Below are 57,671 nucleotides of genomic sequence, written 5' to 3'. Positions count from 1 at the left end.
TGATTTCGATGAACCAGCGCACCAAGCGGGAGAGCAGCAAATTGCGCGACAGCCCCGCCACACCCACCGCGACACCGACGATCGTTGCGAGAAGGCAGCCGAGCAGGGACACCTTCAATGTATTGAGAAGGCCCGCCAGAAGCGCGCGTAGATATGTATCCCCTGCGCGAAAGGCGATCGGGCTTTCCCCGATTTCGAAGTTGGCCGAACTCGAAAGGAAGGCAAAACCCGGCAGGATGCCGATGCGTGCCATATTCTGAAGAACATTGCCGATGAACAGCGCGCCCAGCGCCGCAAATACGGCCAGAAGGGCAAGCTGGCCCCACGGCCAGCCGCCCCACCATGTCCGGAATTTTTCCGCCATGCTGGGCCGCGGAGGGCCCGACAAGGCGATTTGGAAAACGCGTCGATCTGCAACCGGCGCGTTTCGCCCGGAATTGCGAAAATGCTCCATGTCTTCGCCTTTACGCAACTCCAACCATGCGACCGTTCTCCATCGTCACGGCTTAGCGGAAGGGCGGCGAATAGAGCAGGCCGCCGTCGGTCCATAGGCTGTTGTAACCGCGCTCCCAGCCCAGCAGCTTCAGATTGCGGTCGAAGATCTCGCCGTAGTTCCCGACGGTCTTGATGATGTTGTAGGCCCATTTCGGATCGAGCCCGATGTCATTGGCAAAAGAGGGATCGACGCCGAGGAAGCGCTGGATTGCTGGATCTTCCGATTTGAGGAAGTCATCGACATTCGCCGACGTGATGCCCCATTCCTCGGCCTGTATCGTCGCATTCACGGTCCAGTTCACAAGTTCCAGCCAGCGATCGTCACCGCCGGCAATCGCCGGTGCGAGCGGCTCCTTCGAAAGGCGCTCCGGCAGGAGGACATAATCGTCCGGCTTCTTGAGCTGGGTGCGCTTGCCGACGAGATCGGAGGAGTCCTGGGTGATCGCGTCGACGCGGCCGGATTCCAGTGCATCGATAAACTGCCCGGTATCCTCGATGGTCACGGGGGTAAAGGATTTGCCTGTCTTGCGGAAGAAGTCGGCCACGTTCAGCTCGCCCGTCGTGCCGCTCTGCGCGCCGATTGTTGCGCCATCGAGATCTGCGGCCTTCGTCACGCCGAGGTCCTTGCGTACCAGAATGCCCTGGCCGTCATAGAAGACCGTCGGGCCGAAATGGAAGCCGAGCTTGAAGGCGCGGGTGGCGGTGACTGTCACGCCGGACAAAAGAATGTCGAATTCGCCGCTCTGCAGGGCCGGAAGACGCTGTTGCGGCGAGGACGACGTGAACTCGACCTTGTCGGGCGTGCCGAAGACGGCAATGGAAAGGGCGCGGCCGTAATCGATGAAGAATCCCTGCCACTTGCCGTTGCTGTCGGGCGTGAAAAAGCCCGGGGTCGTGCCGACGCCAACCTTGATGGTGCCGCGCTGGTTGATCTTGTCGAGCGTCGGACCGGCGTGCGCAAGGCCGGACAGCATGGTCGTGGCGAGGAAGGTGGCGGCGGCGACGGACTGTAAGACTCGCCGGAAGGTGGTCTGTGCACTCATATGGAAATATCCCCATTCTCGAAAAAGAGCTTCCACCACAGGGATGTATGCCGGGCAGTGAAAGTATTTTTTATATTATCTATAAAATTACTTCATTTAAGAAACGGGCATACCAAATTTCGGTACGGAAGCGAAAATTACTACCGGTTTGCGCCAGTGAGACAGGCCGAGATAAGGCGGCCGCGCTTGGGATCGTTTGGTATCGAGACCTGTTAATGGTTGTCCGGTTTCGAAGGGATCGAAACCGTTTTCAATCCGCGACCCGTCGAGCCTTTCGGACAGAGCGGCGCTCGACCCAGGTAAGGCGGCTCTACGTTTACGCCGCTGCCTTTCCCTCGATGGGGCGCCCCTTTTACAGCCAAAGACGGAACAGCTTTTCACCTTATAGTACATAAAAGACATGGATTTTCTGTATTCCATTTCTGGCGCGGCTACCCTCGCTGCAATTCCAAGCGTGACCGGCCCATGGCCGGCGCCATAGCAACGAGCAGAAGACATGACGCAGATCGAGAATGCTTGGGGCGCAGGCCCTGGTGAGGATTACGAGACCATTGCCGCGCCGTTTCGTCCCATCTTTGCGCGGATCGCTGAAAATGCGATCGCGCGGGACCTTGGACGCGACCTGCCGCATGAGGCGATCCGCGACTTGAAGGAAGCGGGTTTCGGCGCCGTCCGGCTACCGGTGGAATCGGGCGGCAGGGGCGCCAGCCTGCCGCAGTTCTTCAACCTGCTGATCGAGCTTTCCGAAGCGGATTCCAACATCACGCAGGCGTTACGCGGACATTTCGGCTTCACAGAGGACATCCTGAACACCCGGGATGCGGAACGCCGTAAACTCTGGCTCGGGCGCATCGGCGGCGGCGAGATTACGGGCAACGCGTGGAGCGAGATCGGCGCCGGTGCAGCGCTTGACCGCTTCGCCACCCATGTCGCGGAGAAGGACGGCAGACTCCTTCTCAACGGTGCGAAGTACTACACGACCGGCTCTCTCTTCGCCGACTGGATCGACGTCGGAGCCTCCAATGCCGAGGGCGAGGGTATTTCGGTCGCGGTGCGCCGCCGCGCCGAAGGTGTCGATGTCGTCGATGACTGGGACGGCTTCGGTCAGGTTCTGACGGCAAGCGGCACCACCACTTTCCGCGATGTCGTGGTGGAGCCGGAGGATATCGTCGTCGACGAGGAGCGTTTCAGATACGCGGCTGCCTTCTACCAACTCGTTCATCTCGCAACGCTTGCTGGCATCGGCCGTGCGATTACGGCCGATGTCGCCAAGGCGGTGGCAGAGCGGCGGCGAACCTATACCCACGCCGCCGCGGCGCGGTCCAGCGAGGACCCGCAGGTCTTGCAGGTCGTCGGGCGCATCCGTGCCGCAGCCTATGCGGCGTCCGCCATTACGCTCCAGGCCGCGGCAAGTCTTCAGCGCGCTTTCGACGCGCATTTCGTGGACGACGAGGCTGCCGAGGAGAAAGCCAATGCGATAGCCGAACTCGAGGCGGCGCAGGCCCAGACGGTCGTGTCCGACCTGGTCCTCGAGGCGTCTACCCTGTTGTTCGATGCGCTCGGCGCCTCGGCCACCAAAAAGCCCGCGGGCCTCGACCGTCATTGGCGCAACGCTCGCACGCTCGCCTCGCACAATCCGCGTATCTACAAGCACCGCATCATCGGCGATTTCGCCGTCAACGGCACGCCGCCGCCCTACCAGTGGCGCATCGGCGTGAGTGCAGGCTGACAAGGGCGAACGACAGTCTTGCGGGGCCGGCTATGTCTCCAGCCGGCTCTTGATCATCTCGGCAATCGGTATGGCGGATGTGGCGGCTGGTGACGGCGCATTGCAGACATGCAGCATCCGATTGGTCTCTGCGAAGAGGAAATCGTGGATGAGCGCCCCATCCTTCCGCACGGCCTGCGCCCGGATGCCGGCTTCGTGCGGCAGGAGGTCTTTGAGCGTGAGGCTCGGGCAGTATTTGCGGCATTCCGCGAGATATCCTGCCTTCCAGAGGGAGTTGCGCAGCTCCGTCATCGCGGATTTCCGATTGGCGAGCACCGTCTTCCAGAAACCCGGGAAGAGCGCATAGTCGGCCATGTCGGCGACATTGACCGAAAGACGCGGATAGCCTTCGCGGGCAAAGCCGATCACGGCATTCGGCCCGACCGTCACGCTGCCGTCGATCATCCGGGTCAGGTGGACACCGAGGAAGGGCAGGGCGGGATCGGGGATCGGATAGATGAGGTGGCGCACGATGTCGTTCTTGTCGGCCGGCAGCCGAAAATATTCCCCGCGAAAGGGGACGATGCGGTGCTCGATCGACAGGCCCGCAAGGATTGCCAGCCGGTCCGATTGCAGGCCCGCGCAGGCGACCAGCTTCCTTGCCCGCCAGTTCTCGCCGGCGGATGCGATATCGACGGCGTCAATGGATTCGCGAATGGCGGTAACGCGTGTCGAAAGGCGGATGTCTCCGCCGAGTGCTATGATGCGCCGGCCCATGGCCTGGCAGATTTCGGCATAGCTGACGATGCCTGTCGAGGGTACGAAAAGCGCACCACGGCTGCTGATGTTGGGTTCGCGTTCCCGCAGTTCGCCTTCGCTGACGCGCTGGACCTCGATCGTGTTCTGTTTCGACCGTTCGTAAAGCGCCTCCATGCGCTCTACTTCGAGATCCGATGTCGCGACGAGCAGCTTGCCGCAGACCTCGAAACGGATGCCTTGTTCCTGGCAGAACGCTTTCGTGGCCGCCGCACCCTTCCGGCACAGCTCCGCCTTGAGGCTGCCCGGCGGATAGTAGATGCCCGCATGGATGACGCCGCTGTTATGGCCGGTCTGGTGCCGGCCGAGCGCGTCTTCCTTCTCGATGAGGACAAGGCTGCTGCCGGGCCGCGCTTCGAGGAGTCGCATGGCCGTCGCCAATCCGACAATACCGCCGCCAATGACGCAATAATCGTAAATCATCCGCCTCGCCCCCGCTCGGCCGATTATGCGCCCACAAGATGGCGTTCGCCATAGCTGAAACTGCGTTTGCTACCTTGCACGCCGCAGCGATGGCCGAGCCTGCTAAGCGCGGATGCCGGCCACCAGCTCGGCGGCGGCCGAGATCGCGTCCTGTTGCCAGGGGCGGAGATCCTGTCCCGCGTAATTTCGAAACACAGGCAGGAAGGGATCGTCGATGTGGGTCTTGATGCCGGAAAGCTGCTCCAGCACAGCGAGGCCGCAATAGGGCACATAGGCGGCGGAGTAGCCGCCCTCGTGTGACATGACGAGACGCCCGCCGCACAGGTCGGTGGCCGCTTCCATCAGCATCCGGGTCATCTCGCGATAGGTATCGCTGTGCAGCATCATGCGGCCGAGCGGATCGGCCCCCGAACCGTCGAAACCCGAGGGGACGACGATGAGATCTGGCTTGTAGGCCCGTAGTGCTGGAAGCACGACCTGTTCGAAGGCCGCGATATAGGCGCCGTGCCCACTGCCGGCCGGAAGCGGAATGTTGAGGTTGTAGCCGAGACCCGCACCGGCGCCGCGTTCCTCGCGGTCGCCGCTGTCATGGGGATAGAGCCTCTCCTGGTGAAGCGAGATCGTCAGCACGCCGGGATCGGTCCAGAATGCGGCCTGGGTGCCGTTACCATGGTGGACATCCCAATCCACTGTCGCCACGCGCTCGAAACCGTGCTTCTTGCGGTTCTTCAGAATGGCCACCGGGACATTGCCGAACAGGCAGAAACCCATGCCCTTGTCGCTTTCCGCATGGTGACCCGGCGGGCGCACCAGCGCGTAACCGTTGTCGAGTTCGCGGGAAAGAACCTTGTCCATCAGGGCGAACGTGCCGCCGGCAGCAAGGCAGGCGATCTCGTAGCTGCCGCGTCCGAACGGCGTGAGATAACTCGCATCGCCGCCGCGATCGTCGCTGAGCCTCTTGACGCGCCTGATGTAATCGCGAGTATGGAACAGCGCGAGGTCGTCCTCGTCTACCGGAACCGACTTGACGCTCGTAAGCTGCTCGGTGAGCCCCGAGACCTCCATGAGATTGCGGAAGCGCCGCTTCGTTTCGGCATTTTCCGCGTGTTCGCCGGGCTCGACGGTCAGGCTTGCCGGGAAAAATTGCGCGGCCGCGCCGGTATCGTGCCAGAGGTAGAGTTCGTGAAAATTCCATCCGGTCTTCATCATCTGCGTCCTCGTCATTCGCCGACCGTTACCCACACGCCCTTGCTCTGCGTGTAGGAGAGGATCGCATCCATGCATTTGTCGCGGCCGTTGCCGCTTTCCTTCCAGCCGCCAAAGGGCAATTGCATGTCGCCATTCATGTAGCTGTTCACATAGACCATGCCGGCCTCGACATCGCGCGCGAACCGATGTGCCTTGCCCAGGTCGCTCGTCCAGATACCAGCAGCAAGGCCGAAGGGGCTGTCATTGGCGACAGCGATCGCCTCGTCGTAACCCGACACGGGAATGATGCTGGCGACGGGGCCGAAAATCTCTTCGCGGGCGATCGTCATGCTATTATCGACGCCGGCGAAAATGGTGGGGGCGACATAGGCGCCGTGCTCCAGCCCGTCGGGCACGCCGCCACCGAGGATGCAATCCGCGCCACCCCGGCGCCCGATGTCGATATAGTTCAGCACGCGCTGCTGCTGTTCCCGGGTGACGAGGGGCCCCATCGTGGTGGTTTCGTCCAGCGGGTCGCCCGGCACGTAGCCGGACTTTGCCTGCGCCGAGAGGGCATCGATGAAATCAGGGACAACGGATTTTTCCACGATGATGCGCGAACCTGCGCAGCAGACTTCGCCCTGGTTGCCGAAGATACCCATGGCTGCCCACCAGGCCGCCTTTTCGAGGTTTTCCGTATCCGCCAGGATGATATGCGGAGACTTCCCCCCGCACTCCGTCGCGACCTTCTTCATGTTGGACTGACCGGCATAGATCAGCATCAGCTTGCCGACCTCTGCCGAGCCGGTGAAGGCGATCTTGTCGACGCCGTCGTGCAAGGCCAGCGCCTTGCCGGCCTCCGCACCGAAACCGTTGACAACGTTCAGAACGCCCGCCGGTCCGCCGGCCTCCATGAAGAGGCGCGCAAGCAGCAGCGCCGAGAGCGGGGACTGTTCGGCCGGCTTCAGCACGACGCAATTGCCGGCCGAAAGCGCGGGCGCGATCTTCCACACGGTCATCAGCAGGGGGTAGTTCCACGGCACAATGCAGCCGACGACGCCGAGCGGCTGGCGGATGACATAGGACAGCACGTCGCTCGTCGTCGCGCCGACGGTGCCCTCGATCTTGTCAATGCATTCGGCGGTAAAACGCAGGCAGGTCAATGCCAGCGGGATGTCCACCGTCAGCATCTCCTGGATCGGCTTGCCCATGTCGAGCGTATCGAGCATCGCGAATTCGCCGGCGTGATTTTCGACAAGGTCGGCAAATCGCAGCATCACGGCCATGCGGGCACGCGGCGCCATGCGCGACCAGACACCCGACTTGAAGGCCTTGCGTGCGGAAGCGACGGCGAGATCGATATCGGCACCGTCGCCGCGCGACACCGCCGCGATGATGCTGTCGTCAGCCGGATTGACGGTCTCGAACTTCGTGCCGGAAACGGCCTCGCGGAAGTCGCCATCTATGAAGAGCCTTCCTTCGACGGAAAGCTTTGCGGCCCTGTCGTGCCAGCTGTTTTTTGATGGGGCGATGTTCATGGATGCGTCTCCTTAACCGGCGAGGATCATCTGGGCGGCACGCTCGGCGACCATGATCGTCGGCGCGTTGAGGTTGCCCGAAACCATTTTCGGAATGACCGAAGCATCCGCGACGCGCAGGCCTTCCAGACCGCGGACCTTCAAGCTTGCGGGATCGGTGACAGCCATCGCGTCGGTGCCCATGCGGCAGGATGAGGACGGGTGGTAGAGCGTCGTCATATGGCCGCGGACATAGTTGGCGATTTCGGCGTCCGTCTTGCACTCGGCGCTTGGGCTGACTTCGTAGTCGACCAGCTCGCGCATCGGCGACTGTTCCATGATGCGGCGGTTGATCTTGACGCCCTCCACCATGGTGGCGAGGTCGAGCCCATCCGGATCGCTCACGAAATATTTGGGGTCGATCGACGGATATTCGATCGGATTGGTCGAGCGCAGCCTGATCTCACCCCGACTGTTCGGGCGCTGAAGCGTGGAATGCGTGGTTATACCGGACTGGCCGCCCAGAAAGCGTGCGTAGTCGCGGTGCGGGCTCATGGCGCCATAGAGTTGCAGGTCGGGTTCGACGCCGGGCCGGCTGCACACATGGCCGCCGGAGGCGACCCAGGGCGAGGAGCGGATACCGGTACGGTGGTCGCGCCATTCCTCGAAGCTGTCGGTAATCACCTCGTCGGTCCAGGCGCCGATGCCGAGCGGTTCCTTGGTGTAGAAGGTGATGGGAATGTTGAGGTGATCCTGCAAATCTTTGCCGACGCCGGGAAGGTCGTGGATGGGATCGACGCCGACCGCCTTCAATTCGTCCGCCGGCCCAATCCCCGACAGCATCAGGAGCTGGCAGGATGCGATCGCGCCCGCTGAGAGCACGACTTCGCTTTCGGCATAGGCCGTGTGCGCAACACCGTCGATGAGATAGCTGACACCCTTTACGCGGCCGTTTTCGACGATGAGCTTCGTGACAAGAACGCCTGTCTCGACGGTGAGATTGGGGCGTTCAAGCGCAGGCCGCAGATAGGCCTTGCCGGTTCCCCAGCGCTCGCCATTCTTGATGGTGAACTGGAAAAGGCCGACCCCTTCCTGGGTCTCGCCGTTGTAGTCGGGATTGTAGGGGTAGCCGGCCGCCTCGGCGGCCTCGATCCACATCCGCTCATATTTGTCGACATAGGGCACGTCGCCGATATGCAGGAGGCCGTCGTTGCCGTGATACGGACTGTCCTTGATGTCGGCATTGGCTTCGGAAAACAGGAACACCGGAAGCACGTCCTTCCAGCCCCAGCCACTGCATCCCATCGCTTCCCATGCATCGTAGTCGGACGGCAGCCCTCTGATATAGATCATCGCGTTGAGCGCACCGGAGCCGCCCACCATCTTGCCGCGCGGCCAGAAGATGCGGCGACCGCGGCAGCCCGCCTGAGGCTCAGTGTAATAGCCCCAGTCGGCCCCCGTGTTGAACATGGTTACCCAGTCGGACGGAATATCCGAGGCCAGCGGGGCTGCCCGGCCGGCCTCCAGCACGAGGACCTTGCGGTTCGGATCGGCGCTCAGCCGGTTTGCAAGCACGCAGCCGGCAGAACCGGCGCCGATGATGATCGTGTCGTACATGAAAACTCCTCACTTTCCGGTGGTTGCCGGCTTTTCCTGAAAGGTGATGGCGGATGCGGCGGCGCGGTCGCGGCTGCGCAGCCAGGATAAGAGATCGCCGAGCCGCCCGACGAGGCCCTTCGGCATCAGCAGGATGGACAGCGCGATGATGAGGCCAAGCCCGAGCGTGCGGAACTCGCCCGCCTCGCGCATCAACTCGTCGGCCGCGACCAGCACAATGGTCCCGACGAGCGGCCCCCAGAAGGTTCCGACGCCACCGACGACGGTGATGGCGATGATGAACATCAACTGCGACATCGACAGGATGCCGGGCCCGATGGCCTGGAAATGCGCGGCATAGAAACCGCCGGCAAGACCGGTGAAGAAGGCCGAGATGCCGAACACCAGAAGTTGGGCCTGAAACCGGTTGACGCCGCGGGCCACGGCATAGCCCGGATTGTCCTTTAGGGCGCGAAACGCGAGGCCTATCGGGCTTTTGACGATGATGTAGGTGACGAGCATCGTGACCGCGAAGAGCGTCGCTATAATGGCATAGTTGCCGGCAAGCCACTGGCCCTTGAGGAGCGCGCGCGTGCCGAGATCACCGAAGCGGGCGAAGCCCACCGCGCCTCCGGTAAACTGCCGGCAGATGGAGCCCACCATGGTGAAGCATTCGGTATCCGTGACGATCAGCAGATACATTGTCTGCGCGATGGCGAGGGTGAGCAGCGCGACGTACACGCCCGTGAGGCGAAGGCAGGCGAGGCCGACGATCAGCGAGAAGACGACGGCTGAAAGCGCGCCCGGGAGCAAAGCCGCCCAGACATTCCAGCCAAAGTAGAAGCAGATCATCGCGGTCGCATAGCCGCCGAAGGCAAACATTGCCATCTGTGCAAGGGAGAAGACGCCGGCAAAGCCGAACAGCAGGTTCCACTGCGAGGCAATGGTGGCGTAGAACAGCGCCAGCACGATCTGACCCAGCACGTAGCGGCTGTCGATCATGAAGGGGAGCGCGATTGCGGCGGCGATCAGCAGCAGGCTGACGAGGAGGTCGATACGGGCGTTGATGGACATGCCCTTGGAGCTGGATGTCTTGTTCATGGCGCCACCTCACATGCGACGGATTTGGACACGGCCAAAAAGGCCGGCGGGCCGCCATATCAGGACAGCGATGACCACGAAGAGCAGGGTGGGGAACCCCCAGCGCGCGCCGGCAACGTACTGGATGAAGGCTTCCAGCAAGGCGAGGCCGAAGGCTGCCGCCACGGCGCCGGGAAGATTGCCGAGGCCCGCAACCACGCACATGATGAAGGCCTTCAACATGGGATCGTTGCCGAGAGGCGGCGAAAGCTGGGTCATGGAGCTGACCATCACGCCACAGATGCCGGCGATGGCGCCCGACAGGACGAGCACCTGGAAGTAGACCGAGTTGACCGCGACCCCCATCAGTTGGGCCGCCTCGCGGTTTTGCGCCGTCGCGCGGATGGCGCGGCCCATGCGCGTCTTGCCGAGCAGCAGCGCTATCACCGCCATCAGCGCAATGACGACCAGCACGATGAGCATGTTCTGAAAGGGCAGGCTGACCGGTCCGAGGACGAATGATCCGTTCGCCGAGATCGGCTGCTTCAACGGCTGGCCGCCATAGGTCAGAAGGATGGCGTTTTCGAGTGCGATACCGATGCCGACGGTCGCGATCATCACATTGGCTTCGAACGTCGCCTTGTCGGTCTTCAGCAGGTTGCGCACGATCAGTACGTAGAGCAACCCACCCGCGACGGCGCCGATCACGATAGCGCCTGCGAAGCCGACGATGACCGGGAGGCCAAGCACGGTGCAGAGCGTGAAGGCCGAGTAGCCACCGAGCGTCAACATGGCGGCATGCGCCATGTTGAGCATGCCCATGGAGCCCCAGACGAGGGAGAGGCCGACGGTTGCGAGCGCATAGAGCGCGCCTGTCGTCAGGCCGGCGATGAGGATGGCGGTCAGGATGTCGAACATGATCGTCAGCCTCCGAGATAGGTTGCAAGGAGCTCGTCGCGGGCGAGCAGTTCGGCCGGCGGGCCCGACCACACGATCACACCGTCGTCCAGCAGATGAAGATGATCGGCGAGGTCGGCGACACGGGCCGGATTTTCCTCGACGAGCAGGATGGTCCGGCCGCTTCTGGAGAGTTCCGCTATGACGCCGTATATTTGCTCGATGATCAGCGGCGCGAGCCCCAGTGAAGGTTCGTCGATCAGCAGGATCTGCCCGCCCATCATGAGCCCGCGACCGATGCCGACCATCCGTCGCTCGCCCCCCGAGAGGGAGGATGCGAGCTGGTCCCGCCGATCGGAAAGTTTGGGCAGGAGCGTGTAGACCTCGTCGAGCCGTCGCTCGACTTCGGCTTTCGAGGGCGCGAGATAAGCGCCCATGAGCAGGTTTTCCAGAACGCTCATTTCCGGAAACAGCATGTCGCCCTGCGGAACATGGGCCACGCCGAGCCCGGCGATGGTGTGCGGCTTGGCCGGGGCCGGCTCTCCGTTGATGCGGATCGCGCCAGACGTCAGCGCTACGAGGCCGGAAATGGTTTTCAGCAGGGTCGACTTGCCGTGGCCGTTGGGGCCGACGACGGTTACGAAGTCGCCGGCCGCAATGTCGAAGGATATGCCCTTGAGGACCTGAAGTCCCTTGTAGCCCGAAAACACATTGGAAAGGCTGAGGACGGGCGGTTTTGCGGAAGCGCTCACGGCTGCACCTCCTCTTGGGAAAAATACGTCGCAAGCCGCTTGCGTGTGCCCTCTCCAAGATAGGAGTCCACAACGACCGGGTCTTCAGCGACTGCCTGCGGTGGGCCTTCGAAGATCTTCTTGCCGTGGTGCATGATGATGACGCGACTGGAGAGCGCCAGCAGGAAACGCATGACATGTTCGATGAGAACGACGGTCATCCCGTTTGCTTTGAGCCGTTCGACCAGACCGATGATGTGATCGATCTCGCTGGAATTGAGCCCGCCGACAGGCTCGTCCAGGAAAAGCAGTTTCGGCCGTGTCGCGATCGCGCCGGCGATCATCAGCAGCTTGCGGTCGAGCACGGGAAGTTGCGCCACCGTGGCGTCCGCCTTGTCCGACAGGCCGACGAAGGCCAGTGCCCCTTCCGTCTGTTCGCGCACATCCTGGCCGAGCTTCAGGCCCGGGATCGCCCTCCGGCTTCTCCCGAAATAGGCGGCGACATCGATGTTTTCGCGCACCGTCAGGCTTTCGAAGGCGGCGTTGAGCTGGAATGTGCGTGCAATGCCGTGCTGGCATATGCTGTCGGCGCCAAGCCTTGAAATGTCATGGCCATCGAACACCATCCGTCCCTCGGTGGCGGGCATCACGCCTGTCACCACGTCGAAGAAGGTCGTCTTGCCCGCGCCGTTCGGGCCGCCGATGCCGACGATCTCGCCGCGGTTCACCGTCAACGACATGCCGTCGACCGCCGCAAGCGAGCCGTAGCGCTTCACGACATTTTCGCATTCCAGCAAGACTGTCCCGCTGTTTTCCATCAATCCGCTCCTCTCGCCATTGGTATCGGCCGCTGCGGCGGCCGACACCCCGTTCAGGGCTGCGTTGCCAGAGCCTATTTGATCCAGGGCGGCAGGAGGAATGTATCGGTAGCGTAGAGCGCCGGCGCGATGAGCTTGGGGTCGGTCTTATAGTCCTGATGCTGCAGGAACTGATGCGGCATGCCCAGCGAAGGATCGGCGGTCTGTGTCGGGTAGCAATAGGCCGATTGGCCGGCAGGATCGGCCCGGTAGGTTCCGTTGACGCCGCGATAGACGTTGCGTCGCATGACGGCGGCGACCTTGCTCACCTGCTCCTTGTTGAAAGGCTCGCCTGCACCGCCGGCGATGGCAGCGGCAATCGCCCACATCCACAGCCCGTCATAGGTCTGCGATCCCGTGATATAGGCCGAGTTGGGGCCGAACTTGGCGCGATAGGACTCGCGGAACGGCTTCGAGAAGTCATCCGGCAGGCAGCCGACGACCGTGGAATAGATGACGCCGTTGATATTCTCGCCGCCGATCTCACGAAAAGCGGGAAGCGACGGACCATACTGCATGTAGACGAGGCTGTTGGTCGGCTGTGTGAGGAACTGCACCATGAACTGGGCAAGATCCTGGGGCAGGAAGTGCGTCACGATGATGGCTGCCGGCGGGTCCTGGCGCAGCTTCGCCAGTGTCGGCCCCCACTGGTTCGTCGGGAACGGCACGGTCTCGAACAGGCTTACCTCGAAACCGTAATCCTTTGCCTGATCGCGGATCGCGTTGGCGATGACGATCGAATACTCGTTTGCCGAGGGGATGATCGCGATCTTCTTGTTCGGTGCCGTCCATGTGCCCGCTTCCGAAAGGGACTTCAGGAAGTTCAGGCAACCCGGGCCATACCAGAACTCAGGCGGATCGCCTTGAAACGATCCGTAATACCGCTCAGGGTCGGTCTTGAACTTCTCATTGTGCGAGATGAGCGTGTTGTAATGCATCATGATAACGTCGTTGTCGGCCGCGACGTCCATTTCGATCATGTTGGTGCCGAGGTTATAGCCGTTGATGATCACCGGGGTGTTGTAGCGATCGATCAGCCGCTGCATGGACTGGGACACGAGGTCCGCACCCATTTCCTTGGTGTCCTCAATATGGATTTCGACGGGCCGGCCCAGAATGCCGCCCGCGGCGTTGATTTCCTCGGCGGCGAGGTCGAGGCCGTTCTTGAACTCGATGCCATCCGCCGCCGCGATGCCGGACATCGGCAGCGCAGAGCCCACTGCGATCGGGGAGGTGTCCTGCGCCTTGGCGGATCTGTTCATGTCGGCAAGAAGCATCCCACCGGCGGCGCCAGCGCCCAAGGCGCCCTGAAGCATTGCACGTCTATTCATCATAACGGTTACCCCTTTTATATTTGGTTGTGTTCGTCATGCGTGTATCGATGCTTATCTGGAGAAGATCACCTCCAGGCCGGCAGCGGCAGAGAGGACGCTGGCATCCTCGCCTCGCGCTCCTATGATCTGGAAACCGACCGGCAGGCCGTCCGGCGTGAAGCCGCAGGGTATGACGCAGGCGGGCTGCTGGCTGAGGTTGATGGGAAAGCTGAAGCCCGCCCATTCCGTCCAGCGTTCAAAGGCGCTTCCCGTAGGTATCTCAAGACCTGCATCGAAGGCCGGCAGCGCCGTGCCAGGCGAAACAACGAAATCGTATTCGGCAAGCAGACGATCCATCGCTGCGCCATAATCGCCGCGCCGCACCTGCGCGAGCACAAGCTCCGTCGAACTGTAGGCAGCGCCGGCGCGAGCGATTTCCAGAAAGCCCGGGTCGATCGACGCGCGTTGGGCTTCAGGAATGACGGACAGGCGCGCAGCCGCCCCGGTGAACCAGTGATGATGGAAGAGGTCGAGCAGACCCTCTGCCGGGAGCGTGATCGGTTCCACGCGGGCGCCCGCCGAAGACAGTCTTGCGACGGCGGCGTCAACGATCGCAGCAATGTCGGGATCGAGTTTGCCGCTCGCGGGTTTCGACCAGTATCCTATGCGCTTGCCGGCAAGATCAACCTTCGCGGGATGATCGAGGCTCGCCAGCACGCCGGCACCCTGCGCCCAATCCCTGATGTCTCTGCCGGACATTGCCCGGAGCATAGCCGCCGCATCACGCGCGGTTCGCGCCATGGGCCCGACATGGGCGACGGTGCCGAAAGCGCTTGCCGGATGAGCCGGCACCCGGCCGAATGTCGGCTTGTGGCCGACGATCCCGGTGAACGATGCCGGAATACGGATCGAGCCGCCACCATCGGTGCCGAGATGAAAGACGCCCGCACCGACCGCTGCGGCCACGGCTGCGCCGCCCGATGAGCCGCCCGGGGTTTTCTGCCTGTTCCAGGGATTGCGGGTCACGCCAAAAAGGGCACTGTCGGTGACGGCTTTCCAGCCGAATTCCGGAGTGGTGGTTTGCGCGACAAAGACCGCACCGGCGTTACGAAGGCGGGCCACGGATGGCGCGTCTTCGTTGTAAGGGCGTGCCGGCGTGGTGGCGCTGCCATAGCGCACACTCCAGCCGTCGACCCATACGATATCCTTGAGGGTGGTCGGGATGCCATCGACCTCCGAAAGGGGCGCTCCTTGAGCCCAGCGCTTCTCGGAGGCACCCGCTGCCGCAAGCGCGCCCTCCCGGTCAATGAACGTGAAAGCGTTGAGCTCTGCGTTCACCTCTTCTGCGCGCTCCATCGCGGCCATGGCGACTTCGACGGGCGAAAGCGTGCCGTTGCGATAGGCTGCGGTCAGCGCGTCCGCATCAAGACGGCATAGCTCCGCCGCCCCTTCGAGCGGGTTCTGAAAAGGCATTCTGTCGTTCCCCTTGTTCCCTGCATCTTCGGCAGGTTGATTTGTTGCGGGCAGAATGGACCTTTCTTTCGCACTCACAAAATGTATTCTTTCGCATAACTTCATACATTCTGTGGAGCGTGCGTACGATGAACCTTACAATCCGGCAGCTTCGTTACGTCTGCGAAGTGGCGAACCTGGGTAGCGTACAGGCTGCATCGAAGGCTTTGCACATCTCGCAATCGTCCATTCTCGCGGCCATCACGCTGGCCGAGGGGGAGATGGGTGCGCGCATCTTCGAGCGGCGCCCTGCGCGCGGGGTGCAGGTGACGCCCGCCGGCGAGCGCTTCATCAGCGCGGCCCGCATTATGCTATCCGCTGCCACGGAGTTCGACAGGGCGATCGGCGACCTTGCCGACCGCGTGCCAAAGGTGCTGCGCATCGGCTGTTTCGAGCCGTTCGGCGCGCTGTTCATGCCAGAAATGCTGCGCATGTACATCGACAACGTCGCCGACGTGGAAATCGACCTTCTGGAGGGCGACCAGGTGCAGTTGCAAACCTGGCTGGGCGAGGGATTGATCGATCTGGCCGTTCTCTACGATATCGGTTCGATCACGACGGGGGCGATGACGAAGATCTGCAAGGTTCCGGCGCATGCGGTCCTGCATGTCGATGACCCGCTTGCCGCCCGGGATGCCGTGTGGCTGTCGGAAATCGCAACGCGCCCGTTCGTGTTGCTGGACATGCCGCAGACGGCGACCTACCTGCTGACGCTGTTCGATATCCTCGCAAAAAGACCCGATGTGCGTTTTCACACCCGCTCCTACGAGACGGTCCGTTCCGCAGTCGCGTCGGGATTCGGCATGTCGATCCTCAACATGCGACCCATCGGCCGGGCGACGTCGGATGGGCAGGGAATCGTACGCCGACCGATCCTCGACGAGCTTCCGCCGCCGTCGGTTATCGTGCTGGACCTCTATGGCAACGCCAAGCCACTGTTCGTACGGCTGTTCATCGAAATCATCCGCCGGTTTTTCCGTGAGGTCGGCCCAGCCGGATTTTCCGTCTGCGTCGAAGAGCGGCATTCATCCCTGATTTTCAATTAGGCTGCGTCCCATAAGGGAGGGCATCTAGATAGCGTCGTATGGTTCGCCTTTTGGAAAGGAGATTGCCAGACGCCGTCACAAACTGACCATTTCCTCTGGAGCACAATAGGCGTACAATAACGCATCATCAGCTATCCCCTGGCACGCTGAGACAGAGAGTTATACCGCGCTCCCGCCGCAAGGAGTGCAAGCTATGCCTAGATATTTCTTTCACGTACTGGATGGGCGCGCAGCGATCGACGTTGATGGCCTTTTTCTTGCCGATGAAAACCAAGCTCGATTCGAGGCGCTTCGCGGTGCCGGTGAAATGCTCACGGATGAGAATATGAACCTGTGGCTGGGCAACGAATGGATGATGGCCGTCACAGATGAGGCAGGAAATATGTTGTTTAAACTGAAATTCTCAGCCGAGTTTCCGAACCAGCCTCCGACTATGTTTTCCTAGGCTGCGTCCCTCCAACGGGGTTCCCGTCGGTAGCGTCGTATCGTTCAATCTCCAGGAAGGAGATGACCGAACGCCGTGACGGACCGCGTTAGCTCGTGACTCCGCATCTTCGGTGAAATCAACGGTGCTGCTGTCGCCGTCATGATGCGGGCGCGGGTTCCGGTGCGGTCGTTGCCTTCCTTTGGGCGTAGATCCGCGCCAGCCAGGCACAGACCATGAGCTGGATCTGGTGGAACAGCATCAGGGGCAAGACGATGGCTCCGACCGACTGGCCGGCGAAGATAACGCCGGCCATGGGCACGCCGCTCGCCAGGCTTTTCTTCGAACCGCAGAACAGAGCGGTGATGCGGTCCTCACGGTTGAAGCCGAACAGCTTTCCGCCCAAGCTGGTGATCACAAGCACTGTCGTCAGCAGGAGAGTGTCGATCAGGACAAGCAGTGCCAGATCTTTTCCGTCCAGCTGGTGCCAGACGCCCTGCGTCACCGCCTCTGAGAACGCGAGATAGACGACCATCAGGATGGAGCCGCGGTCGAATGGGGTGAGCAGCGCCTTGCGGGCGCGTACCCAGTTGCCGATGAATGGCTGCAGTAGCTGGCCGGCCACGAAGGGCAGGAAGAGCTGCAGCATGATCTTCCACACCATGTCGAAAGAAACCCCGACATGGCCGCCGGCGGAAAACAGCATGGCGACCAGCACCGGGGTTAGGAAGATGCCGAGAATGTTGGAGGTCGATGCTGCGCAGATCGCTGCCGGCACGTTCCCGCCGGCAATCGAGGTAAACGCAATCGACGACTGCACCGTGGACGGAAGCACACAGAGGAAGAGCAGGCCGAGATAGAGCGGTTGGGGAATAAGCCACGGCGAAAGCATGCCGAGCGCCAGTCCGAGCAGCGGGAAGACAACGAAGGTCGTGACCAGGATGAACAGTTGCAGCCGCCAGTGCAGGAAGCCCGCAATAACCACATCGGTGGAAAGACGCGCGCCATGCAGGAAGAACAGGCCGGCGATCGCCAGCATCGTGGCGATGCCGAACCAATCCGCCGGTTCGCCGGAAATCGGCAGGATTGAGGCCAGGCCAACAGCTGCCAGGAGGAGAAGGGTGAAGGTATCAGGGAGAAGGTTCTTCACGTGTGTATCCAGATCGATCAAGTCTCGACTATCGCGCGATCATGGATATCCTGAATCGAGATGCAAGAAATAACAGTTATCAAGGATCGTGATATGCTTGATCTCGTCCAGCTGCGCAGTTTCCTCACGGTGTCGCAGGTAAAAAGCTTTACCCTCGCTGCCGAACGCCTGCAGCTCGGTCAGTCAACGGTCAGCCAGCATGTGCAGCGTCTGGAGCGCGATCTGCGGCGACGGCTCATCCACCGCGACACGCACACCGTGCGACTGACGCCGGATGGCGAAGCGCTGCTGCCGCATGCCCGGCAGCTTTTGGCCCTCGAGCGTCAAGCGGTCGCGCAATTTGAGACGGAGACGCCACGGGGGGCTTTCCGGCTCGGTGTCTCCGAGGACCTTGTGAGCGGGCATTTGCCGGGCCTTCTGGAGGATTTCATCGCGGACTATCCCTCCGTCGACCTTCAGCTTTCCGTCGCGCTTTCCAGGACGCTCGGAGAAATGCAGGATCGCGGCGAGCTGGATCTCGTCATGGCCAAACGCAGGATTGGCGACAGGCGGGGCGACAGCGTTTTGCGCGAGCCCTTGATCTGGCTGGCAAGCGATCCCGAGGCCGTGCTGGCGAAACCCGTCCTGCCGCTGATCGTTTTCCCGCCGCCGAGCCTGACGCGCATGCTGCTCATGGAAGCGCTTGAGCAAAGTAGTACAGCATGGCGCATCGTTTGCTCATGCCCCAGCCTCAGCGGCCTGACGGCGGCGGCCCGCGCGGGCATGGGCGTGCTGGTGCAGCCCCGCAGCCTTGCGCCGGCCGGTCTGCGCGAAATCGCGCCGCCCCATCTGCCGGCTCTCGAAGACGTTGAATTCGTGCTGGTGACATCGGCATCCGCCGACCGTGCAACCGTTTCTGCCTTTTCCCGTCGGGTGCGCGAGAGGTTTGGCAAGGGGTTCGTTCCGGTCGGGAGCGTGGGTTGAGGTTTTCGTCGGACGCTTAACCCGCCAGGGTCAGACTGACGCCGGCAGTTTTCAGGGCTGAGCCGATATCGCGGGGTGGGGCCTTGTCCGTGAAGAGGTCGGTCAGTGCGTTGAATGCACAAACCCTGACAAGGCCTTGCCGTCCGAATTTGCTGTGGTCGGTGACGACGATCGCACGCTTTCCGCGGGAGATAACCGTTCGCGCGAATTCCGCCTCCTCCAGATCGTAGTCCATGATACCGATTGAAGCGTCAACCGCGCCTGTCGTGATGACGGCGTGGCTGACAGTGAAATTGCTGACGAAATCGATCGCTGACACGCCGAACGCGGCGCCATTGTCGCTGCGCAGCTCGCCGCCGGCCATATAGACGCGGTTGTCGTTGACCGTGGAAAGCGTGCGGGCGATGTCGGAGGAGTTCGTCACCACCGTCAGGCGCCGGTGCCCGAGCAGCTCGCGTGCGAGATAGCTCGTGGTCGTGCCCGTATCCAGCATGACGGAATCGCCGTCGCGAATGGTCAGGGCCAGGGCGGCCGCGATCGCCTTTTTCGCTTCGCTGTTTTCGCGCATGCGCTTCTCGAAGGGCGCCTCCCCGACAATGGAGGGCAGCGCCACGGCGCCGTGCATCTTCACCACACTGCCGTTCGACGTGAGCGGCTTGATATCCCGGCGCACGGTTTCGAGCGAAACGCCAAGTTTGCTCGCGAGTTCGGCAATCGTCACCGTGCCGTCCTGCTGGAGGAGGCGGAGGATATCGCTGTGGCGTTTGGAAGGGTTCATGTCAGTCATGTCCACAATGCTTTCTGCTTCCTTAATCCGTTCGATGGGCGCTGACAAGAAAAGCCGCATGATCGGTCAAAAAAGCAGAAAATGCCACATCAATGACAAGGCATCGACCGTGACGATGGGACCGCGCCTTACAGGCGAAGCGATGCGTCCTTCCACATCCTGAAGCCGCCGGCAAAGGCGCGTGTGTTGTCGCCGCGTATGCTGTTGACAGGCAGGTCGGTGAGGTGTGCGACATTGCCGCCGCCGATGACGATGTAGTCGGGCAGCAGGGCCGCATTCAGGCAGTCCGTGACCGCGGCGACGGCTTTGCGCCATTTCTTCTTTCCCCGTTTTTCAAGGGCGGGCTCGCCGACATAATCCTCGAAGCTCCGGCCTTTTCGAAAGGGCAGGTGGCCAACTTCCAGGGAATGACAGACATTGTCGAGGATCATTGCGGTGCCCAGACCCGTGCCGAGACCGAGGAAGAGCATACGCCCGCCCTCATAGCTGCCGATGGCCTGCATGAGGGCGTCGTTGACCACCTTGACCGGCTTTCCGAAATGATCCGCGAAATCGTAGCCGACCCAGCCGCTCCCGAGATGGGCGGGGTCCCTTATCGGCTTGTTTTCCCTGACGGGGCCGGGATAGCCGATGGAGACAACGTCATACGACCAGCCCCTGGCAAGGTCGCGGACCGCGTCGGCCATCCGCGCCGCAGACATGCTTGGACCGGATTCCACCCGTCGCTCTTCGACATGCGTGCTCGTCATGATTTTCACATGCGAGCCGCCCACATCGATCGACAGAACAACCTTGTCGGTCGATGAGGCGTCATCCTCTTTCGTCGTCATGCCCGCTCTCCTGATTGTCCTGCGCAGGGGCTGCGTACCAGCCACCGGGCGGCCCAAATCCCTGCGTGGCCTGAGGCGGACCCCACGAGCCGGGATCGTAAACGTGGAGCGGTGACGGGTCTTCGAGAGCACGTTCCACGATGCGCCAAGCGATCTCGCTCGCATCCTGACGCGTGAACAGTTGGGCATTGCCGTTCATGGCATCGCCAATCAGCCGCTCGTAGGGCGTCATGTCGCCCGTATCGTCATCGACCGCCAGAAGTTCGACAGGCTCGCCAGCCATCGCATCGCCGGCCGCCTTGCGCCGTGCACCGAGCGCCACCGCGACCTGCGGCGAGATGCGGAAACGCAGATAGTTGGAATCGTCGCGGCGGATGGTGTCGAAGACATCGATGGGGGGCAGTTTCAGCCGCACCACAACCTCTGTCATGTGGACCGGAAGGTTCTTGCCGGCACGAATGTGGAAGGGAACATCCTTCCAGCGCCATGTATCCACGTGGAAACGCACCGCTGCAAAGGTTTCCACGGACGAGTGCGGCTGCACGCCGGGCTCGTCGAGGTAGCCCTTGAACTGTCCCCGGACCACATCGGAAGGCTTGAGTGTGCGCACGGCCTTCAGGACCTGCACCTTTTCGTCAATCAGGTCATCGACTGCGCGACCGGCCGGCGGCTCCATCGCGAGCAGCAGCAGGACATTGAGCAGGTGGTTCTGGATCACGTCTCGAAGGCATCCGACCTCGTCGTAGAACTTGCCACGGCCTTCCACGCCGAAATCCTCGGCCATGGTGATCTCGACGCTTTCCACGTGATCGCGGTTCCAGATTGGCTCGAGGAAGGAATTGGCGAAGCGGAAGTAAAGCAGGTTCTGGATCGCCTCCTTGCCGAGGTAATGATCGATGCGAAAGATGGATTTCTCCGCAAAGGCCGTGTGCAGGATGGCGTTGAGCTGCCGGGCAGAGGCCAGGTCGCGCCCGAACGGCTTTTCCACCATCAGTCGCCCGCCTTTCGCAAGGTTCGAGTGCTGCAAGCCTTCCACCACCGGCGCGAACATGCTCGGTGGTACAGCAAGATAAAACAATGGATTGCGGGCACTGCCGAGCGCGCGCTTCAATGTGTCGAAAGTCTCGGGCACGCGATAGTCGCCGCTGGCATAGTTCAGCAGGCTGGCAAAGTTGGCAAAAACGGCCTCGTCTATCGTGCCAAGGGCTCTCGTTATGCCGTCGCGGGCCCGTTCGATCAGTTTTTCACGCGGCCAGTCGTCATAGGCGATGCCGATAACCGGCTCGTGAAGCGCGCCGCGCGCCACCATGCGGTAGAGCGCCGGGAAGATTTTCTTGTGCGCGAGGTCCCCCGTTGCGCCGAACAATACGAGAGCATCCGAACGATCGTTCGTCATCGTGGTCTCCTTCGAACGGGTATCAATCCGCCTTCTTCTCGACATGGCCGCCAAAGGCAAAGCGCATCGCCGACAATAGCTTGTCTGCGAAAGCTGATTCACCCTGCGAGCTGAAGCGGTCGAAGAGGGCCGAAGAGAGAACAGGCGCGGGCACGCCGGTGTCGATCGCCGCCTTGAGCGTCCATCGTCCTTCGCCGGAATCCGAGACGCGCCCGCCATAGCCCGCAAGCGTCTGGTCGTTCTTGAGGACGCCGGCCGTCAGGTCGAGCAGCCAGGAGCCTATGACGCTGCCATGCCGCCAGACTTCTGTGACGGCAGCAAGGTCGATATCGAAGCGATAGTATTCCGGGTTTTTGAGCGGGCTCGTCTCGGCATCGGTGGTGCGCGGCCGGTTGCCGGCATTCGCGGCCTTCAGGATGTTCAGCCCCTCTGCGTAAGCCGCCATCACCCCGTATTCGATGCCGTTGTGCACCATCTTGACGAAGTGCCCTGCGCCGCTTGGGCCGCAATGGAGGTAGCCGAACGGGGCCGTGCCCTGTTCGAGGGACGGCGCCGTATCCTTGTCAGCCCCGGGCGCAAGCGTGGCGAAGATTGGATCGAGGTGTCGCACTGCAGCGTCGGGGCCGCCGATCATGAGGCAATAGCCGCGCTCCAGCCCCCAAACGCCGCCACTGGTGCCGACATCGACGAAGTTGATGCCACGCCCGGAAAGCTCCGCGGCGAGATCGACGGCATCCTGATAGTGCGAATTGCCGCCGTCGATGATGATGTCACCCGGCTGCATTTCTGCGGCGACTTCGTTCGCGATCTTGCCGGTGATGGCGGCGGGCAGCATCAGCCAAAGGCAGGCGGGTTTTGCAAGCCGCGCGACGAGATCCTCTAGCGATGTCGCGCCAGTCGCGCCCTCCGCGACGAGTACCGCGACGGCTTCGGGGTTGATATCATAGACCACGCAGTCATGGCCGTCCTTCATCAGGCGCCGTACCATGTTGGCGCCCATGCGCCCCAATCCCATCATGCCGATCTGCATTGCTACGTCCTTCGTTTGAGATAGTGGTCTGGCGGGGTCGAGCCGTCACTCCGGCGCGACGATCACGCCGAAATTGCGCCCTTCCCAGCGTTGCGCGTCAAGCCAGAAAAACGTGAACTCGACACCCTGGCCGATGACGAGATGCGAAACCGGAATGTCGACGACATGGATGCCGAAGGCATTCTCGCACGTGGCGCTTTCCTCGGCGGTCACCCAGGCGTCTGCACTCCAGCGAACGGTCGCGGCAGCCAGAAGCTCGAGGCGCAGCATCTTGCCTTTGGCGAGTGTGCGGATCTTGTTGTTGAAACGCCATGAGCGGAACGGCGCGGTGGTGCTGTTCCTGATATAGCGCGCCGGCCCCTGTGGCGGCATGTCGAAGACATGCCCGTCGCGCAGCGAGCGCAGCAGCTTGACATATTCCGCATGCGCCCAGACGAGCGGCATGGCGCTGCCGGAAGGGCAGCCCCGTAGCAGTTCCCGTTCCGGCATGTCGGCGCCGTCCCAGACCTGCTCGGGCAGTAATCCACCCGGCCCGGCGCAGGCGGCAAAGGTGCCGAGAAGATCCAAGGCGACCTGTGGGCGGCCGGCGGCGAGTTCGTAATGCGCGCGCTCGCCCGTCAGCAGCGGCCAGGGCCGCCCCTGGCCCGTACCATCGAAGGGGTCACCATTGGGGTGTTCGCCATAGCCGTCATCGGTGTAGCGATACCAGACCGGCCCCTGCGGCAGATCGGCGCGCAGAGAGGCGTCGATGACCTTGACCGTATCAACGATGCGGGGATCGTCGGGCGCACGCAGGCCGAAGCGCACCAGCGCAAGCGCATCCGGGCTGACGATCAGGTCCGGCCGCCGGTCGGCATCGCCGGGCGGTCGGTTCTTGATGGGAACGAAGCCATCCCGGGGAGAGGCCGCGCCGGAAAGATCGCTCGGAGCGATGCGCACATAGTAGCCGGACACGCCGAGCGCGGCGCATGTACCGGTTCCGCTTGCATAGGTCCATTTCTCGATCTGGTCGTTCCAGCAATCGGCGGTCTCGCGCGCAAAGCGCGCAGCCTCTGGTCTGTCGCATGCGTCGAGAACATCGGCGGCAGCAAGCATGGCCGCGATCTCCACGGCAAGCGTGAAGGGGGAGTAGCCGCTGTCCTCCTCCCAGCGGTCCTCGCCGGTGACGGGACCATTCTTCAAGAGATAGGCGGTCGCGCGCTCCACCATAGGCAGGTAGGACAGGAGCATCTCGCGCGAAAGCGCGCCCGTGCGGTGCAGCGCATCGGCCAGCAGCAGCGGAAAGCCACATTCGTCCATCTGGATACCGCTCCAGTAGGCCGTGCCGTCGAGCCAGACATTCTGCGGCCAGTGCCCGTCAGCCTCCTGAATGGTGCGCAGATAGGCGAGGATTTCCAGTGCATCGTCGACGAGGCCGACGGCAAGAAAACCGCCGGCCGTTTCGACGAGATCGCGCGGCCAGACGAGATGATAGCCGCCGAGGTCATCGTCGCCCTTGTCGAAACCCCAGGGAATGGAGAGGCTGGCGATGGCGGGCCCGGGAAAGCTGGAGGAGCGGTGCGTGCCGAGCACTGCCGTGCTGGTGCGGTAGAGGTTGGGGCCTTTGTGACCGGGCTGGTCGAGGGGCAGAAGATCCTTCTGCCAGTCGCGCCATCCGGCCACGTAGCTGCGCGCAGCGGCGTCGAAACCGGCATTGAGGCTGGCAAGGGCGTTGTAACCCGCTTCATCCGCACTCGGCCCGAAGGAGAGCGCAAGAAGGGCGAGGTCTTGCGTTGCGGTGAAGCCGATTTCGCCCGTCAGCGCGACGTTGCCATTCGACGCACTTGCATATCGGGCGTCGAGCCTGCCCGAGGCAGACAAGGCGCGCCAGCCGTCCGAGGTGCCGACATAGCCGGCAGACGCCTCGCGCCAGGGCAGGGATGAGGCGAGCGCCAGGAACTGTCCCCGGCCACTGGCAAAGAGCATCGTCACGCCCTTGTAATCGCCGATCCATGCGGAATTGCCCATCCCCGCATTCACGAGATGGGGAGCAAGCAGGGCGTAGACGTGATAATCCGCTGCCACGCCGGAAAGCGGGGTGAACCGAACACTCTGCAGGACCGTCGGCCGCAACGGATCGGTGAGAATGCGCTTCTCGATCCTGTAGGCGCCGTCGAGCGCCGTATTGGTGAGGTGGAAGGCGGGAACCCCGTCCGCAAACCAGACAACATCATGTCTCGCGTGGCGCTTCTCTTCCGAGAAATAGCCGTCGTCGCGCGTGACCACTAGGCCGAGATCGCGCGTGCAGGCGTGATCGAGGCGCGGATGGTAGACCTCGTTGAGAATGCCGTGGCTGATGGTAAACCAGGTGCGCGAGGCCGCGGTCAGCGCCGTTCCCACTCCACTCTTGGCGCTGGAGGTCCATCGGGCATCAATTCCCGGCGCGCCGGGGGCGGGATTCTGGCTGGCGGCTATGTCCAAGTTATGCTCCACGCGAGGCGGCCGATGCTATCCCTAATGTAGGGTATTGCAACTGCTTGGCCAGAGGGCGCCGCGCGGCAGGACGGTGCGCCATTCGGTCGCGCTCAGGAACGGCGGCAGGTCAGAATGAAGCGGCGATACACGAAGGTTCGAAGCCGGTTGCGCAGGTTGGCGTTCCGGCGCTGTGCCCGCGCGATCGGTCCGTGCGAATGCAGGGCGATATCGTGGAAGCCCGCGGATGCGAGCAAGGGCTCGATCAAGGCGGGCCGCAGCCCGGCGCCGAAGGGCAGGGCGTTCATGATCGCCGCATGGCGCTCGCTCATGGCGCCGTCATAATTGGTGTCGGGTCCGATGACGCGGTCGATGAGCGAGATGAGCAGACCGGCCACGCGTCCGGAGAATTTCGGTGTTGCCCAGTCGCCGTCGAAGACGAGCAGGCATCCGCCTGGACGCAGGATGCGGAACCATTCGCGGAAGGTTTCTTCCGGCCGTGTCAGCGTCCAGACGAGGTGCCGGCAGATGATGGCGTCGTAGGACTGATCCGGTTCAAGGGTGTTTTCGGCATCCGCCAGCAGGAAGCGAAGTCCGCTCTTGCCCGCATGTTTGGCGCGCGCGACCGACAGCATGGCCTCGGAAAAGTCGAGAGCCGTGACTTCGTGGCCGAGGTCGTGGATCAGGCGCGTCACCTCGCCGGTGCCGCAGGCAAGCTCGAGAACGCGTTTCGGCTCCTCGCCGAGCAGTTCCCGGATCGGCCGCTGCCAGGCATCGGCCTCAGGCCCGGCGGGAATTCTGTGACCGAAGGCGAGGTCGAACGTCTGCGACCGCTTCGACCAGTATTCGCGGATTTCTTCCTTGAGATTGAAGTTTCGGCCGTCCATCCCGTCAGCCCATCGCGTACTGGATGTTGTAGCGACCATGGACGACGGAGCGCTCGATGTGCGCCCGCACGCCGAACACGCGGGCAATAAGGTCCTCGGTCAGCACATCCTGCGGGGCGCCGGCGGCCACGACCTTGCCGTTCTGCAGGACGGCGAGACTGTCGCAGAACATCGCCGCGAGATTGAGATCGTGCAGGGCGATGATCGACGTGACGCCGAGCCGGGTGACGAGCGACAGGATTTCCAGCTGGTGCTGGATGTCGAGATGATTGGTCGGCTCGTCGAGCAGAAGTTCGCTCGGCGTCTGCGCCAGTGCCCGCGCGATGTGCACCCGCTGACGCTCGCCGCCCGAAAGTGTATGCCAGAACTGGTCCGCCCTATGGGCCATGTCCACCCGTGCTAGCGCGTCCTCGACGGCGAGGTCGTCATCCACGCCCCAGGGGGACAGCAGGCCGCGATGCGGCGTTCGCCCGAGCTGGACGATGTCGCGCACCGTCAACTGGGTATCGGTCGTTGCCTGCTGTTCCACGAAGGCGACGCGACGCGCGAGGCTTGCACGCGGAATGGCGGCGATGTCCTGTTCGGCAAGGCGTATGATGCCACTGTCGACCTTGCGCAGGCGGCAGATCAGCCGGAGCAGGCTGGACTTCCCCGAACCGTTCGGCCCCAGAAGGCCGAGCACCTTGCCCTGCTCCACCGCCAGCGTGATGCCATCGACGACGATGGTTTTGCCGGCAGTATAGGCGACGTTCTCGACGGCGATACTCACACGCTTCTCCGGGCACGAAAGAGAATGATGGCAAAAGCAGGAGCGCCGAACAGCGCGGTAACGACACCGATGGGCAGGATCTGCTGCGGAATGATGATGCGCGAGACGATGTCGGCGAAAACCATGAAGATTGCCCCGCCCAGTGCTGTCGCCGGCAGGAGCCTGTGGTGCGAAGGGCCGACGATGAAGCGCGCGGCATGGGGAATGACGAGCCCGACGAAGCCGATCGATCCGACCATGCTGACGACGGCGGCGGTCATCAGCGCGGTGATGCCGAACAGCACGACCTGAACGCGCCGCACGGCGATGCCGAGTGCGGCGGCGGCATCCGTGCCGAAGGCGAAGGCGTCGAGCGCACGGGCATGGAACAGGCAGGCGAGATATCCGGCGATGGCGACCGGCACGGAGAGATAAACGTCGGGCCAGCGCACACCGCTCATCGAGCCGAGCAGCCAGAACAGCACGCCGCGCGCCTGTTCGGCATTGGCGGATGTTGTAACGATATAGGATGTGAGCGCGTTAAAGAGCTGCGAGCCGGCGACGCCGCACAGGATGATGCGTTCGCTGGAGCGGCCAGCGCCGGCGGCCAGGACGCCAACGAGCAGGAAAGCGACGATCGCGCCGATGAAGGCGCCGCCCGAAAGCGTCAGCGCGCCATAGCCGAGGCCGAGGATCATGACGCAGACTGCGCCCGTCGAGGCGCCTGCCGAGATGCCGAGCACATAGGGTTCTGCAAGCGGATTGCGCAACATCGCCTGGAGAACGACGCCGCAGAGGGCAAGTGATGCGCCGGCACTTGCGGCAACCAGCGCGCGGCTGAGCCGGTAGTCCCAGACGATGCCCTGGTGGATGCGGTTGAGTTCGAAGGATGTGCCGAAGATCCGGTTCGACACTGCCTTGGCCGTCGTGGAAACGGGAATGGCGATCTCGCCGATGGCGACGGCGAAGCTGATCATGATCGCGAGCAGGATGACTGCGGCAATGGTGAGCGCCACAAGCGCCCACCACCGATGCTGTCGGGATGCGGCAGCTCTCACTGCGACAGGCCGAAGGACTTGATGCCGGCCGCCAGCGTCTCGATGCCGTCGATCGTGCGGATCGTCGGGTTCATCGACTGCGCGTCCATCATCACGAAGTGCCTGTTCTTCACCGCGTCGAGTTCCTTGGTTACAGGGTCGTTCTCAAGAAAGTCGATCTTCGTCTGCGGGTCGTCGGCCGCATAGCGGCGGCGTTCCATCGTTGCGAGCACGATGACGGCGGGGTTTGCCTGGGAAATGGTCTCCCAGCCCACCAGCGGCCATTCCTCTTCGGTGGCGACGACGTTCTTGGCGCCGATCGTCTTGAGGATATAGGCAGGCGCGCTGTTCTTGCCGGCGATAAAGGCGTCACCGTTCACCTCTTTGCTGGAGAACCAGAACACGACGGGAAGGTTCTTGCCGGCGGCACCTTCAATCGATGCGACGGCATCCGCCTCGCGCTTCTTCAGGTCGGCGATGAGGGCGTCGCCGCGCTCCTTGATGTCGAAGATTTCAGCGAGTTCGGCGATTTCCTGATAGATCAGGTCCATCGTGAACAGTTCCTTGCGCACGCCGTCGCCGCCGTCCTCATTGATCTTGTCGACGCAGTCGGCCGGCGCGACATAGGTATTGATGCCGAGATCGGCGAATTGCTCGCGCTTGCCGACCGCGCCCTGCACGCCGACATGCCATTCGAACTCGGCCGCGACGAGATCGGGCTCCTCGCCGACAACGGCTTCAAAGCTCGGATCGTTGTCGGCAAGTCGCTTGATCTTGTCGTTGGCCTCTGCATAGGCGGGAAGAACAGGGCCGACCCATACGGCGGTGCCCGCAATCTTGTCAGCAAGCCCAAGGGAGAACAGCACTTCGGTCATGCCCTGGCCGATCGAGACGATCTTTTCGGGAGCCTTGGAGAAGGTGACCTGCTGGCCACAATTGTTGATGGTCAGCGGATACTGCGTGGCAGCGAAGCCGGTGCCGGCAAGGCCGGTCAGGCCGACTGCGAATGTAATGGTGGCAAGGATCTGGCGCATGGAAACCTCAATTCCGAAGAGGGCGAGCGCTGCGCAGGTGCAGCGGGCGACATAAGTGTCAGTTCGCGCGGAAAGCCCAATCGAGGCGGATGGATGCCGTCGAACGGCAAAGGTTCAGGTCAGACATATCTGCTCCTTTCCAGGCATCCCCGCCCGGCTGATTGGATCGTGTTCGACGGCAGGTCTCCTGGCTCACGGATATCTGTCGCTCATCTGCCTTCCCGCGATGTCTCGCAGTGGCATGGCCTTCAAGGCCCGGGGATGGTCGGCAATCCGCTTACAGTTGCGGGGGCAGCCACGGTCTTGGTCCCTTTTGGGTCGTCCGCACCGTGTTCCCTATTAATCCCTTCGGAGTCGTCCTCCGGGAACCGTCGCATTCCCCTTATGATGCGCCCCGATCCGCGTCAAGGCGCAGATGCCCGCTTGCAAAGGGCGCTGCCGCCTGTTCGTCCAAAACGACATTTATATATGCAGTGTGGACGGCTCCGCAGGGTGCGCGAGCCTGCGTCGCATCGGCGGCTTGCCCTTCAAGGTCGTGCCATGCCATTAGAATAGCTTGATTTCTGGAGACGGATACATGGTGGAAAGCACGATGGTCGGGCGACCGTGGAAATGTCTGGTATTGGCTGCGTCCCTTTTCATGGCGAGTGTCGCCAATGCCACGCCAGTTCTCGTCGTCGATCCCGACAGCCATCAGGTGCTGTATCAAGAGGATGCCGGCGTGCCATGGTATCCCGCGTCGACGACCAAGCTGATGTCGGCTTTCGTGACGTTCGAAGCACTGAAGGCGGGCGAGGTGTCGCTGACGACACCCGTAACGATGACGCGCAACGCGACCAAGCAGGCGTTCCTTGAATCAGGGCTAACCATCGGCCGCGCAATGACGCTGGAGGACGCCCTTTTCGCGATGATCACCGCATCGGCCAACGACGTGGCGGTCGCCGTCGCCGAAACGGTCGCGCCCAACGAAGCCGCCTTCGTCAAGCGCATGAATGACACCGCAGCGCGTCTGGGGATGACCGGCACGCATTTCGCCAATCCGAACGGCCTGTTTGACAAGAGCAACTATACGACCGCACGCGACCTCGCGATCCTCGGCATGGAAGTCGACCGGCAGTTTCCCGAATTTCGGCGCTTCTTCCTGGCGTCGTCGGTCACCATCGACGGCAAGGAGATCAAGTCCAACAATCTGCTGCTGACCCGCTATCCGGGCACGACGGGCATGAAGACGGGCTTCCTGTGCGCATCCGGCCGCAATATCGTCGGGCTCGCCTCGCGCAACGGCAAGCGTGTGATGGTGGTCATTCTCGGCGCGACGACGGAGCGTGAACGCAACGAACGCTCCGCGCAATACATGACGCAGGCCTTTGAGGGGCAGCTTTCCGGCGGTGCCGGACGCGTGGACGACCTGGCGAACCGAAAGGATGTCGCCCCGCAGGATATGCGCGTGCGTCTCTGCACCGATCAGAGCGCGGCCTATGAGACGAGCCGCGACGCGCTCTACCCGATGGGGCTTCCCGGCCACGAAAGCTATCTGCAGGGCGAAACGAAAGGCGAGGTCCACACTATCAGCACATGGGCGGACGATACGGCCGTGGATGTACCGATACCGGCCCGCCGGCCGTCCTAGTCCGGCATCATGAGGGCTCGGAGGCGCGTTCCAGCGTCTTCAGCATCGTCCGCTCCGCCAGGTTGAGATAGGCGTCGAGCTGCGCGGCGGCCTCTTCGCGCTTGTTCTGTTCAAGCAGCGTCACGATCTCGCCGTTCATGTCCACGAACGGCGCGTGTAGGTGCTCCGGGTCTTTCAGCAGCCCGAAGCAGAGACGCAATTCCGCTGATATGCGCTCGTAGAATTCACTGATGCGCATGCTGTCGGCGAGATCGATGATAGCGGTGTGGAACGTCATGTTGGCGCTGCCGACGCCGAGCCAGTCGCCGGCATCGCGCCGCTCGCGTCCTGCGGCGACCGCGTCGCGCATGGTGCGGATGGCCGCATGCTGGTGCCAAGCCTGGCGCAGGGCGGCACATTCCAGCAAGCGCCGCACGCGGTAAATGTCGATGACGGAGGCCATTGTCGGGACTGCGACAAAGACGCCGCGATTGGCCTCGTGGCGCACAAGCCCATCCTTGGTCAGCAGGCGAAACGCCTCACGCAACGAATTGCGCGACACGTTGAAGCGCTCGCTGAACGCAGCTTCGGACAGGCGCTGTCCGGGCGAAAGTTCGCCCGCGATCAGCAGCGCGCGGATGCGTCGCGCCAGGCGGTCGGCAAGCGGCAGGCCCTGTCCGTCGTCCGTCATAGCGTTTTGTTTCCCCATCATGTCCAACCGGTTGTCTGCTTGCAGGAATTCCCGGCACTCTAGCATATAGCCGATTCCTCAGGAATGATTGTTGAACAATATTGATATTTTTGTTCATTCATGTACTCTCGTTTAACATGTGAAGGAGAAGACCATGACGGTGATGGATCTCAATAGCGATCTCGGTGAAGGCTATGGCGCCTGGCGGATGGGCGATGATGCATCGATGCTTGCCGTCGTTTCCTCCGCCAACATCGCCTGCGGATTCCATGCGGGCGACCCGGCCGGGATCTATCGCACCGTAAAGGCCGCAGCCGCGAATGGCGTGGTGGTCGGCGCGCATGTTTCCTACCCGGATCGCGTCGGATTCGGTCGGCGCGATCTCGATATCACCACGGAAGACCTGACCGCCGACGTCATCTACCAGATCGGCGCGCTGAAGGGCATCGCGGCGGCGGCGGGAACGACGGTCCGCTACGTGAAACCCCACGGAGCGCTTTACAATCGCATTGCCTACGACGCGGGGCAGGGGCAGGCGGTGATCGATGGCATTCTTGCTGTCGATCCCTCTCTCATCCTAATGGGGCTCGCCAATGCCCCGATCCTTGATCTCGCCCGACGCGCGGGCCTTGCCGTCGTTGCCGAGGCGTTTGCCGACCGAGCCTACACGCCGAAGGGCGAACTGGTCTCGCGTCGTGAAGCCGGCTCCGTTCTGCATGATGAGACCGTCATTGCAAACCGAATGGTGCAGCTTGCCCGCGGTGGGACACTCCAGGCCATCGACGGCAGCACGATCCGTGTCGAGGCGCAGTCGATCTGCGTGCATGGGGACAGCCCTGGCGCCGTTGCCATTGCCCGCGCAATCCGGCGTCGTTTCGAGGCGGAAGGTATCGTCATTCGTTCCTTTGCTGAAGCGGCCTGAAGCTCGTCTCCGCCGGCAATGCCCTGAAACATCGCCTCGCGAGGCTCCGATGCGCGTTCTCCCCGTCAGCCTGACCACGGTCCTTGTCGAACTTGCCGATCTCGACGAGACACTCGCGCTCTTCGCCGCGTTGCAGGCTGAGCCTATCGACGGCATCGAGGAGATGGTGCCGGCCGCCCGTACGCTGATGATCCGTTTCCGGCCCGAAGCAATCTCTCCGGCAACGATCGCCATACAGGTCGCACGACGCGATCTGTCGGCATGCATCGAACCCTCCCGGCATCTCGTCGAGATCCCCGTGCGCTATGATGGCGAAGACCTCTCGGATGTCGCGGAGCTGACCGGCCTCAGCGTCGCGGAGGTCATCCGCCGGCACACGGACAGCACATTCACCGTAGCCTTCTGCGGCTTCGCGCCGGGCTTCGGCTATCTAGTCGGCGGTGATCCGGCGCTGCACGTGCCGCGCCGCAAGAGCCCGCGCACCCGCGTTCCCGCCGGTTCGGTGGCCATTGCGGGCGCTTTCAGCGGCGTCTATCCGCAGGAGAGTCCCGGGGGCTGGCAGATCATCGGCACGACGCCCGTCAGGATGTGGGATATCGATCGCGAGCCGGGCGCCCTCTTGCAGCCCGGATACCGCGTGCAGTTCCGCGACATGGACGCGGGCAAGACCATCGATGTTCCCAAGTCGATCCCGCGCCCAGCGCCGGTCGTCAATCCCGATGGACCTCAGTTCAGCGTGCTGGCCGCCCCGATCCCTGCGGTCTTCCAGGATCTCGGCCGCTTCGGCCAGACGGGACAGGGCGTATCCGCCTCCGGAGCGCTGGACCGTTCGGCCTTCAACGCCGTCAATCGCGTCGTCGGCAATCCGGTGAACACGCCGGCGCTGGAAATCACAGTCGGTGGCTTCAGTTTCGCCTGCAATGCGCGCACCGTGATCGCGCTTGCCGGCGCATCCGTATCGGTGACCGTATGCGATCGTGCTGGCACGAGCCGGGAATATGGGACCTATGCGCCGATCGCCCTGGAGCCCGGCGATGTCGTGACCATCGGTCACCCCAGCAGGGGCATGCGCACCTATCTCGCCGTCAGGGGCGGGTTCAAGGTCGCGCCAGTGCTGGGTAGCGCCGCGACCGATACGCTCGCCGTCGTCGGTCCCCCACCCGTGGTCTCGGGCGCCGCGCTTGCGCTGAAGCAGGAGGCGTTGGGGCGTTCGAGCGTTGGGCTCAACGAGTCCGCCGCCTTCGATCTTCCCGGCGCCGCTGACGTGGTGACGCTTGATGTCGTGCTCGGCCCGCGCACCGACTGGTTCACCGAAAAGGGACTGGAAACGCTGACGAACCAACTCTGGCAGGTGACCCCGCAATCCAACCGCATCGGTATTCGGCTTGCTGGGGATGTGCCGTTGGAACGCAAGGACAGTGCCGAGTTACCGAGTGAGGGTACGGCGACCGGGGCAATCCAGGTTCCGCATAGCGGCCAGCCCGTGCTGTTCCTGGCCGACCATCCGCTGACCGGTGGTTATCCGGTGATCGGGGCTGTCGCCGAATACCATCTCGATCTGGCGGGTCAGATCCCCGTCGGTGCGAGGATCCGTTTCCGCCCGCTATGCCCTTTCGCCGACATTGCCGCGACCCGATAGGAGACATGCCGTGAAGAAAGTCCTGATCGCCAATCGCGGCGAAATTGCCGTCCGGATCGTGCGGGCCTGCCGCGACTACGGGCTGCAGTCGGTTGCCGTCTATGCCGACCCGGATGCGGACGCACTCTTCGTCCATCAGGCCGATGAGGCCTATGGTCTCGATGGCGTGCGGCCGACCGAAACCTATCTCGATATTGAAAAGCTGATCGCCATCGCCAAACGTTCCGGGGCGGATGCCGTGCATCCCGGGTATGGCTTTCTGTCCGAGCGAGCCGAGTTTGCGCGCGCTGTGCTGGACGCTGGCCTCACCTGGATCGGCCCAGATCCTGACGTGATCGGCTCGCTTGGCGACAAGGTCGAGGCGCGCCGGATCGCCGCGGGTGTCGGAGCGCCGCTTGTGGCTGGCAGCAACGGACCCGTTTCATCGTCTGCCGAGGTCATCGCATTTGCCGAGCGGCATGGTTTGCCGGTCGCCATCAAGGCGGCGCATGGCGGAGGCGGGCGCGGCCTCAAGGTCGCCTGGAAGATGGACGAGATCGCCGATCTTTACCAATCGGCCGTACGTGAGGCGACGGCCGCCTTCGGCCGGGGCGAATGCTTCCTCGAACGGTTCCTCGACCGCCCGCGCCATGTCGAGGCGCAGGTCATCGCCGACCGGCACGGCAACGTGGTGGTACTCGGCACGCGTGACTGTTCGCTCCAACGGCGAAACCAGAAGCTCGTGGAGGAGGCGCCGGCCCCTTTTCTCACAGCGCAGCAACGGGAAACGATACATGCCGCGGCAAAGGCGATCTGCGCGGCGGCCGGCTATACCGGCGCCGGGACGGTCGAGTTCCTGCTTGGCGCGGACGGAACCATTTCGTTTCTCGAGGTGAACACCCGCCTTCAGGTGGAGCACCCGGTTACGGAGGAAACGACGGGCATCGATCTGGTCGTCGAACAGTTTCGCATTGCCGAGGGCAAGCACTTGTCCGTGCTTGAAACACCCGCGCCGCGTGGCCATTCCATCGAGTTCCGCATCAACGCCGAGGATCCGGGGCGCGGCTTCCTGCCGACACCGGGCAAGATCACGGTCTTCGAGCCGCCAACGGGCCCCGGCGTGCGGCTCGACAGTGGTGTGGCCAGCGGCTCGTCCATTCCCGGCGTCTTCGATTCCCTTATCGCCAAACTGGTCGTCACGGGTGCGACCCGTGAGGAAGCCTTGCGCCGCGCGCGCCGCGCGTTGCGGGAGTTTCGCATCGAGGGCATCGCTACGGTCTTGCCGTTTCACCGCGCAGCTATCGAGACCGCGGATTTCATCGGCGCCAACGACTTCAAGGTGCATACACGGTGGATCGAAACGGATTTCGCGGCCATGCCGGAAGCCGCAGCGCGGCCGGAGCCAGTTGCCGACCCTGCGCTGATCCGCACGCATCTGGAAATCGACGGCCGGCGCGTCGCCCTGGCCTTGCCGGCCATACTGCTTGCCGGTCTGGGAGGGGCGGGACAAGGCTCGGCGCCTGCTGGCACCGCAAAACCGGACGAAAATGCCGTTGTCGCACCCGTTTCCGGCACGCTGCAGGCCTTCCGGGTCGAAGACGGTGCGGAGGTTGCGCAAGGCGACCTTGTTGCCGTGATGGAAGCGATGAAGATGGAAACGCAGGTCTTCGCGGTCCGCGCCGGTCGTTTACGCCGGCGGGTGAAAGAAGGCGAGTATGTCAATGCCGGCGATGCGCTGCTGATCTACGGGCCCTGACGGCACGCCGCTTGTAAATCGCACATTGACCGGAGAGGCGCGCGCCTGCCTAAATGCGAGCGCGGAGCGCTGCGAAGTGGGCATTCGGGCGGTCCGCACCCAAGGACGTCGAGTGAAGGATATCGGCAGATGCGCAATGTAACGGTCGCGGCCACCCAGATGGCCTGTATCTGGGACGAGAAGGCCAATATCGAGCGGGCCGAGCGGCTCGTCCGCCAGGCGAAGCACAAAGGCGCCGACCTAGTGCTCATCCAGGAGCTCTTTGCGGCACCCTATTTCTGCCAGGACCAGATCCATGATTTCTTCGCGCTGGCCCAGCCCTTCGAGGGCAACACGTTGATCGCGCATTTTGCCAAGCTCGCCGCCGAGCTTGGTGTCGTCCTGCCGATCAGTTATTTCGAGCGCGCCGGACAATCCCATTTCAACAGCGTGGCCATTATCGATGCCGATGGCACCGTGATCGGCAACTACCGCAAGAGCCACATTCCAGACGGCCCCGGCTATACCGAAAAGTTCTATTTCTCGCCGGGCGATACCGGTTTCAAGGTATGGGACACGCGCGCCGGCCGCATCGGCGTCGGTATCTGCTGGGATCAGTGGTTTCCCGAAACCGCGCGCTCCATGGCCTTGCAGGGCGCGGAGATCCTGCTTTACCCGACGGCGATCGGCTCGGAGCCGCATGATGCAACGCTGGATTCGAGCGGACACTGGCAGCGCGTGATGCAGGGCCATGCCGGCGCGAACCTGATGCCGCTCCTTGCATCGAACCGCATCGGTACGGAAGACGGACGCCACGGCACGAAGATCACGTTCTACGGCTCATCCTTCATTGCGGATGCTACGGGTGCGAAGGTCGCCGAGGCCGATCGGGAGACGGAAACGGTGCTGATCGCCACATTCGATCTCGACGCCATCGATCATCAGCGCCGATCCTGGGGCGTGTTCCGCGACAGGCGGCCGGAGCTTTACAGGCATCTTGCGACCCTGGACGGCCGCGCCGCCTTGTAACGTTCACGATGAACGGGCGATCGTAAAGAGCCGGACGTCTCGTCCGGCTCCTTTGCATTTGTGGGAGGCCTCAAACGTCCAGATAGGACGAAATGAAGGCGGCGATATCGTCCTGCTGGCCGCTCGTTTCTGCCGTATTCTCGGCCGTGGACTGCACGTCCTGCGGCGCAACGCTGTCTTCCCCGACGGCGCGGAAGGCGGACGGCGAGGCGCCCGGTCCGCGCGGCAGGGCGTCGATCTGCGACTGGCTCATGGCGGCGAGCTGGCCGGGCGTGAAGGCATTGGCCTGCTCCGACGTCAGGCCGGCAAGCGCCGCCGTGCTCAGGGCCGAGATGGCGTTGGATCCCAGCGCGATGATGTTGTCGACGGGGAAGGCTGCAAGGGGTGCCGGGCCGAGAGCTGCCGCCTGCGTGGCGGTCAGCGCGCCGGCCTGCTCCGTCGAGAGGATGGCGACCTGGCTGGTATTCATGGCGCCCATCTGGCCGTAGGTGAGGGCGGCGATCTGCTCCTTGCGCAACGCTGCCACGCTTTCCGTCGAGAGCGCGCCGATGACGGCCGTCGTCAGGCCCCGGATCGCCGACGAACTCATCGACGCCAGTTCTTCCGTGGAGATGGTTTCCATATGCGCGGGCGTCAGGCCGGCCGTGCCCGGCGAGCTGAGGGCTGCGATCTGTGCTGCCGACAACGCCTCGACCTGTTGCGTCGAGAGCGCGGCGACCTGTGCACTGCTGAGACCGGAAATGGCGCCTGTGCTCAAGGCGGCGATTTCGGCGGTTTCCAGCGTTGCCAGGTAGGATGCCGGAAGGCCCTTGATGGCGGCCGATCCGATGGCGGCGAGCTTGTCCGTCGACAACGTGTCGAGAGCCGCACTCGAAAGGCCGCCGAGCGCTGCGGAACCAAGCGCCGCGATCTGGCTGGCGGACAGGGCTTCGGCTTGCTCGAAGGTCAGGCCTGCGGCCTGCGGACCGGTGAGTCCGGCAAGGCCGGCGGGGCTGATGGCGGCAAGCTGGCCGGGCGTAAGTGCTGCAATGTCGGCCGCGCCAAGCGCTGCGATCTGTTTGGAACCGAGGGCTGCAATCTGCTGGCTGGAAAGCCCGTTGATCTGGGTCGAGCCGAGTGCGGCGATCTGGCTTGTGGACAGGCCGCCGATGCCCGCAGGGCTGATGGCTGAAATCTGTTCGGGCGAAAAACCGGCAATGATGGCCGCCGCCAGGCCCGCAATGGCCGCCGAACCGATGGCGGCGATTTCCGCCGTGGTGAACAAGGCGATGTCGGCGGCATCGAGGACGGCCACCTGCTTGGAGGAGAGCGCACCGATCTGTGTGGCGGTCAGGGCCTCGATCTGTTCCTCTGTCAATGCATTGATCTGCGCGCTCGACAGTCCGGAAATGCCGGCCGTGCTGAGGGCGGCGATCTGCGCGGTGGTAAGCGTTGCCAGCATCGCGGTCGACAGGCCGAGAATGGCCCGCGAGCCGAGGGCGGCGATATCAGCCGTTGAGAAAAGCGAGAGATCGTCCGCGCTGAAGGCCGCAATCTGCTGCGAGGTCAGCGCGCCGACCTGCGTCGGCGTCAGCGCTTCCGCCTGCCCGGTCGAGAGCGCGCCGATCTGCGCGGTGCTGAGCGCGGCGACGGCTGCCGTGCTGAGGGCTGCGATCTGGGCCGGCGAGAGCGCGGCGATGCCGGCCGTGCCGAAGGCCGCGATCTGTGTGGAGCCGAGCGCGGCAAGCTGGAGATTGGTCAAAGCTTCAAATTGGCTGGCATTGAGCGAAGCAACCTGCGCGGCGGTAAGGCCGGCCGCATTGAGGGCGGCGATTTGGCCTGCCGGAAGGGCCGCGATGACGGCAGTTGGCAGACCGGAGACGGCCCACGAGCCGATGGCGGCGATCTCGCCCGTTGTGAAGGTGCCTATGTTTTCCGCGCTGAAGGCGGATATCTGGGCGGAGCCAAGGGCCGCGATCTGTGCGCTGGTGAGCGCCTCCGCCTGCGCACTGGACAGGCCGGCGATCTGTGCCGTGGTGAGGCCGGGAATGGCACCGGCGCTCAGCGCGGAAATCTGCGCGGACGAGAAGCCCGCGAGGTTCTGCGGCGTCAGTGCAGCGATCTGCCGGGAGCCGAGGGCGCCGATCTGCGCCGTGGTCAGGGCCTCGAGCTGCGCGGGGCTGAGGGCTCCGATCTGAGCGCTGGTCATTCCCGAAAGCCCGGCGGGGCCGAGGGCAGCGATCTGGCCCGTGGAGAGCGATGCCAGCATGCCCGTCGACAGGCCGGCCATGGCGGTGGAGCTGATGGCCGCCATGTCGGCCAGCGAGAAAGTGTCGAGCTGTTCGGCACTCAGCGCCGCGATCTGGCGGGACGTGAAGGCGGCGATCTGCGTCGGCGCCAGCGCTTCCGCCTGGGCCGTGGAGAGCGCGGCGACCTGTTCGGTCGACAAGCCGGCGATGGCGGCGGTGCCGAGGGCGGCGATCTGTGCGGGCGTCAGCGACGCAATATATTCCGGTCCGAGCGAGGCAATCTGGCGTGCGTCGAGGATCCGCACCTGGTCGGGCCGCAGCGCATCCAGCTGCGCGCTCGTCAAGGCCGCGATCTGGCGCGGTTGCAGCCCGCTGATCGCCGCCGTGCTCAGCGCCGCGATATGGGCCGTCGAGAGGGAGGCTATGGTGTCGCTCGAAAGCCCGCCAACCGCCGTTGCGCCGATCGCGGCGATCTCGCGCGTCGTGAAGGTGTCAATCTTGTCCGTCGTGAAGGCGGCAAGCTGCGTTGACGACAGGCTGCCGATCTGTGTGGTCGAAAGCGCCTCGGCCTGTGCCAGGCTCAGCGCCGATATCTGCCTTGTCGTCAGGCCGCTGATGCCAGCCGTGCTGAGGCCCGCGATCTGCGCCGTCGAGAGCGCGCCGAGCGCCTCGGTGGAGAGGCCGGCCATCGCGCCTGCGCTGATCGCGCCCATTTCTTGGACGGAGAAGGTGGCGATGTCGTCAGGGCCGAGAGAGGCGATCTGCGCGGAGCTCATTGCTGCGATCTGGGTGCGGGTCAACGCCTGTACCTGCCCACTGCTCAAGGCATCGATCTGGCGTGTGCTGAGCGCGCCGACGGCTGCCGGGCTGAGCGCGGCGATCTGCGCGGTCGAAAGCGAGGCGAGGGTCGCGGTGGTCAGGCCGGCAACAGCGCCTGCCGTGATCATCGAGATGTCCTTCGTGGAGAAGGCGGCGATGCTGTCGGTGCCGAACTGCGCGATCTGTTCTGAGCTCAGCGTTCCCACCTGCGCGCTCGTCAGGGCCTCTGCCTGGGCGGTGTTCAGCACGGCGAGCTGCTGTGTCGTGAAGCCGGAGATGCTGCCGGCATTGAGACCGGTAATCTGCGCCGTGGTGAGCGCTGCGATCTTGGCGGTGCTGAAGGCCGGGATCTGCGTCGAGGTCAGGCCCGCCATCTGCTTGGCGGTGAGCGCCGCGATCTGCCCGGCACCGAGCGCATTGATCTGGGCTGACGTCAGGCCGGAAATGCCGCCCGCGCTGATGGCGGCGATCTGCGCCGTCGTCAGGGCAGCCAGGTTGTCGCCACCCAGCGCCGCGACCTGGCTTGAAGACAGCGCACCGATCTGCGCTGCCGTCAGTGCGGCCAACTGGCCCGAATGCATGGCGGAAATCTGGTCGGTCGCCAGACCGGCGATGGCGGCGGCGCTCAGGCTGGCGATCTGGGCGGGCGTGAGGGCCGAAACGTTGCTGCCAAGCGCTCCCAGCTGCGCGGAGGTCAGCGCCTTGACCTGGCCGGAGGACAGCAGGCCGATCTGCTGGGATGTCAGCGCCTCCACCTGGACGCTGGTGAGGCTCGCGACGGCACTGGTAGTGAGCGCAGCGAGCTGCGCCGAGGACAGGCCCGCCAGGAGATCCGTGCCGAGCCCCTTGAGGGCGCTGCCGCTGATCGCCGTCACCTGCGCTGCCGTCAGGGCCTGGAGGTCCTCGATCTGGAGTGCTGCGATCTGCGTGGAGGTAAGCCCCCCGATCTGCGTGGTCGTGAGCGCCGCGATCTGGGCCGTCGACAGGGCTTCGACCTGCTCGGCGGTGAGGCCGGAAAGCGCGGCGCGGCTGAGCGCGGCGGTCTGCGGCGTGGTAAGGCCGGCAAGCGCGCCGGGTGTCAGGCCCGAGATGGCCTTGTTACTGATCGCCGCGATATCGGCGGTCGAGAACGTCGCGAGTTCCGCGGAGCCGAGTGCGGCAAGTTGCGCGGAGCTCAGCACGCGGACCTGAACCGGCGTCAGCGCCTCGACCTGCGCGGTCGTCATGGCCTCGATCTGTTCGGGCTTGAGGCTGGCGATGATGCCCGTGCCCAGAACCGCGACCTGCGCGGGCGTGAGCCCGGCAAAGAAGCCTTCGCTGGCGCCGCTGATCTGTGCGGGAAGCAGGGCGGCGATCTGAGCGGTGGTGAGGGCGGCGAGCTGGCTGGATGTCAGTTCGGCAAAGGCGGTGCTGGTGAGACCGGGCACGGCCTTGGCGTTGATCGCCGCGATATCCTCGGTTGAGAAGGTTGCGATGCCTGCCGAGCCGAGCGCGGTGAGCTGCTTGGCATTCAGGGCGCGCACCTGGGTCGGCGTGAGCGCCTCGACCTGGCTGGTACTGAGGGCTGCGATCTGCTGTGTCGACAATCCGGCGATGACGCCCGAACTGAGCGCGGCGATCTGGTCCGTCGAAAGGGCAGCGAGCGCCGATGTGGAGAGGCCGGCGATCGCCTTCCCGCTGATGGCGCCGAACTGTGCGGGCGACAGTTCCAGCAGCGCGCTGGACGAAAGGGCGGAGATCTGCCCGGCGTTCAGACCCGCAATCTGCCCGGTGGAGAGCGCCAGCAGCTGTTCGCTTGTGACGCCACGCATCTGTGTCGTGGTCAGGCTGGCGAGGGCTGCCGTGCTGAGCGCGGCGAGGTGACCGTCTGGCAGGCCGGCGATCGCAGCGCTGCTGATCCCACTGATCGCCTTGTTCGTGATCGCGGCCATGTCCTCGGCAGAGAAGGTCGATAGCGCTTCGGCACTCAGCGCAGCGAGCTGCTGCGCGGTCATGAAACGGATTTGTGCCGGCGAAAGGACCTCAACATCGAGCGAAGCGACCTGGGCGGGTTTGAGCGCAGCAATCTGCGCACCTGTCATGGCTGCAATCTGGGTGCCGTCGAGGGCTTCGAGCGCTTCCGCACTCAGGCTGCCGATGGCGTTTGTCGGAATGGCTGCGATCTTGGCAGGGGAAAACTCCGCGACGGCTTCGGGCGAAAGCGCGCCGATCTGGGTCGGCGTCATCGCCTTCACTTGGGCGGGCGTGAGAGCGGCGGCCTGTTCAGGCGAGAACGCTGCGATCTGCTGGGCGGTGAGGCCGGCAATGGCCTTCGGGCTGAGGGCTGCTACCTGGGCCGGCGTCAGACCTTCAATAGCATCGGTGCTGAGACCGCCGATGGCGTTGCCAGCGATGGCCGCGATATCCTCCAGCGAGAAGGCGGCGATCGAAAGACTGTCGAACGCGGCGATCTGGCTGGATGCGAAGAGCTTGATCTGGCCCGGCGTGAACGCCGCCACCTGGTCAGTATCGAGTTCGGCGATCTGCGCCGCAGTCAGTCCCTTGACGCCTGCCGGGCTTATGGCGGTGATCTGAGCGGGCGTGAACCAGCGCAGACCATCTGCGCCGAGGGCAGTGATCTGTTTTGCGTCGAGCGCGCTGACTTGGCTCGCACTCAGTGACTCGACCAGCGTTGCGACCTCGCCGGCGAGCCCCGCAATTGCGGTCGTGCTGATACCCTTGATTGCCTGGTTCGACAGAGCGGCAATGCTTTCGCTCGACAGCGCAGTAAGGCTATCGGCGGAGAAGGCGCCGAGGTGGATTGCGGTCAGCGCGCGGGCCTGAGCGGGTGTGAATTCGCCAATCTGCTGAGGCGTCAGCGCTGCGGCCTGAGCGGCCGTCATGCCTGCAATGGTTTTCGGGTCCAGGGCCGCAATCTGCTCGCCGTCCAGCGCGGCGATCATGTCAGGGCTCAAGCCGCTGATCGACTTGGCCGAGATCGCCGCCATGTCGGCGGCGGAGAAGGTGACGATGCCGGCCGGGCCGATGGCGGCAAGCTGCTGTGCAGTGAGCGCCCGGACCTGTGTCGTCGTGAAGGCCTCGATCTGGTCGGTGTCCAGAAGCTTGATCTGTGCGGTTGTCAGGCCGCCGATCGCGCCGTTGTTGAACGCGGCAATCTGTTCGGCGGAGAACGCCTGGATAGCATCCGGGCCGAGTGCTGCGATCTGAGTGGGCTTCAGAAGGGCGACCTGCTCGATGGAAAGCGCCTCGATCTGCTCCGCAGTGAGCGCCGCGGCCTGCGCGGATGTGAGCCCGGCCAGCGAAAGCGGCGCAAGCGATGCGATCTGGTCGGTGGAGAGCGCGGTGATTGCGGCGGGGCTGAGCCCCTGAACCGACTTATAGCTGATTGCCGCCATGTCCTCGGTGGAGAAGGTCGCGACTTCCTCGGGACCAAGCGCGGCGAGCTGCGCGGCGCTCAGCATGTTGATCTGGCCGGGCGTCAGGGCCTCGGCCTGGTCGCTCGTCAATGCGCCGAGCTGGGCTGTCGACAGCGCGCCGACCTGACCGGTCGTCAGACTTTCGATAGCAAATTTTTCGAGGACGCCGATATGTTCCAGCGACAGGCCGAGAATAGCGCCGCGGGAGATCGCGCTGATACGCGCTCCCAATACGCCGATGTCTTCCGCTTCCAGGGCGGCGACTTGCGCGGACGAGAGGGCGCCCAACTGGCCTGTGGAAAGCGAGGCCACGTCTTCCGTCGTCCACTCCCGGATCACCTCCGGCTTCAGCTGCCGGATCTGGTTGATGGTGAGCGATGAAACGACCGACGTCATGAGCAAAACCCTGAAAATAATAGCGAAAAGAACGTGCGATTCCACAACTAGGCAGGCTTTTCCATACGCGGATGAGCTTGCCTGAGCCTGTCTTTTTGCCTTCAGACCGCCTGTGCGGCCCATTGTCTTTCCTGAGAATCCGGCGCTTTTGCCCGATCACCTAAGGCCGGCCGGTGCCGCCTTCTGCTCGTTCGCGCATGGGCGCTGTGCAGGCGTGGATGACATCGGCAATCTGTCGGAGCTGGCGGGCAAGCGGTGTCGCGTTGCGCCAGATCATGCCGATGGTGCGTGATGGCGAAGGAGCGGGGAAGCGGGCAATGGAAACCTGTGCCGACCGTGTTTCGACCGGAACGGCCATTTCGGGGATCAGGGTGATGCCGATGCCTGCCCCCACCATCTGGACCAGCGTGGAAAGAGAGCTGCCTTCCATGACTTCACGCGGGCGTGCGGAACCGATCCGGCAGAAGGAAAGCGCCTGCTCGCGAAAGCAATGGCCTTCCTCCAGTAGCAGCAGCCGCATTTCCCGCAGCGCATCCCGCTCGGGCACCGGTTTTCCCGCGTCCTCCTGCCGCCGGACGAGCACGAAATCCTCGTCGAAAAGCTTGAACTCCGTCAGCGAGGGCTCCGAAACCGGCAGCGCGACGATGGCCATGTCCAGCTCGCCCTGCGCCAGTTCCTGTATGAGCCGAGCGGTCTGGGTTTCGCGGACATCGATCTGAATGCCCTCGAAGCTGCGGTTGAGTTCATTGATGACGACCGGCAGCAGATAGGGCGCCACCGTCGGGATGATGCCGATCCGCAGACGCGCGAGGAACGGCGTGCGTGCGGCCCGGGCAAGCTCGCCCAGTTCGTCCACGGCGCGCAGGATGTCCCGTACGCGGTGGGCGAAGATTTCGCCGAAGGCCGTCAGTTTCGCATCGCGGGCTGTCCGCTCGAAAAGCTCGTTGCCGAGCTGATCCTCCAGCTCCCGGATCTGCATGGAGAGAGCGGGCTGGGAAATCGCGCATGCATCGGCGGCAAGGCGAAACCGGCCGTGTCGGGTCAGCGCCTCGAAATATCGCAGCTGTTTCAGGGTCAGGTTTGCCATAAGAATATCTTATCGGGATAATCAGTAAATCCAACTTAAATTTATCATATCCGTCCGCTATGAAGGAGGCTACGAAGGCGCGGCTGTCTATTTGCCGTCCGGCAAGGCGTCCCAGGTCGCTTTGTGCTTTCATTCGACCACTGGGTAATGACGAACAGGAGACCAAAATGGACCAGAAAACCGACACCGCGGGCAAGTGTCCCGTCGCGCATTCCGTCACGAAGGGTCGCTCGAACCGCGACTGGTGGCCGGACCAGCTCGATGTCCAGGTGCTGCACGCGCATTCCAACCTGTCCGACCCGATGGGCGAAAACTTCGACTATGCCGAGGAATTCAAGAAGCTCGATCTGGACGCCCTGAAGCAGGACCTGCACGCGCTGATGACGGATTCGCAGGACTGGTGGCCGGCGGACTTCGGTCACTACGGTGGCCTCTTCATCCGTATGGCCTGGCACTCTGCCGGCACCTACCGCATCACCGACGGTCGCGGTGGCGCAGGCATGGGGCAGCAGCGCTTTGCGCCGCTCAACTCGTGGCCCGATAACGTCAACCTCGACAAGGCCCGCCGCCTGCTCTGGCCGATCAAGCAGAAGTACGGCAACAAGGTCTCGTGGGCCGACCTGCTCATCCTGACCGGCAACGTCGCGCTTGAATCCATGGGCTTCAAGACCTTTGGTTTCGCCGGCGGTCGTGCCGACGTCTGGGAGCCGGAAGAGCTTTACTGGGGTCCGGAAGGCACATGGCTCGGCGACGAGCGCTACAGCGGCGAGCGTGAACTGGCAGAACCACTCGGCGCCGTTCAGATGGGCCTCATCTACGTCAACCCGGAAGGTCCGAACGGTAACCCGGACCCACTCGCATCGGCGCGCGATATCCGTGACACCTTCGCCCGCATGGCCATGAACGACGAAGAGACCGTCGCGCTCATTGCCGGCGGCCACACCTTCGGCAAGACCCACGGTGCAGGCGACGCATCCTTCGTTGGCATCGACCCGGAAGGCGGCGAGCTGGAGGCCCAGGGCCTCGGCTGGAAGAGCACCTTCAATTCCGGTGTCGGCACGGATGCGATTGGCAGCGGTCTCGAAGTCACCTGGACCTCGACGCCGACCAAGTGGAGTAACAATTTCTTCTGGAACCTGTTCGGCTACGACTGGGAACTGGAAAAGAGCCCGGCCGGCGCGCATCAGTGGGTCGCCAAGGGCGCCGGTGCCACGATCCCGGACGCGTTCGATCCGAACAAGAAGCACCTGCCGCGCATGCTTACCTCGGACCTCGCGCTGCGCTTCGATCCGGAATACGAGAAGATCTCCCGCCGCTTCCTGGAGAACCCTGACCAGTTCGCCGATGCCTTTGCGCGCGCCTGGTTCAAGCTCACCCACCGTGACATGGGCCCCAAGGCCCGCTATCTCGGTTCGGAAGTGCCGGCTGAAGACCTGATCTGGCAGGATGTCATCCCTGCGATCGATCATCCGCTGGTCGACGAAAGGGACATCGCGGATCTCAAGGCGAAGGTTCTGGCTTCGGGTCTTTCGGTGCAGGAACTGGTGTCCACCGCTTGGGCTTCGGCCTCGACCTTCCGCGGTTCCGACAAGCGCGGCGGCGCTAATGGCGCACGCATCCGCCTGGCTCCGCAGAAGGATTGGGAAGTCAACCAGCCGGAGCAGCTCGCTCGCGTGCTCGGCGTTCTCGAAGGCATCCAGGCGGACTTCAATGCAGCCCAGACGGGCGGCAAGAAGATCTCGCTTGCCGACCTCATCGTGCTTGCCGGTGGCGCCGGTGTGGAAAAGGCGGCGAAGGAGGGCGGCCAGGACGTAACCGTGCCGTTTACGCCCGGCCGCATGGATGCGTCTGCCGAACAGACCGATGCTGCCTCCTTCGCTGCGCTGGAACCACGTGCCGATGGCTTCCGCAACTATGTGAACGCGAACCGCAAGCAGTTCCTCAAGGCGGAAGAGGCCCTCATCGACCGCGCGCAGCTCCTGAAGCTGACCGCACCGGAACTGACGGTGCTGCTCGGTGGCCTTCGTGTGCTGAAGACAGGCACGCCCGAGCACGGCGTATTCACGCACCGCCCGGAAACCCTGACGAACGACTTCTTCGTCAACCTGCTCGACATGGGCACGGTCTGGGCGCCGCTTGCGGGCCGGAACGGCGTCTATGAAGGCCGCGACCGCAAGACGAACGAGGTGAAGTGGACCGGCACGCGCGTCGACCTGATCTTCGGTTCGCACGCCCAGCTGCGTGCGCTCGCTGAAGTCTATGGCTCGTCCGACGCCCGTGAGAAGTTCGTACGCGACTTCGTCGCCGTCTGGAACAAGGTCATGAACGCCGACCGATTCGATCTCGCCTGATCGAGCGATCGTCGCATCGAAAACGCCGCGGACAACCTCCGCGGCGTTTTTGTTTGGAAGGCGGACGGGCCGATGCCGGCCATGTCCGGCCGCGCACGGCGCTCTCCATTCTGCTCGATAGACGTTCTCTATCAAGCCATACGAACCGTCCCCTTGATCATTCCTGACAGATCACAAATATCGGGGTCATGGACACACCCTTTATCGGTAAGAAATCCTCCGCGGCGGGTGGCTGGGGAGCGCTGAAGAGTTGCGGCAAACGTCTACTGGAGAGCGGTATGCCGCTCTCCGGGGCACGCACGTTGCTGAAGGCAAACCAGCCGGATGGCTTCGATTGCCCTGGCTGTGCCTGGGGCGATCCAGCCCATGGCTCGTCATTCGAGTTTTGCGAGAATGGCGTGAAGGCCGTTGCTTGGGAATCGACGGAGAAGAGGGCGACGCCGGCCTTCTTCGCCGCCAACACCGTTTCCGAACTTCGCAAGCTGAGTGACTACGAGCTGGAGCGAAACGGGCGTCTGACGCATCCCATGCGCTACGATGCAGCGAGTGACAGATACCTGCCGGTGGCCTGGGACGAGGCTTTCGCGGAGATCGGCGGTATCCTCAAGGGGCTCGACAGCCCGGATCGCGCCGAGTTCTACACATCCGGCCGCGCCAGCAACGAGGCGGCCTATCTCTATCAGCTTTTCGTGCGCATCTACGGTACCAACAACTTCCCTGACTGCTCGAACATGTGCCATGAGGCGAGTGGCGTCGCCCTCAAGCAGGCAATCGGCGTTGGTAAGGGGACCGTCCTGCTGGAGGATTTTGAGGCCGCGGACGCGATTTTCGTGATCGGCCAGAACCCCGGCACCAATCATCCCCGCATGTTAGGCGACTTACGTCGTGCGGCCATGCGTGGCGCGCGCATCGTCGTCTTCAATCCCATCCGCGAGCGCGGGCTCGAGCGCTTCTCCGATCCGCAGGACAAAATCGAGATGTTGCGGGGCGGCGCGACGGATATCGCCAGCCACTATTTCCAGCCGCAGCTCGGCGGCGACATGGCCGCGGTTCGCGGCATGGCGAAGGTCGTGCTGGCGGCCGAGGATGCGGCGGTTGCCACCGGTCGTCCGTCTGTTCTCGACCACGCTTTCCTTGCCGAACACTGCGCCGATTTTGCCGCCTACCGTGCCGCCGTCGATGCGACGGAATGGGCCGAGATCGAGGATCAGTCTGGCCTGACGCGCGCCGAGATCGAACGGGCGGCCGAGGTCTACATGAAGGCCGACCGGGTGATCTGCACCTGGGCGATGGGTATCACGCAGCACATCCATTCCGTCGCGACGATCCGCGAGATTTCCAACTTCATGTTCCTGCGCGGCAATATCGGCAGGCCTGGTGCCGGCCTCTGCCCGGTGCGCGGCCATTCCAATGTGCAGGGCGACCGTACCGTCGGCATCAACGAGAAGCCGCCGGAGGCTTTCCTTGATGCGCTGGAGGCGCATTTCGGTTTTACGGTGCCGCGAAAGGAAGGGCACAATGTGCTGTCTGCCATCGGAGCCATGCTGGATGGATCGGCGCAGGCGTTTATCGGCCTCGGCGGCAATTTCGCGCGTGCGACACCCGACAGCGCCCTTGTCGAGAAGGCGTTGAGTGGCCTCAAGCTCACGGTGAACATTGCCACCAAACCCAACCACTCGCACCTGATGCCGGGTGAGGTATCCTACATCCTGCCATGCCTTGGCCGCACGGAAATGGATCTGAATGCCGCAGGCCAGTCGCAACTGATCAGCGTCGAGGACTCCATGAGCATGGTGCATGGCTCGGCGGGCATCAACCGTCCGGCCTCGCCGCACCTGCTATCGGAAGTCGCGATCATCGCCGGCATCGCGGCTGCGACCGTCGGCAATGGCGTCATCGATTGGCTGGCTCTCGCAGACGATTACGACCGAATCCGCGACCACATCGAGGCGACCATTCCGGGGTTCGAGGACTACAACACGCGTCTGCGCAAACCGCGCGGTTTTCACCTGCGCAACACGGCGGCTCACCGGGAGTGGAGCACGCCTGCCGGCAAGGCGACGTTTTTCGCCGGCCCGCTGCCGTCGGAGACGGTGCACCAGCGCGCCAAGCGCGGCGGCGGCCGCTATGCCCTGCAGACCTTCCGCTCGCACGACCAATACAACACCACGGTCTATGGCCTCGATGATCGATATCGCGGCGTCTATGGTGAGCGTCAGGTGATCTTCATTCACCCGGAGGACCTGAAGGCCATGGGCGCGGCAGCCGGCGAACGCGTGGATGTGGTCGGTGACCATGACGACGGTATTGAGCGTGTCGCCACCGATTTCCGCTTCGTGCCCTATGATATTCCGCGCGGCAGCATCGCCGGATACTACCCGGAACTGAACGTACTCGTTCCACTTGCCAGCGCCGGCGAGGAGAGCGATACGCCTACTTCCAAGTCGATCATGGTCACGTTCCGCAAGCGCGCCGCGTGAGGGCCGCGGCACCTGACGCGGACGCTTACCTTGCGGCAGTCGGGCAGTTGCAGGAGAGAGATAACGGCCTGACGGCGCTCGAGGCCGGTCTTCTCGTTGCCGCGCACGCCAATATTGCAAGGGACAGCCGCACGTTCGCGCGGCTGCTCGACATTGAGCATGCGTTGGTGCTGCGCGCGGTAAACGGTCTCGCACAACGCGGCGGATTGCTACATATCGAAAAGAAGGACGGTCGCACGATGCGTACGCATTTTTCGCTCAGCGAAGCAGCTAAGTGTCTTCTCGCGGCGGCCGGGCCCTGAAAAAAAAGAGCCCCGCACGAAGCGGGGCAGCAAGCGCCACGGTTTGGCTCCCGGTGACGCGGGGAAGCTCGCGAGAACGCGAGTAACTCCCACTACGGTTTTGATCATCGGCAAGGAAGGTCTGATCTGGCGAATCGGGTACGGTTGCGCAAATAAACCTGCTCGAAAAACGGTATTGCGGAGCGAGCGACGCCACAATCAGCCCGCGCCGGGAAAATTTCGCCCCTTTCAGCACGTTTTGAAAGCGAACTGCTGTTACGGTCTAATCGCCAATCCCCGACACGGGGCCGTTATCAACCATCACCAAAGCCTATGACGTGATCTTATTGTTTCATGAGGTCTGCGTCGCTTCGCCCTTGACACTGGAAGCTTTGCGCTGACAGATTTCGTTGTCAGACATCTTACATAACAATGGGGATCAAGGCTGACCCATCATAGGAGGACCATATGAAAACGCTCTTCATGCGATTTGCCGTTGGCGCTGCTTTCATGGCGGCTGCGGTATCGGCACAAGCCGGTGAAACGCTCGACCGCGTTATGGAAAAGAAGGCGATGGTTGTCGCCACCAACAGCGGCTGGCCGCCCCAGAGCTACCTTGACGACAATAACGAGATGGTCGGCTTCGACATCGACGTGTCGCGCGAAATTGCCAAGCGCCTCGGTGTCGAGGTGAGTTTCGATACGCCAGACTGGCAGACATTGACGGGTGGCCGCTGGCAGGGCCGCTATGACCTTGGCGTCGGCTCGGTCACCCCCACCAAGGCACGCGCGCAAGTCATCGACTTTGTCGGAATCTATTACTACAGCCCCTATGTCTATGTCGTGCACAAGGACAGCGACGCCAAGTCCGTGACTGATCTCAACGGAAAGGTCATCGGCGTCGAGACTGCGACGACCTCTGAAGACTTCATCAATCGCCGCCTGGAAATCGATGCGCCGGGCCTTCCGCCGGTGGAATACAAGCTCGAACCGGGCGAGATCCGCACCTTTGCCGATTCCATGCTGCCGTTCGATGATCTGCGTCTGGGCGCCGGCGTTCGCCTCGATGCCGTCATCGCGCCGGAACAGACCGCAATGAACGCCATCAAGAACGGTTATCCGGTCAAAATACTCGAAGGGGAATATGCTTTCCGCGAACCGCTCGTGGTCATTGCGGAGAAGGTCGATCCGGAATGGACCGCAAAGGTTGGCGGGATCATCGAGGAGATGAAGAAGGATGGGACGCTGGGCCAGCTGACCACCAAGTGGTACGGCAAGGACTACAGCGCCGACTGAGGCAAGGCCGGCGCGGGCGTCCTTCGCCCGCGCCCTTTAATTCCAGGGGGAGCATGCCGATGTCCTATCCGGACACCTATTACAAGAGAACCATGGCGGACGGTGCGACGCGGCCAGTCCTTTCGGGCATTGTGGAGTGCGACGCGGTCATCATCGGCGGGGGGCTGGCCGGCCTGTCGACCGCCCTGCAGCTTGCCCGCGCCGGCAAGCGCGTTACGGTGCTGGAGGCAGAAAGCGTCGGCTTCGGCGCGTCGGGTCGCAATGGCGGCTTCGTCAGTGCCGGCTATGCGACAGACGGTGACGATATCGCCCGGATCGCGGGCAAGGATACGGCGCACAAGCTCCACCTGCTGTCCATCGAAGGCGTGGATTTCGTTCGCGACAACATCAGGGCGCTCGGTATCGACGATGCCAAACCCGTGCCGGGTCTCATGAGCGTGCTGCGCTACGATGATCCCGCCAGTCTCAAGGCCTATGCCGAGCGTAGCCGCCGCGACTACGGCTATGAACTCGACTATATGGACCGCGACGCCGTGCGGGCGGTCCTGAAGTCGGATCGCTATTTTCAGGCGCTACGCAATCCGAACGCCTTTCACATCCATCCGCTGAACTACCTGCGCGGGATCGCACGCGAAATCGAGCGCCTCGGCGGACTGATCTTCGAACAGTCCCCGGCAACGGCGACGGAGCTTTCCAAGCCCCAAAAGCGGGTCAAAACCGCAGGCGGCGAGGTGCGGGCGCCGCACGTTGTCTTCACGACGGGCGGCTATACGGGCGGGCTCAACGGCAGGCTGAAACGCTCCTTCCTGCCGATCGCGACTTACGTCATGGTCAGCGAAGAGGCGCCGGAGCTGATCGCCTCGGCCATCGCCACGCGCGACGCTATCGGCGACAACCGCAGGGCAGGGGATTACTACCGCGTCATCGATGATGGACGACGGCTGCTCTGGGGCGGTCGTATCACCACCCACGCGGCCTCGACGGCGGGTCTTGTCAAGGAACTGCGCGCCGAGATGGTCGGCACCTATCCGCAGCTTGCCGGCCTTAAAACGGAACTCGCCTGGTCGGGCCTCATGTCTTACGCCCGCCATCTGATGCCCCAGATCGGGCGCATGAGCCCGGGCGTCTGGTATTGCACCGCGTTCGGCGGTCACGGTCTCAACACCACGGCGATCGGCGGCAAGGTCATTGCCGAAGGGATCCTCGGTGAAAGTGATCGCTACCGGCTCTACGAGCCTTTCGGCCTCGTCTGGGCCGGCGGTATGGCCGGGCTTGCGGTGGCGCAACTTACTTACTGGAAGCTTCAGGCGCAGGACTGGTGGCGCGAGCGCTCAGCCTGAATGTCTGAAACGGGAAAGGGCGAAACATGATCGGTCGACTGATACTCTCCTATCCCGAAACAGCGCGCTGGGTCGGGAGCCTGCTGATCCTCGCCTTCATTGTGGCCACCCTCTATGCGCTTGGGGTGAGCCCCGTCTGGATGGGCCATCTGCTGCCGTCGTCAGCAGAATGGATCAAGGCCAATCCGGGTGTTGGTCGGCTCATTTCGGCGGTGTTGATCGCTCTGATCCTCGCTGCGAATTGGAAGGCGTTGCGCCAGCTCTCAAGGCGTCAGCAGATCGTGGCCGTCTGGGTCGAACTCTTCGCGCTGCTGATGCTATTTTTCTATTCCTTTGATCTGTCCTTCGCCTTCATCGCCAAGAAGATCGGTTTCCTCATTTCGCAGGGCGTCGTCACGACGCTCTATATCTCGGCCATATCGATCATCATCGCGACGATCATCGCGCTTGCCGGCGCGATCGCGAAATTATCCAGCAATGGTGTGATCTATGGGCTTGCGACCTTCTACACCTCGCTGTTTCGCGGCCTGCCGCTGCTCATGCAGATCTACATCATCTATCTCGGCCTGCCGCAGGTCGGTTACGTAATCGGTGCTGTGCCGGCAGGTATTCTTGCTCTGTCGCTCTGCTACGGGGCCTATATGACGGAAATTTTCCGCGCAGGCATCCAGAGCATCAATCGCGGACAGACGGAGGGTGCGACGGCGCTCGGTCTTAGCCCTGCCCAGACGATGATGCTCGTCATCCTGCCGCAGGCGATGCGGGTCATCATCCCGCCCACCGGAAACCAGTTCATCGCTATGCTGAAGGATTCCTCGCTCGTGTCTGTCGTCGGTGTCTGGGAAATCATGTATCTCGCCCGCACGCAGGGCCAGACCGAGTTCCGTCATATCGAGATGCTGATCACCGCGTCGATGATCTACTGGATCCTGTCCATCGGCCTGGAATTCGCCCAGTCTCGGATCGAAGAGCGCTTCGGACGCTTCAACGCGCGTTGAGAGGGGGCTTCAGAGCGGTTGCGGTTCCTGCGGGAACCCGCCGACATGGGTGCAGGTCAGTGCCGCGTGGTCACGCCCGGACAGGAGGCATTCCGAAAGCGGACGTTTGGCGATGCGTGCGCCAAGGAAGCCGGCGATGAAGCTGTCGCCTGCGCCTGTCGTATCCACGATGGGCACGGCCAAGCTGCAGACCGCGACGCGTTCATGTCCGTCGCCGGCAACCGAACCGTTACTGCCGCGCGTGACGACGGCAAGCCGCGCGCCATCCTCAAGCAGCTTATGCAACAGGGCATCGGCCGCGCCACGGCCGTCGCCTGCCGAGGCAAAGACGATGGAAAGACCCGCGGTGCCGAGATTGCTCGGATCCGCATTGACGGAAATATCCTGCGAGACGCTGACGCTCGCCGCTGTGAGCGCCTGCCTGAGGGCGCCGCCGTCATCCAGCCAGCCGATATGAACGTGGTCCATGGTTTTGAGAACCGCAATGTCCGCGTCGTCGGGCCTGTAGCCGGTGCATGCGCCGAAATCCTCATGGACGAAGATGCGCTCGCCTGAGGGCGTGATCTCGATATCGGTATAGGCCGTTATGCCGGGGCGTTTTCGCAGATATGTGACGTCTACGCCGTTTGCCGTGAGTGTCGCGCCTGTCCTGTGTCCGGCTGCATCCTCACCGACCGCGCCGAAATAGAACGATGCGTGCCCGAGCCGCGCGAGCTGTACGGCGACATTCACGGCATTGCCGCCCACGAGAGATTTAGAGAGCGGCGGGCCGAAGCGGTCGATGCAGTTATCGCCGACGACTGCGAACTTAAGGCGCGTCATGAATATTCCGGGGTAAGACCATGAAAGTACGGGGTCTTGATCCTGCATTTCCGGCTTTTAGGTTGCGTCATGCCGTGGCTTCAATAGGCGACCCGCTTGTAATAGCGCCGTGTGGTCAGCGGATGATTGCGCATGACTTCCAGATGCGCGCTGATACGTTCGAGAACGGTTGCCAGTACGACAGGTGATACCAGCGCCCGAACCTCCGACGATAGGCCCGGCAGCGCGAAAGCAGCGGTGTCGAGCACGGTCAGCTTGTCGGTATATTGCGGCACGAAGGTGCCGACACGGTCGGCCAGCGGCCGCAATTCGTCCTCGCCCTTGAAGAGGATAACACTGACATCCTTCTCCACCAGTTCCAGCGTGCCGTGGAAGAAATCGGAGGCGTGGACGGGACGCGTGCGTATCCACTGCATCTCTTCCAGGATGCACATGCCGTAGTAGAATGCTTCCGGCCAGACGTTCCCCGCGCCGGTGATAATGTGATAGTCCGATCCGGCGAGCACCTTCGCAAAGGCCTCCGCCTGCGGTTCGTACGCGCGCTTCACCTCCAGCAGCAATTCTGGCATGCGATCCAGGCCAGTCACGATATCATCGTGGTTCGCGATCTCGCCGCGATGCTTCAGGATCGCCAGCGCGACAAACAGGGATTGCAGGTAGAAGGATTCTGACGAAGTATCGTCCGCCGCGGCATTGACGAAGACGTGGTCGCCGCCTTCTCCGAGCGGCGTAGCCGCATTACCGACGAGCGTGAGGACCGTCGCACCGATCTCCTTGAGCTTCGCCAGCAAGGCGACGCTTTCCTTTGTGGTGCCGGACAGTGAGGGCATGACGACGATGGACCTGTTCGTGAGATGCACAGAACCGGTAATCACGAGTTCGGCGGGCATGTCGATGAAGGCGGGAAAGCGCGAGCGCCGTTGTAGAAGCTGTGCAGCCGGTTGCATCAGGATCGCCGCACCACCCGTGCCAAGGAAAAAGATGTTCTCCGCGCCCGCATCGAGGCAACCGGCGACAACGGTCTCCAGGCGTTGCCGCAATGCGACGGCGCCGGACTGGATACGGAGGAATCTCTGTTCATCGAAGTTCAACATGGTGGCTCTTTTCGAGGAATGATGAAGTTGTAAGACAACTGACATCACGGATATCGTATGTCAATACCTTCTCCAAGCGCGCAGCCGTGGTGCGGCAGAGTATCGGATGTGTACGCTAGCCTTGACCCGCCAGGATTTGTCAGACAAGAAGGGAGAAGTACAACAATCGGACGAGGCTTACGGTGGAGGAACCCCTGCGCGACTCTCGCACGCTGGCCGTCCAACTCCGCGACCGGATCGCCGACCTCATCCGTGAGGAGGGGTTGAGGCCGGGTGACAAGCTGCCGACCGAAGCCCAGCTGACTCAGCGCTTCAAGATTTCCCGCCCTGCGCTGCGCGAGGCGTTGAAACTGCTTGAACAGGACGACGTGATCTATGTGGAGCATGGCCGCGGCCGTTTCGTCTCCGCGCTGTCGGCCGTACAGGTCGACCGTCCGATCACGGTTTTCGAGAGCGTTACCGACATGGCGCGCCAATATGGCTACCGGCCGGTCAACAAGGTGCTTTCGATTGCCGAGGAGGCGCCCGACAAGCGTGTCGCGGAAAGTCTGCGGCTCGCGCCGACGGATCGGGTCATCCGGATCGAGCGTCTACGCCTTCATGACGATACGCCCATTCTCTACTGCGTCGACTACCTGCCACGCGACATCGTTCCTGGTCCGCTCTATGACATCGAGTGGAGTGGGTCGCTCCTTGACCTGCTCGAGCGGTATGGCAACCGGCCACGCATGTCGGCGGCCAGCGTTTCGGCCGTCATGCTGCCACAAGACGTGGTGGATCGGCATGGCCTGCGCGATTTCGGCCCCGCACTTCTCATCACAGAAACCTGCTTCAACGCTGCCGGCGTGCCGGTGAACTACGCCATAGACTATCATCGTGGCAGCCATTTCTCTTTCAGCCTGACGCGCAAATAGCGCCAAGACCTTTCACATCAGAGGTGGACATGACCGACGAGACCAATCGGAAAGTAGCGCTTGTGGCCGGAGGAGCCGGCGGAATGGGGGTGGCGATCGCATTGCGTCTCGCGGCCGCCGGCTATGCCGTCGCCATCGCTGATCTTGCGTCCGAGCGCCTGACGTCCGCAGTCGCTGCGCTGACGTCGCAGGGTGCCGAGGCGCTGGCCATACCGCTCGATATCCGCAAGGTTTCCGGCTGCGCAGCCGCCGTCGAAACAGTGATCGACTGGCATGGCCGTCTGGACGTGCTGGTCAATGCGGCCGGCGTCTGGCGCGAGGGCGATGCGGTTACGATGACGGAAGACGATTGGGACATTGTTCTGGATGTCAACCTCAAGGGCGCGTTCTTCCTGATCCAGGCGGCCATCCCGCACCTTCCGGCTGGTGCGTCAATCGTCAATATCGCCTCGGATGCCGGACTGGTCGGCAATAACGGGGCCTCGATTTATTGCGCGTCCAAAGGCGGGCTCGTGCTTCTGACCAAGGCGCTTGCGCTGGAACTTGCGCCCCGGCAAATCCGGGTCAATGCCGTTTGCCCGGGCGATGTCGCCACGCCGATGATCGACTTCCAGGCCGAGCGCTATGGCGGTGGCGATCCGGAGGGCTACAAGGCGAAGCTGCTTTCCAACTATCCGCAGCAGTCAGCCGCCCGCTTCATACGGCCGGACGAGATTGCGCGCATGGTGGCCTTTCTGTGCGAGGAGGGTGCGGCCCCGATCACGGGTGCGGCGCTGTCGATCGATTTTGGCGTGACGGCCGGCTACTGAGGAGAAGCCCATGCAGCGCAAGACCGCGATCATCACGGGGGCGGGCGCCGAGGACGGCATCGGTTTCGCTTGTGCCAAAAGCCTTGCGGAGGAAGGCCACATCGTTCACCTCGTTGCCACCAGCGAACGCATCCTCCAGCGGGCCGACGAGCTTCGGGCTGCTGGCTTTTCGGCGACAGGTCATATCTGCGATCTTACCGCGAAGGCAGCGGTCGAGAACCTGCGCCGCCTGACAGGCTCCGCCGCCATCCTCGTCAACAATGCCGGCATGGGCAGCCTCGCGCAGCCGGCCTTGCAGCGTGAGTTCGTGGATCTGGAGGAGGCCGATTGGGATCGCGGCATCTCCGTCACGCTGAAAACCGCCTTCCTGGCAACCCGCATCTACCTGCCGGATATGCTGGCGGACGGCTATGGCCGCGTCGTCAATGTGGCATCGGTCACGGGGCCCTATGTCGCCAATCGAGGCGAGACCGCCTATTCCGCCGCCAAGGCCGGGATGGTGGGCATGACGCACGCGCTCGCGCTAGAAGCCGGACCGCGTGGTGTCACGATCAATGCCGTCGCGCCGGGCTGGATCGACACGGGAGCTTCTACAGAAGAAGAACGCCGCGCGGCGAAGGCAACACCCTGCGGTCGCGCAGGCCGGCCCGACGAGGTCGCCGCAGCCGTTGCCTTTCTTGCCTCGCCGAAGGCCAGCTACATCAATGGCGCCGTGCTGGTCGTGGACGGCGGAAACATCCTGCAGGAGGCGAAGACCTGATCTGCCGGGTGCGATCG

The 57,671-nt window shown here is 63.2% G+C and carries 45 protein-coding genes and 1 riboswitch (1 of these 46 only partly in view); of the genes, 18 read left to right on the top strand and 27 right to left on the bottom strand.

Going from position 1 to position 57,671, the window contains the following annotated elements:
- Together MKI86_RS13095 and MKI86_RS13090 are read right to left on the bottom strand one after the other, a co-directional pair.
- Nucleotides 1–364, bottom strand: the 5' portion of a protein-coding gene (locus MKI86_RS13095; RefSeq protein ID WP_241601352.1) for an amino acid ABC transporter permease. The gene continues 782 nt to the left of window position 1, outside the view; 364 of the gene's 1,146 nt are visible here — the first part of the coding sequence; the start codon lies at nt 362–364; the stop codon falls past the left edge of the window.
- A gap of 142 nt (nt 365–506) precedes the next feature.
- A complete protein-coding gene (locus tag MKI86_RS13090) occupies nt 507–1,469 on the bottom strand; it encodes an amino acid ABC transporter substrate-binding protein (protein WP_241601578.1) in 963 nt (320 codons plus the stop codon).
- A 565-nt stretch (nt 1,470–2,034) separates the two neighbouring features.
- On the opposite strand from MKI86_RS13090, the gene MKI86_RS13085 reads away from it, so the two are divergent.
- Nucleotides 2,035–3,267, top strand: a complete 1,233-nt coding sequence (locus MKI86_RS13085) for an acyl-CoA dehydrogenase family protein (protein WP_241601351.1) — start codon at nt 2,035–2,037, stop codon at nt 3,265–3,267.
- 30 nt (nt 3,268–3,297) lie between these two features.
- Here the strand turns inward: MKI86_RS13085 and lhgD are convergent, their stop codons facing one another.
- The 10 genes from lhgD to MKI86_RS13035 form a co-directional block, all read right to left on the bottom strand.
- Nucleotides 3,298–4,485 carry an L-2-hydroxyglutarate dehydrogenase gene (lhgD, locus tag MKI86_RS13080; RefSeq protein WP_241601350.1) on the bottom strand — a complete coding sequence of 396 codons (1,188 nt, stop codon included), beginning with the start codon at nt 4,483–4,485 and terminating at the stop codon, nt 3,298–3,300.
- 102 nt (nt 4,486–4,587) lie between these two features.
- Nucleotides 4,588–5,691, bottom strand: a complete 1,104-nt coding sequence (locus MKI86_RS13075; RefSeq protein WP_241601577.1) for a histone deacetylase-like amidohydrolase — start codon at nt 5,689–5,691, stop codon at nt 4,588–4,590.
- Nucleotides 5,692–5,705: 14 nt separating this feature from the next.
- Nucleotides 5,706–7,211, bottom strand: coding sequence for an aldehyde dehydrogenase (locus tag MKI86_RS13070; RefSeq protein ID WP_241601349.1), 1,506 nt, complete (start codon nt 7,209–7,211; stop codon nt 5,706–5,708).
- A 12-nt stretch (nt 7,212–7,223) separates the two neighbouring features.
- Entirely contained in the window at nt 7,224–8,807 is a 1,584-nt protein-coding gene (locus MKI86_RS13065; RefSeq protein WP_241601348.1) for a GMC family oxidoreductase, read from the bottom strand.
- A 9-nt stretch (nt 8,808–8,816) separates the two neighbouring features.
- Entirely contained in the window at nt 8,817–9,887 is a 1,071-nt protein-coding gene (locus MKI86_RS13060) for a branched-chain amino acid ABC transporter permease (RefSeq protein WP_241601347.1), read from the bottom strand.
- Between the two features lie 9 nt (nt 9,888–9,896).
- Nucleotides 9,897–10,784, bottom strand: coding sequence for a branched-chain amino acid ABC transporter permease (locus tag MKI86_RS13055; RefSeq protein ID WP_241601346.1), 888 nt, complete (start codon nt 10,782–10,784; stop codon nt 9,897–9,899).
- A gap of 5 nt (nt 10,785–10,789) precedes the next feature.
- Entirely contained in the window at nt 10,790–11,515 is a 726-nt protein-coding gene (locus tag MKI86_RS13050) for an ABC transporter ATP-binding protein (RefSeq protein WP_241601345.1), read from the bottom strand.
- A complete protein-coding gene (locus MKI86_RS13045; protein ID WP_241601344.1) occupies nt 11,512–12,312 on the bottom strand; it encodes an ABC transporter ATP-binding protein in 801 nt (266 codons plus the stop codon). The genes MKI86_RS13050 and MKI86_RS13045 overlap by 4 nt, the downstream gene beginning before the upstream one ends.
- A gap of 74 nt (nt 12,313–12,386) precedes the next feature.
- On the bottom strand, nt 12,387–13,613 hold the full coding sequence (locus MKI86_RS13040) for an ABC transporter substrate-binding protein (protein WP_241601343.1): 1,227 nt from the start codon (nt 13,611–13,613) through the stop codon (nt 12,387–12,389).
- Between the two features lie 123 nt (nt 13,614–13,736).
- On the bottom strand, nt 13,737–15,137 hold the full coding sequence (locus tag MKI86_RS13035) for an amidase (RefSeq protein WP_241601342.1): 1,401 nt from the start codon (nt 15,135–15,137) through the stop codon (nt 13,737–13,739).
- Between the two features lie 128 nt (nt 15,138–15,265).
- Here MKI86_RS13035 and MKI86_RS13030 point away from each other — a divergent pair, with 128 nt between their 5' ends.
- Together MKI86_RS13030 and MKI86_RS13025 are read left to right on the top strand one after the other, a co-directional pair.
- A complete protein-coding gene (locus MKI86_RS13030) occupies nt 15,266–16,222 on the top strand; it encodes a LysR family transcriptional regulator (RefSeq protein WP_241601341.1) in 957 nt (318 codons plus the stop codon).
- A 193-nt stretch (nt 16,223–16,415) separates the two neighbouring features.
- Nucleotides 16,416–16,667: a DUF6894 family protein gene (locus tag MKI86_RS13025; protein ID WP_241601340.1), complete on the top strand. Its 252-nt coding sequence runs from the start codon at nt 16,416–16,418 to the stop codon at nt 16,665–16,667.
- Nucleotides 16,668–16,806: 139 nt separating this feature from the next.
- Here the strand turns inward: MKI86_RS13025 and MKI86_RS13020 are convergent, their stop codons facing one another.
- On the bottom strand, nt 16,807–17,796 hold the full coding sequence (locus MKI86_RS13020) for a bile acid:sodium symporter family protein (protein WP_241601339.1): 990 nt from the start codon (nt 17,794–17,796) through the stop codon (nt 16,807–16,809).
- 93 nt (nt 17,797–17,889) lie between these two features.
- Here MKI86_RS13020 and MKI86_RS13015 point away from each other — a divergent pair, with 93 nt between their 5' ends.
- Nucleotides 17,890–18,759, top strand: coding sequence for a LysR family transcriptional regulator (locus MKI86_RS13015; RefSeq protein WP_241601338.1), 870 nt, complete (start codon nt 17,890–17,892; stop codon nt 18,757–18,759).
- Between the two features lie 16 nt (nt 18,760–18,775).
- Here MKI86_RS13015 and MKI86_RS13010 read toward each other — a convergent pair whose 3' ends face one another.
- From MKI86_RS13010 to MKI86_RS12970, 9 genes are all read right to left on the bottom strand, one after another.
- On the bottom strand, nt 18,776–19,537 hold the full coding sequence (locus tag MKI86_RS13010) for a DeoR/GlpR family DNA-binding transcription regulator (protein ID WP_241601337.1): 762 nt from the start codon (nt 19,535–19,537) through the stop codon (nt 18,776–18,778).
- Between the two features lie 137 nt (nt 19,538–19,674).
- Complete coding sequence (locus MKI86_RS13005) at nt 19,675–20,376, bottom strand: ROK family protein (RefSeq protein WP_241601336.1); 702 nt, start codon at nt 20,374–20,376, stop codon at nt 19,675–19,677.
- Entirely contained in the window at nt 20,357–21,772 is a 1,416-nt protein-coding gene (gene zwf / locus MKI86_RS13000) for a glucose-6-phosphate dehydrogenase (RefSeq protein WP_241601335.1), read from the bottom strand. Before zwf ends, MKI86_RS13005 begins: the two co-directional genes overlap by 20 nt.
- A gap of 22 nt (nt 21,773–21,794) precedes the next feature.
- A complete protein-coding gene (gnd, locus tag MKI86_RS12995) occupies nt 21,795–22,802 on the bottom strand; it encodes a phosphogluconate dehydrogenase (NAD(+)-dependent, decarboxylating) (RefSeq protein WP_241601334.1) in 1,008 nt (335 codons plus the stop codon).
- Between the two features lie 45 nt (nt 22,803–22,847).
- Complete coding sequence (locus tag MKI86_RS12990) at nt 22,848–25,256, bottom strand: glucan 1,4-alpha-glucosidase (protein ID WP_241601576.1); 2,409 nt, start codon at nt 25,254–25,256, stop codon at nt 22,848–22,850.
- Nucleotides 25,257–25,366: 110 nt separating this feature from the next.
- Nucleotides 25,367–26,140 (bottom strand): class I SAM-dependent methyltransferase, encoded by a 774-nt coding sequence (locus tag MKI86_RS12985; RefSeq protein ID WP_241601333.1) that lies wholly within the window; start codon nt 26,138–26,140, stop codon nt 25,367–25,369.
- Between the two features lie 4 nt (nt 26,141–26,144).
- Nucleotides 26,145–26,909, bottom strand: a complete 765-nt coding sequence (locus tag MKI86_RS12980; protein WP_241601332.1) for an ABC transporter ATP-binding protein — start codon at nt 26,907–26,909, stop codon at nt 26,145–26,147.
- On the bottom strand, nt 26,906–27,946 hold the full coding sequence (locus MKI86_RS12975) for a FecCD family ABC transporter permease (protein ID WP_241601331.1): 1,041 nt from the start codon (nt 27,944–27,946) through the stop codon (nt 26,906–26,908). Before MKI86_RS12975 ends, MKI86_RS12980 begins: the two co-directional genes overlap by 4 nt.
- Complete coding sequence (locus tag MKI86_RS12970) at nt 27,943–28,959, bottom strand: ABC transporter substrate-binding protein (protein WP_241601330.1); 1,017 nt, start codon at nt 28,957–28,959, stop codon at nt 27,943–27,945. Before MKI86_RS12970 ends, MKI86_RS12975 begins: the two co-directional genes overlap by 4 nt.
- Before the next feature lie 160 nt (nt 28,960–29,119).
- A riboswitch (cobalamin riboswitch) is annotated at nt 29,120–29,347 on the bottom strand.
- Between the two features lie 234 nt (nt 29,348–29,581).
- On the opposite strand from MKI86_RS12970, the gene MKI86_RS12965 reads away from it, so the two are divergent.
- The gene (locus MKI86_RS12965) at nt 29,582–30,589 is read left to right on the top strand and encodes a D-alanyl-D-alanine carboxypeptidase family protein (RefSeq protein ID WP_241601329.1); all 1,008 of its coding nucleotides are present in this window, start codon (nt 29,582–29,584) and stop codon (nt 30,587–30,589) included.
- 7 nt (nt 30,590–30,596) lie between these two features.
- On the opposite strand, the gene MKI86_RS12960 is transcribed toward MKI86_RS12965, so the two are convergent.
- Nucleotides 30,597–31,259 (bottom strand): GntR family transcriptional regulator, encoded by a 663-nt coding sequence (locus MKI86_RS12960; protein WP_241601328.1) that lies wholly within the window; start codon nt 31,257–31,259, stop codon nt 30,597–30,599.
- Nucleotides 31,260–31,413: 154 nt separating this feature from the next.
- Here MKI86_RS12960 and MKI86_RS12955 point away from each other — a divergent pair, with 154 nt between their 5' ends.
- From MKI86_RS12955 to aguB, 4 genes are all read left to right on the top strand, one after another.
- Entirely contained in the window at nt 31,414–32,181 is a 768-nt protein-coding gene (locus MKI86_RS12955) for a LamB/YcsF family protein (RefSeq protein ID WP_241601327.1), read from the top strand.
- 49 nt (nt 32,182–32,230) lie between these two features.
- Nucleotides 32,231–33,820 carry a 5-oxoprolinase subunit B/C family protein gene (locus MKI86_RS12950; protein ID WP_241601326.1) on the top strand — a complete coding sequence of 530 codons (1,590 nt, stop codon included), beginning with the start codon at nt 32,231–32,233 and terminating at the stop codon, nt 33,818–33,820.
- A 10-nt stretch (nt 33,821–33,830) separates the two neighbouring features.
- On the top strand, nt 33,831–35,555 hold the full coding sequence (locus tag MKI86_RS12945) for an acetyl/propionyl/methylcrotonyl-CoA carboxylase subunit alpha (protein WP_241601325.1): 1,725 nt from the start codon (nt 33,831–33,833) through the stop codon (nt 35,553–35,555).
- A 129-nt stretch (nt 35,556–35,684) separates the two neighbouring features.
- Complete coding sequence (gene aguB / locus MKI86_RS12940; RefSeq protein ID WP_241601324.1) at nt 35,685–36,563, top strand: N-carbamoylputrescine amidase; 879 nt, start codon at nt 35,685–35,687, stop codon at nt 36,561–36,563.
- Nucleotides 36,564–36,633: 70 nt separating this feature from the next.
- Here aguB and MKI86_RS12935 read toward each other — a convergent pair whose 3' ends face one another.
- Nucleotides 36,634–43,422, bottom strand: coding sequence for a beta strand repeat-containing protein (locus MKI86_RS12935; protein WP_241601323.1), 6,789 nt, complete (start codon nt 43,420–43,422; stop codon nt 36,634–36,636).
- Nucleotides 43,423–43,582: 160 nt separating this feature from the next.
- Nucleotides 43,583–44,509, bottom strand: coding sequence for a hydrogen peroxide-inducible genes activator (locus MKI86_RS12930; RefSeq protein ID WP_241601322.1), 927 nt, complete (start codon nt 44,507–44,509; stop codon nt 43,583–43,585).
- A 167-nt stretch (nt 44,510–44,676) separates the two neighbouring features.
- Here MKI86_RS12930 and katG point away from each other — a divergent pair, with 167 nt between their 5' ends.
- From katG to MKI86_RS12900, 6 genes are all read left to right on the top strand, one after another.
- Nucleotides 44,677–46,860, top strand: coding sequence for a catalase/peroxidase HPI (katG, locus tag MKI86_RS12925; RefSeq protein WP_241601321.1), 2,184 nt, complete (start codon nt 44,677–44,679; stop codon nt 46,858–46,860).
- Between the two features lie 188 nt (nt 46,861–47,048).
- Nucleotides 47,049–49,340 carry an FdhF/YdeP family oxidoreductase gene (locus MKI86_RS12920; RefSeq protein WP_241601320.1) on the top strand — a complete coding sequence of 764 codons (2,292 nt, stop codon included), beginning with the start codon at nt 47,049–47,051 and terminating at the stop codon, nt 49,338–49,340.
- Nucleotides 49,337–49,642, top strand: coding sequence for a hypothetical protein (locus MKI86_RS12915; RefSeq protein ID WP_241601319.1), 306 nt, complete (start codon nt 49,337–49,339; stop codon nt 49,640–49,642). Before MKI86_RS12920 ends, MKI86_RS12915 begins: the two co-directional genes overlap by 4 nt.
- A gap of 447 nt (nt 49,643–50,089) precedes the next feature.
- Nucleotides 50,090–50,917 (top strand): transporter substrate-binding domain-containing protein, encoded by an 828-nt coding sequence (locus MKI86_RS12910; RefSeq protein ID WP_241601318.1) that lies wholly within the window; start codon nt 50,090–50,092, stop codon nt 50,915–50,917.
- Nucleotides 50,918–50,976: 59 nt separating this feature from the next.
- The gene (locus MKI86_RS12905) at nt 50,977–52,257 is read left to right on the top strand and encodes an NAD(P)/FAD-dependent oxidoreductase (RefSeq protein ID WP_241601317.1); all 1,281 of its coding nucleotides are present in this window, start codon (nt 50,977–50,979) and stop codon (nt 52,255–52,257) included.
- Between the two features lie 26 nt (nt 52,258–52,283).
- Nucleotides 52,284–53,255 (top strand): amino acid ABC transporter permease, encoded by a 972-nt coding sequence (locus MKI86_RS12900; RefSeq protein ID WP_241601316.1) that lies wholly within the window; start codon nt 52,284–52,286, stop codon nt 53,253–53,255.
- Nucleotides 53,256–53,264: 9 nt separating this feature from the next.
- Here the strand turns inward: MKI86_RS12900 and MKI86_RS12895 are convergent, their stop codons facing one another.
- Together MKI86_RS12895 and MKI86_RS12890 are read right to left on the bottom strand one after the other, a co-directional pair.
- Nucleotides 53,265–54,077, bottom strand: a complete 813-nt coding sequence (locus tag MKI86_RS12895; protein WP_241601315.1) for a PfkB family carbohydrate kinase — start codon at nt 54,075–54,077, stop codon at nt 53,265–53,267.
- Between the two features lie 80 nt (nt 54,078–54,157).
- Nucleotides 54,158–55,171: an SIS domain-containing protein gene (locus MKI86_RS12890; RefSeq protein ID WP_241601314.1), complete on the bottom strand. Its 1,014-nt coding sequence runs from the start codon at nt 55,169–55,171 to the stop codon at nt 54,158–54,160.
- A 182-nt stretch (nt 55,172–55,353) separates the two neighbouring features.
- Here MKI86_RS12890 and MKI86_RS12885 point away from each other — a divergent pair, with 182 nt between their 5' ends.
- From MKI86_RS12885 to MKI86_RS12875, 3 genes are read left to right on the top strand one after another with little or no spacing between them, the layout of a single operon-like run.
- Complete coding sequence (locus MKI86_RS12885) at nt 55,354–56,085, top strand: GntR family transcriptional regulator (protein WP_241601313.1); 732 nt, start codon at nt 55,354–55,356, stop codon at nt 56,083–56,085.
- 29 nt (nt 56,086–56,114) lie between these two features.
- Nucleotides 56,115–56,894, top strand: a complete 780-nt coding sequence (locus MKI86_RS12880) for an SDR family NAD(P)-dependent oxidoreductase (RefSeq protein ID WP_241601312.1) — start codon at nt 56,115–56,117, stop codon at nt 56,892–56,894.
- Between the two features lie 10 nt (nt 56,895–56,904).
- Nucleotides 56,905–57,654: an SDR family NAD(P)-dependent oxidoreductase gene (locus MKI86_RS12875; RefSeq protein WP_241601311.1), complete on the top strand. Its 750-nt coding sequence runs from the start codon at nt 56,905–56,907 to the stop codon at nt 57,652–57,654.
- The last annotated feature ends 17 nt before the right edge of the window (nt 57,655–57,671 follow it).

Source organism: Shinella sedimenti, from assembly GCF_022601905.1.
In the GTDB taxonomy this organism is placed as follows: Bacteria; Pseudomonadota; Alphaproteobacteria; order Rhizobiales; family Rhizobiaceae; genus Shinella; species Shinella sedimenti.
The sequence above is the reverse complement of the archived record's forward strand: the minus strand, read 5'-3'. Positions and strand labels throughout refer to the sequence as shown.

Bases quoted from the DNA above. Each gene is read 5' to 3' on its own strand.
- MKI86_RS13090 (WP_241601578.1), bottom strand. From the start codon at position 1,469: ATGCTGTCCGGCCTTGCGCACGCCGGTCCGACGCTCGACAAGATCAAC.
- MKI86_RS13085 (WP_241601351.1), top strand. From the start codon at position 2,035: ATGACGCAGATCGAGAATGCTTGGGGCGCAGGCCCTGGTGAGGATTAC.
- lhgD (WP_241601350.1), bottom strand. From the start codon at position 4,485: ATGATTTACGATTATTGCGTCATTGGCGGCGGTATTGTCGGATTGGCG.
- MKI86_RS13075 (WP_241601577.1), bottom strand. From the start codon at position 5,691: ATGAAGACCGGATGGAATTTTCACGAACTCTACCTCTGGCACGATACC.
- MKI86_RS13070 (WP_241601349.1), bottom strand. From the start codon at position 7,211: ATGAACATCGCCCCATCAAAAAACAGCTGGCACGACAGGGCCGCAAAG.
- MKI86_RS13065 (WP_241601348.1), bottom strand. From the start codon at position 8,807: ATGTACGACACGATCATCATCGGCGCCGGTTCTGCCGGCTGCGTGCTT.
- MKI86_RS13060 (WP_241601347.1), bottom strand. From the start codon at position 9,887: ATGAACAAGACATCCAGCTCCAAGGGCATGTCCATCAACGCCCGTATC.
- MKI86_RS13055 (WP_241601346.1), bottom strand. From the start codon at position 10,784: ATGTTCGACATCCTGACCGCCATCCTCATCGCCGGCCTGACGACAGGC.
- MKI86_RS13045 (WP_241601344.1), bottom strand. From the start codon at position 12,312: ATGGAAAACAGCGGGACAGTCTTGCTGGAATGCGAAAATGTCGTGAAG.
- MKI86_RS13040 (WP_241601343.1), bottom strand. From the start codon at position 13,613: ATGAACAGATCCGCCAAGGCGCAGGACACCTCCCCGATCGCAGTGGGC.
- MKI86_RS13035 (WP_241601342.1), bottom strand. From the start codon at position 15,137: ATGCCTTTTCAGAACCCGCTCGAAGGGGCGGCGGAGCTATGCCGTCTT.
- MKI86_RS13030 (WP_241601341.1), top strand. From the start codon at position 15,266: ATGAACCTTACAATCCGGCAGCTTCGTTACGTCTGCGAAGTGGCGAAC.
- MKI86_RS13025 (WP_241601340.1), top strand. From the start codon at position 16,416: ATGCCTAGATATTTCTTTCACGTACTGGATGGGCGCGCAGCGATCGAC.
- MKI86_RS13015 (WP_241601338.1), top strand. From the start codon at position 17,890: ATGCTTGATCTCGTCCAGCTGCGCAGTTTCCTCACGGTGTCGCAGGTA.
- MKI86_RS13010 (WP_241601337.1), bottom strand. From the start codon at position 19,537: ATGAACCCTTCCAAACGCCACAGCGATATCCTCCGCCTCCTCCAGCAG.
- MKI86_RS13005 (WP_241601336.1), bottom strand. From the start codon at position 20,376: ATGACGACGAAAGAGGATGACGCCTCATCGACCGACAAGGTTGTTCTG.
- zwf (WP_241601335.1), bottom strand. From the start codon at position 21,772: ATGACGAACGATCGTTCGGATGCTCTCGTATTGTTCGGCGCAACGGGG.
- gnd (WP_241601334.1), bottom strand. From the start codon at position 22,802: ATGCAGATCGGCATGATGGGATTGGGGCGCATGGGCGCCAACATGGTA.
- MKI86_RS12985 (WP_241601333.1), bottom strand. From the start codon at position 26,140: ATGGACGGCCGAAACTTCAATCTCAAGGAAGAAATCCGCGAATACTGG.
- MKI86_RS12970 (WP_241601330.1), bottom strand. From the start codon at position 28,959: ATGCGCCAGATCCTTGCCACCATTACATTCGCAGTCGGCCTGACCGGC.
- MKI86_RS12960 (WP_241601328.1), bottom strand. From the start codon at position 31,259: ATGACGGACGACGGACAGGGCCTGCCGCTTGCCGACCGCCTGGCGCGA.
- MKI86_RS12955 (WP_241601327.1), top strand. From the start codon at position 31,414: ATGACGGTGATGGATCTCAATAGCGATCTCGGTGAAGGCTATGGCGCC.
- MKI86_RS12950 (WP_241601326.1), top strand. From the start codon at position 32,231: ATGCGCGTTCTCCCCGTCAGCCTGACCACGGTCCTTGTCGAACTTGCC.
- aguB (WP_241601324.1), top strand. From the start codon at position 35,685: ATGCGCAATGTAACGGTCGCGGCCACCCAGATGGCCTGTATCTGGGAC.
- MKI86_RS12935 (WP_241601323.1), bottom strand. From the start codon at position 43,422: ATGACGTCGGTCGTTTCATCGCTCACCATCAACCAGATCCGGCAGCTG.
- MKI86_RS12930 (WP_241601322.1), bottom strand. From the start codon at position 44,509: ATGGCAAACCTGACCCTGAAACAGCTGCGATATTTCGAGGCGCTGACC.
- katG (WP_241601321.1), top strand. From the start codon at position 44,677: ATGGACCAGAAAACCGACACCGCGGGCAAGTGTCCCGTCGCGCATTCC.
- MKI86_RS12920 (WP_241601320.1), top strand. From the start codon at position 47,049: ATGGACACACCCTTTATCGGTAAGAAATCCTCCGCGGCGGGTGGCTGG.
- MKI86_RS12910 (WP_241601318.1), top strand. From the start codon at position 50,090: ATGAAAACGCTCTTCATGCGATTTGCCGTTGGCGCTGCTTTCATGGCG.
- MKI86_RS12905 (WP_241601317.1), top strand. From the start codon at position 50,977: ATGTCCTATCCGGACACCTATTACAAGAGAACCATGGCGGACGGTGCG.
- MKI86_RS12900 (WP_241601316.1), top strand. From the start codon at position 52,284: ATGATCGGTCGACTGATACTCTCCTATCCCGAAACAGCGCGCTGGGTC.
- MKI86_RS12895 (WP_241601315.1), bottom strand. From the start codon at position 54,077: ATGACGCGCCTTAAGTTCGCAGTCGTCGGCGATAACTGCATCGACCGC.
- MKI86_RS12890 (WP_241601314.1), bottom strand. From the start codon at position 55,171: ATGTTGAACTTCGATGAACAGAGATTCCTCCGTATCCAGTCCGGCGCC.
- MKI86_RS12880 (WP_241601312.1), top strand. From the start codon at position 56,115: ATGACCGACGAGACCAATCGGAAAGTAGCGCTTGTGGCCGGAGGAGCC.
- MKI86_RS12875 (WP_241601311.1), top strand. From the start codon at position 56,905: ATGCAGCGCAAGACCGCGATCATCACGGGGGCGGGCGCCGAGGACGGC.